The following is a 55718-nucleotide window of genomic DNA, read 5'->3' as shown; positions in this document are numbered from 1 at the left end:
GGTGCGCATCACACGGCTGCATTCGCTGTATTGCTCGAGGTCGGCGGTCAGGGCAAGTACCTGGCTGCTCTGCCCCAATTCCTTCTGGAGTTCGAACACCAGATCGGAGCGGTCGACCAGGATCAGTCGCGCACCTTCGGCGGCCATGCGTTCAGCCACACGCCGGCCGATGCCTTGGGCGGCACCGGTAATCAACGCGACTTTTTCGTGGAATCTGTTCATGTGTACCTCGTGACGACGGATGCCGTTCAGTTAGGGCATACCAGATAAAACATTGACCTGTGGGAGCGGGCTTGCTCGCGAAAGCGGTTTCACAGTCGACATCTCTGTTGGATTCTCCGCCCTCTTCGCGAGCAAGCCCGCTCCCACATTGAATCGTTGCCGAGGACGGTATCGGTGTAGCGCCGCACTCGCGCAACAGCGCGACTCAAGCCGCGCTGGCGGCAAATTTCTCGTAGTAGAAGTTCACCGGCGCAATGCCTTGTTCGCGGATGAACTGGCTGACCGCTTCGACCATCGGCGGCGGGCCGCACAGGTAGACGTCGACGTCGCCATCGTTCAAATGCCGTGGCTCGATGTGTTGGGTCACGTAGCCCTTGAGCGGGTGCCGACTGTCGGGATTGGCCACGCAGGCGCTGAAGCTGAAGTTCGGAATGCGCGCGGCGAAGGCTTCGAGTCGATCAAGTTCCACCAAATCGAAATCGTTGGTCACGCCGTAGATCAAATGCAGCGGATGCTCGCTGCCCTGTTCGGCGATTCTTTCCAGCATCGCGGTGAACGGCGCCAGACCGGTGCCACCGGCCAGCAGCAACAATGGCCGGCGAATGTCGCGCAAATAGAAGCTGCCCAACGGTCCGGCCAGGCTCATGCTGTCGCCGGCCTTGGCCATGCCGGTCAGGAAACTGCTCATCAAGCCGCCGGGCACGTTGCGAATCAGAAAGCTGACTTCGCCGTCACGCTGCAACGAGCTGAACGAGTAAGCGCGAGTCTGCTCGCTGCCGGGAACCCCGAGGTTCACATACTGCCCCGGCAGGAACGCCAGTTTGCTCAGGGCTTCGCCCTTGATCGACAACGCGATGGTGCTGTCGGACAACTGACGCACGGCGCTGATGGTCGCGTCATAACTGGCCTGACGGGTACGGCAGACATCCGATGAAACCGGCACCCGCACCACGCAATCGCTCTGCGCCCGCATCTGGCAGGTCAGGACAAAACCCTGTTGCGCTTCGTCGGCGCTGAGGGCGTCTTCGATGTAGTCCTCACCCAAGTCGTAGCGGCCAGCCTCGGCGAAGCACTTGCAGGTTCCGCAAGCGCCGTCGCGGCAGTCCAGTGGAATATTGATGCCCTGGCGATACGCGGCGTCGGCCACGGTTTCCCCCGCATTGGCGTCGATGAATCGGGTGACGCCGTCTTCAAAATTGAACGCAATGGAATGAGTCATGACGGCCGCCTCAGAGGTGGTAAACATCAATGACCTGGCGAACGTAGTCGTTCTTCAGGATCACTTTTTTGGCCTTGATCAGCGGGTTTTCACCGCGTATATCGAGGGTGTAGAAACTGCTGCCGAAATAACTGTCGACGGTCTTGTAGCGAAAGCTCAGGGTGTGCCAGTTGAAGCGCACCTTGCACAGCCCGTCGGCCTGTTCGATCAGCTCGATATTGCTGAGGTTGTGCGAGGTGCGGGTGTCCGGCACGCTGGCGCTGGAACGCTCAGTCTTGATGCGGAAGATGCGGTCTTCCAGGCCTGTGCGGTTGCCGTACCAGATCAGCGAGATTTCCCGCTGTGGGTCTTCAGTCAGCTCGTCGTTGTCGTCCCAGGACGGCATCCAGAATGTAGCGTCCGGCGCGTACAACTCCAGCCAGTCGTCCCATTGTTTGTCGTCGAGGTAGCGTGCTTCGCGGTAGAGAAAGTCGCGCAGGTTGTCATAAGTGAGGATCATTGCACGGCCTCCACTGCAATCAGTCCGGACTGTTCAGCGGCCAACGCCTTGAGCATCGTTTGCTGCCAATACTTGTGTTGCAGCACGAACAGGCCTTCGTCTTCGGTACGCACGCCGCTGAGCAGCGGATGCAGGTCGATATCTTTGGCCGCGTCATCGGCGCCTTCAACCCAGTGTTCGGCGCCACGGGACATGTCGTTCCAGGTGGTGACGCTGCCCTGGTAACCCGTCTGGCAGGAGCGAAACTCTTCCAGATCGTCCGGGGTCGCCATGCCGCTGACGTTGAAGAAATCCTCGTACTGACGAATCCGGCTCGAACGGGCGTGGTCGCTTTCGCCTTTGGGGGCGATGCAGTAAATGGTGATTTCGGTGCGGTTGACCGAGATCGGCCGGGCGATGCGAATCTGCGAGCTGAACTGGTCCATCAGGTACACGTTCGGGTACAGGCACAGGTTGCGCGAGTTCTCGATCATCCAGTTGGCGCGCGCCTGGCCGAAGTCCCGGGCCAACTCGTCGCGACGCTCGTACAGCGGACGGTCCTCGGGGTTGGACCAACGGGTCCAGAGCAGCATGTGGCCCTTGTCGAAGGAATAGAAACCACCGCCCTGCTTGGCCCAAGTGCCGGCGCTCATGGTCGGATTGCAATCGCCGGCTTCGCGCTGTTTGCGCTGGTTCTGGGTCGCCGCGTAGTTCCAGTGCACCGAGCTGACGTGATAACCGTCGGCACCGTTTTCGGCGGTGAGTTTCCAGTTGCCTTCGTAGATGTAGCTGGAGGAACCGCGCAGCACTTCCAGGCCATCGGCGGACTGATCGACGATCATGTCGATGATCTTCGCCGACTCGCCCAGGTGCTCAACCAGCGGCACCACGTCGGCCTTGAGGCTGCCGAACAGGAAGCCGCGATAGGATTCGAAACGCGCGACTTTGGTCAGGTCGTGGGAGCCTTCGCAATTGAAGCTCGCCGGGTAGCCGGCCGCCGCCGGGTCCTTGACCTTGAGCAGCTTGCCGGAGTTGTTGAAGGTCCAACCGTGGAAGGGGCAAGTGTACGAACTCTTGTTGCCGGTCTTGTGCCGGCAGAGCATCGCTCCACGGTGGCTGCATGCGTTGATAAAGGCGTTCAGTTCACCGTCCTTGTTGCGCGCGATGAAGATCGACTGACGCCCCATGGTGGTGGTGTAGAAATCGTTGTTGTTGGGGATCTGGCTTTCGTGTGCGAGGTACAGCCAGTTGCCTTCAAAGATGTGTTCCATCTCAAGGTCGAACAGCCGCGGATCGGTGAACATCTCGCGCTTGCAGCGATAGATGCCCTGCTCAGGGTCTTCTTCAAGCAGGGAGTGAAGGTATTCAGGTCGCAGGGTCATGGCCGCCGCCTCCATTGTTTTTATTCAGGCAGGGCCATGCTAGGACGAGGGGATGGGGCGCACTATCCGCGGGGTGCAGACCTGTATCCGTTTACTGCAATCCGTTAGTGCTGATGCCTGATCGTTTCCCACGCTCTGTGTGGGAACGATCAAACGGTGGGTGGCGTTTGCGAGGTCAATGGCGGCGTTTGAGGGTGTCCGATGGCAACTCGCCGAACTGTTTGCGGTAGCTGTCGGAGAACCGGCCCAGGTGCAGAAAGCCGTAATCCATGGCCACTTCCGTGACGTTGCGCACGTTGCAGGTCGGGTCGCTCAGGTTGGCGTGGATGCGTTCGAGCTTTTTCTGCCGAATGTAGTTTTTCGGCGTGTCCCCCGCGTTGCGTTCGAATAACCCGTACAGCGAACGCAGGCTCATTCGCGCCTGGCGTGCCAGTTCTTCGCTGTCGATGTCCTGCTTGAGGTTGCACGCGATGTAATCGACCAGCGCCTCGAACGTGGCCGAGGGTGAGCCGGGATCAGTGCGCATGACGTTGGTCTTCATCAGGCCAAGCATCTTGCTGACAACGATTTGCGCATAGTGCTCCTGCACCCGGGGAATCTGTTCGGTGGCCTCGGCTTCCTGGCAAATCATCGCCAGCAGACCGACGAAACCTTCCAGCTCATTGAGCTGATAACGGTTCTCCAGAAACCGTATGCCCTGCCCCGGATACCGCCAGCGCTGCTCTTCGCACACCGACTCCAGCATCCGCGTGGGGACTTTCAGGATGAATTTTTCGCAATCACTCGAATAGGTCAGATCCACCGGATCATCGGGGTTGATCAGCAGTAACTCGCCAGGCGCGAAGTAGTGTTCCTGACCATGCCCACGCCACAGGCAGTTGCCACGCAGCAATACTTGCAAGTGATAGATGCTGTCCAGCGCACCGGACGTGACCCGCACGCTGGCGCCGTAACTGATGCGGCACAGGTCGAGGCTGGCAAATTTGCGATGATCGAGGCTGGCCAGCGGTCGGCCGGCCTTGGGCATCTGGAGGCAATGATTGCCGACATGCTGATTGACGTAGCCCGACACCGCGTAGGGGTCGGCATGGTCGAAGACTCTGCTGCGATGACTCAACAATTGCGCTTGCATCATCGGTTCGCTCTCATTGTTGTTATAGGGTGCGTCGGGCGATTCTAGAGCAGTGCTCGCATCGATGTGTCAGTTGACCGACCTGTGGGAGCGGGCCTGCTCGCGAAAGGGTCATCAGCTTCAACATCAACATTGACTGACACTCCGCTTTCACGAGCAGGCTCGCTCCCACAAAGGTTCGGCGGGTCGAGGGGATCAGTCCTCGAGCGCGCGAACCCGTTCGTGGCGTTGCTGCTCCTCAGGCTGGGCAGACGACTGCAGCGTGAAGTCAAAATCGATTTCGGCAAAACGACCGCTCACGCCATGGGCCGCCGCACGCTGCGGATCATCGCTGAAGGTGATTTTGGCAATCAGCTCATCACGGGTGGCATAGGCGAAATCGTCATGCAGGTACTGATCGCCATCGAGGTTGATCTGGGTGGTCAGGTGACGATGATCCGCTGCCGAAATGAAGAAGTGGATGTGCGCCGGCCGCTGACCATGACGGCCCAGTTGATCGAGCAATTGCTGGGTCGGACCGTCCGGCGGGCAACCGTAGCCCGACGGCACGATGCTGCGAAAACGGTACCGGCCCTCGGCATCGGTGACGATACGACGACGCAGGTTGAATTCCGATTGAGTGGTATCGAAGTACGAATAAGTACCGCCGGTATTGGCGTGCCAGACATCCACCACCGCGCCGGCCAACGGTTCGCCGGCGGTATTCTTGACCTGGCCCTGCATGAACAGCACCACACCCGGATCGACGCCGTCATCCAGCCGCGCTTCGCCTTCCGATAGTGGCGCCCCCGCCACATACAGCGGCCCTTCGATGGTCCGCGGTGTGCCGCCGGCCTTGCCGGCCTGCTCATCTTCGGCATCCATCAGCAGGTCGAGGTAATGCTCCAGACCGAGCCCGGCCACCACCAACCCGGCCTCTTGACGCGCACCCAGCACGTTGAGGTAGTTGACGGCTTTCCAGAACTCTTCCGGGGTCACGGCCAGGTCTTCGATGATGTTCACCGAATCGCGCAGGATCCGGTAAACCAGCGCTTTGACCCGCGGATCGCCGGCTTCGTTATGCAGACCGCTGGCGTCTTCGAGAAACTTCTGGGCACTGGCAGTGTGGGAAATCTTGACGTTCATTTTGGTGGGTTCCTCATCTTGTAATTATTAGCGTAGCGAACTGAACAGGCTGGGTTCAGCGGTCATCCTCGCGAATGGAAGAAGGATGCCGGCACAGCGCGTTGACCTCGATGGCCATGTACGGGTACAGCGGCAATTGCATCAGCAAGTCGTGCAGTTCCTGAACGCTGTCGACATCGAACACGCTGTAATTGGCATAGAGCCCGGCGATGCGCCACAGATGACGCCACTTGCCTTGCTCTTGCAGGCGCTGGGCCAGGGCTTTTTCGTCGGCCTTGAGCTGAGCGGCGCGTTCCGGGTTCATGTCGACCGGTAAATTCACCGTCATTTTTACGTGAAACAGCATGATGCCCTCCTCAGGCTTGATGAACGGCAATGGATGTCTTGTCCCTACGGAAAAACGCCAGGCGTTCCTCATCCAGGCTCAGGCCCAGCCCCGGTGTTTGCGGGACGTGCAGTTGGAAATCGCGGTAGACCAACGGCTCACTGAGGATGTCTTCGGTGAGCAGCAGCGGGCCGAACAGCTCCGTGTCCCAGCCCAGTGTGTTCAGCGTGACAAAGGCATGGGCCGAGGCCAGCGTGCCGATACCGCCTTCGAGCATGGTGCCGCCGTAAAGGCCGATACCGGCCGCCTCGGCAATCGCGGCGGTTCGCAGCACGGCGCGCGGGCCGCCGTTCTTGGCGATTTTCAGGGCGAACACAGAAGCAGCACCCTCGCGGGCCAGGTTGAAGGCATCCTCTACGCATTCGATGGATTCATCGGCCATGATCGGCGCCGGGCTCACGGTATTCAGGCGCACCATGCCGGCGCGGTTATTGCGCGAGATCGGTTGTTCGATCAGGTCGATGCCGTTGCTGCCGAGAATCCGGCAGGCGCGCAACGCGACCGCTTCATCCCAGGCCTGATTGACATCGACCCGCACGCTGGCGCGATCGCCCAGCGCCTTTTTGATCGCAATGACGTGGGCCAGGTCGCGGTTGACCTCCCCTGCGCCGATTTTCAGCTTGAAGATCCGATGCCGGCGAAGGTCGAGCATTTGTTCTGCTTCGGCGATGTCCTTGGCGGTGTCGCCGCTGGCCAGGGTCCAGGCCACCGGCAGCGCATCGCGAACGCGGCCGCCCAGCAGTTCGCTGACCGGCAGGCCCAGGCGCTTGCCCTGGGCGTCGAGCAAGGCGCTTTCGATACCCGATTTGGCGAAGGTGTTGCCACGAATGCTGCGCTCCAGGCGCAACATCGCGGCATTCACATTGCCGCTGTCCTGGCCAAGCAGCAATGGCGTGAAGTGTTTATCGATGTTGGTCTTGATGCTGTCCGGGCTTTCGTTGCCATAGGCCAGACCGCCAATGGTGGTCGACTCACCGACACCTTCAATGCCGTCGGCACAGCGCACACGAATGATCACCAGGGTCTGGTTCTGCATGGTGTGCATCGCCAGCTTGTGCGGGCGAATGGTCGGCAGATCGACGATGATCGTCTCGATCGATTCAATGGCAGTTGCACGCATGTCGATACCCGTCAGGTTCTTAAAGTTCTGGAACGGATTCTCGTACGGCTTTTTCCGGGAGGCCAATATAGAATTGGTCTGGCTCGATACCTTAAAGGTATTCAACAGATCAACGTCCGGAGGCCTCATGGAACTGCGTCACCTGCGGTATTTTCAGGTGTTGGCTCAAACCCTCAACTTCACCCGAGCCGCCGAACTGCTGCACATCGCCCAACCACCGCTGAGCCGGCAGATTCAGCAGCTGGAAGACGAACTCGGGGTGCTTCTGCTGGAGCGCGGCCGACCGCTGAAGCTGACCGACGCCGGACGGTTTTTCCATGAACATTCCACCGCCCTGCTCGAACAGTTGGGCAAGGTTTGCGACAACACACGACGGATTGGTTTGGGTGAAAAGACCTGGCTGGGCATCGGCTTTGCGCCATCGACCCTCTATGGCGTGCTGCCGGAACTGATCCGCCGACTGCGCAGCGGTGAGCCGCTGGCGCTTGAGTTGGGGCTCTCGGAAATGACCACGTTGCAACAGGTGCAGGCGCTCAAGGCCGGGCGCATCGACATTGGTTTCGGGCGAATCCGCATCGACGACCCGGCGATCATCCAGACTGTTTTGACTGAAGACCGGCTGGTCGCCGCCCTCCCCGCCGGCCATCCATTACTGGCCGGGCCGATCAGCCTTCGTGAACTGGCAAAAGAACCCTTCGTGCTCTACCCCGGCAACCCGCGCCCCAGTTACGCCGATCATGTGATCGCGTTATTCGAATCCTATGGCGTACACATCAACGTGGCGCAATGGACCAACGAGCTGCAAACAGCAATCGGTCTGGTGGGGGCGGGAATCGGGGTAACGCTGGTACCAGCCTCAGTGCAGTTGCTGCACCGCGACGACATTGGCTTCACCCCGGTGCTGGAAGACAACGCCACCTCGCCGATCATCCTCAGCAGGCGCGTGGGCGATGTATCGCCGGGGTTGAATCATTGTTTGCAGATGATCGATGAACTGCTGCCGCGCGACAGCCCCTAGGCCATTACACCAGCGAAGGCTCGGCGCCCGGCGCGCATTTCCGTGCGAAGTTCGCCGATCAGGTTGGAAATATCGCGGACACTGGTCAACTCGTCTGGCGACACGCCGGTGATCAACAGCTCAATCCGCCCGGTGGTGCGATCGAAGACCTTGATCCGCAACGTTTCATCGCGATTCACGGTGCATTCGCAGGACAGCGGTTTGAAACCGGACTCCACAATGCTGCAAAGCTGGGGAACTGGAACCATGGCGAGCGCCCTCGGGACGGTTTTCCGATTGGATCCACTCAGCGTAGATCAACTTCAATAAACCCGCGCCAGCGAACGCTAACAATTAGTGTTAGCTACTTCTCACTTTGAACAGTTAATCGTCCCGACATCCCTCAGTGAGCATCCCCGTCCCACAACCAGTTCCAGATCCCTGGTAGCTCAACCGCCTCAGAACTGTCACGGACAGTACGCGCCATGGCCGCCCGCTGCAGTGCTGCCGTGTCGTCGTAAAACGCTTTCTGCGCCGTGACCAGGCCTGTGGCACTGGCACTGTCGAGGAGAATTTGCAGGTATTCCCGGGTATGCCGGGCGGTGTAACGATTGAGATCATGAAAGGTCACTACTACCGGAATCACCCCGTCCACCGTCGGCAACTCGCCGAGGGCGATGCGCTCGCGGACTTCGGACAGTTGCCGCAGCATATTGGCCCGCCGACGGGGGCTGGCGTTGAAGCCCCAGATCTTGCCGTCATTGGCGCTCAGGTCGGTCAGCAATACGTGCATGCCATGCTGTTGATAGGCCGCAAAGGTGCGCTTGTCGTAGTTCCAGAACGGCGGACGGACCAGGGTCGGCGCAGCGCTAGTGATCGCGGCGATGTCTGCGCCGCCATCAGTGAGCGACTGCTCCAGTTCTTCCGGGTCCAGTGAACGATGGTTGGTGTGCCGGCGCGTGGCGGTGTGGAAACCCAGCAGGTGACCTTCGGCATGCTCGCGACGCATGATCTGTCGACCCGCTTCACTGCCGCCGGCGCGTGAGTCACGGGTCTGCACGAAGAATACGGCTTTAATGTCGGGCTGCAGCGGATTGCGCGCGAGGCTGTCGAGCACGGTGACGGTCGGGTTGTAAAAACCGGACGCGCTGGGTCCGTCGTCGAAGGTCAGCAGAAAGCGGATCGGCGCTTGCGTGCGCAGACCCTGTTGCGTCTGCGGCGTCATTTCAATGGGCGCGGCGATGCAGCCAAACAAGCCGACTGCGATGGCGAACGCGGAGAGAACCTTGACTAGCTGCTTCATGTTTTGCCTTGGACCAGACCTTGCGGTCATCACGTTTAATGGCAAAAACCCCTCGCCCATTCATCCCTCGACCGGCCTGCAGATCGCTGCAAGCCGAGGTTGGATAAGGGTACACAGTGTTTGGTTCCAGCGCCCGCTCCCGGACTCGCGTTATGCCTTCGATTTTCGGTTATTGCGTCAGCGCCTGCTGGAACGAGCTGTCGATAATCGGTGCCGTCGCCAAGGCGGCCGGCAATGCCTTGACCTTGAACAGGAAGTCCGCAGTGCTTTGCAGATCCGCCGCGGCTTGTTGATCCACCGGGCCAACGGTCATGTGCGCCTGGCGCAACCAATGACGTGACACGTTCTGATCAAGGTTGGCCTTTTTCGCCCAGAGATCGGCGTACTCGTCGGAGTGGGTGTCGACCCAGGCCCGGGCCTTTTTCAGGCGCCCCAGGAAGTCGGCAATGGCTTCGCGCTTGCTGTCGATCGAAGGCGTCGAAGCGGCGATGGCGCTCAGGCCGGGCATCAGGTTTTTGGCGGTGAGAATCGGCCGGGCGCCGGAGAACAGAATCTGCTGGGAAATGTAGGGTTCCCAGACCGGAAACGCATCGATGCTGCCTTGGGGTAACGCGGCGGCGGCGTCAATCGGCATCAGTTTGATGAAGTCGACGTAGTTATCCGGCAAATCGGCTTGTTCCAAGGCGCGCAGGGTCAACTGCTGGCTCCAGGCGCCGGGCCAGTAAGCGACTTTCTTGCCCTTGAGGTCGGCGATGGTTTTGACCGGCGAGTCCTTGGGCACCAGCAAGGCGATGGTGTCCGGGTTCTGCCGCGACACACCGATCAGCTTCACTGGCGCCTGTTTGGCGGCCAGAAACAGAAAACCTGAATCACCGAGAAAACCCAGGTCCAATGCGCCGGTGTTCAGCGCTTCGGCCAGCGGCGCAGCGGCCTGAAAGTGCTTCCAGTCGACGGTATAGGGCGCCCCTTCCAACACACCGACGCTTCCACCGAGGCGCGAATGTTGTAGTAATTCTGATCGCCGATGTGCAACACCACAGGATCGGCAGCGTAGGTCAAAGGCGCGGCAAACAGGGCGCTGGTCAACAGACCGCGCAGGTATCGGGACAGGTTCATCCGGGGCTCCTGGAGGGTTATTTTTATAGACCATAACGCTCTTACAGGTGCAATTTTAAATTCTATTTATGCATAAGCTCATGACCGGGAACAGTGAGTGCTTACCCAGCAACAGTGGCTCAACAAACTGCATTTCCCGGTACATCCCGATGAGCGCGGCGGGGGGATTGCCTCCTCTTCCCTGTGGGAGCGGGCTTGCTCGCGAAAGCGGTGTGACAGTCAAAATCAATGCTGAATGACACACCGTATTCGCGAGCAAGCCCGCTCCCACAGGTGATTGCATTTCAGGCATCGGAAATTAAAAAGCCCCACTATCTATGGCGGGGCTTTGGCATGTGCAGATCTGTCAGGGTTTCAACGGGCGCTCCTGGTCGCGGTCCGACAGTTCTTTACCGTCGTCAGGATGCTTCCAGTCCGGCCTCGAACGTCTCTGGCGCTCGAGTTCCTCCTCCGTCGGTTCATCGGTGTCCTCATCCGGGTCCGGACGCGTTGGTTCAGTGGCCATGTCCACCTCCCTTCCTCAAAAGATCAGTCATCTTTTTTAAGCGTAGAACAGTTTCGGATAAGACGACTCAGAGCCACCATCGCAGCAAAAAGAAGAACCCCATGCTCAACAACATGCTGAGCAAGGTGTTGCGGGTGTAAAGCACCAGACCCACGGCCACCAGCGAACTGATCAGATAGGGGTTGTCCCACTGCAGGTTCAGCTGCTTGTCGGGCATGAACACGATCGGTCCGCAGATTGCTGTAAGCATGCCCGGGACCGCGAAACCGAGGAATTGCCGGGCATTGCTGCTCAAGCGCACCGGCAGTCGAGGCTCAAGAAATACGTAGCGGTTCAGGAACACCAGCAGGCCCATCCCGATAATTACAGCCCAGACCATCATGTGCGCCCCACATAGAGTTTGTTGCAGATAAAGCCTGCGGTCATGCCCGCCAACCCCGACAGCACCAAGGCCGAGCCCCATTGCCAATAGCTGAACAGCACCGAACAGAACAGTGAGACCGCCACGCAGACCACCGTCGGAACGTTGCGCACCACGGGTGTGATCAAGGCGATAAAGGTCGCCGCGATAGAGAAGTCCAGCCCCAGGTGTTCAAGACCCGGAATGCTGCTGCCCAGCACAATGCCCGCCAGAGTGAAGAGATTCCAGGCGATGTAAAACGTCAGGCCCACGCCCAAGGCATACCAGCGATTGAACTGCTGTTTGTCATGCTGACTGGTCAGGGCGAATAACTCGTCGGTGAGCAAAAAGCCCAGCCCCACACGCCAGCGGCCCGGCAACGGGGAAATCACCGAACGCATGCTCATCCCGTAAAGCAAATGCTGGGAAGTCAGCAACAACGTGGTCAGCAGAATCGAAAAGACCCCGGCGCCGCCCTTGAGCATGCCGATGGCGACCAATTGAGCCGCGCCGGCAAACACGATGCTCGACAGCCCCTGGCCTTGCAGCGGTGTGAGATTGGCCTCGATGGCCATGGAACCGGCCAGCAGCCCCCAAGGCGCGGTCGCCAGGGACAACGGCATGATGGCCGCGGCACCGCGAAGGAATGCACTGCGCGGCATGAGTGAGTTGGACATAACGCTCTACAACCAGGGAAAGACCTCAGACTGTGCCAGCAGTCGTGGCGGATGGCTTGAACAATCTTGCGCACTTGCACGCGACCGGTGCTGATTTTCGAGATTGACAAACATCGCGCCGACTTTTAAAACTGAGCACCTCATTCAGGGTGTAAGCAACCATGTCCGCAACCTTCAACCTCAACACTGTCGTCATTGGCTTGAATGCCAAGGCGCAAGGTTGCGTTGCGCACGCCCTTAAATCCAAGAAACAGTCGCTCATGTGACCGGGGCGCGCTGTCCCGTCAGATGAGCTGACAGGACATTGAGCGCGGCGGAAACTCCCTCCTTCTTGCTGACTTCCTTCTACGCTTCTGACGGTGACGAAATCGGTCAACCTTCAGGAGAAAGTGCATGTCATCGTTTCAAGGTATCTGGGTTCCCATCGTTACGCCGTTTCACCATGGCGCGATCGACTTCGACGGGTTGCGGCGGCTGGTCAGTCACCTGCTGGAAAAAGGCGTCGATGGCATTGTGGTCTGCGGCACCACCGGGGAAGCCGCGGCGCTGGGCAAACATGAGCAGCTGGCGGTGCTCGATGCGGTGCTGGAACTGGTTCCGCCAGAACGTGTGGTCATGGGCCTGGCCGGCAACAACCTTGCCGAATTGCTGACATTTCAAAGCGAAATCCTGAACCGTTCTCTGGCGGGTTTGCTGGTTCCGCCGCCGTACTACATCCGCCCGTCCCAGGCCGGCCTTGAAGCCTTTTTCAAGACCGTCGCCGATGCGTCCAGCATCCCGGTCATTCTCTACGACATTCCCTATCGCACCGGCATAGCCTTCGAGCAGGCAACCTTGCTCCGGATCGTCGCCCATGAGCGGATCGTCGCGATCAAGGACTGCGGCGGCAATCCCGCCACCACTCTTGCGCTGCTCGCCAGCGGCAAAGTCGACGTGCTGTGCGGTGAAGACAACCAAATCTTCGGCGCTTTGTGTCTGGGAGCCAAAGGCGCGATTGCCGCCTCGGCCCATGTTCATCCCGAGCTGTTCGTGACGCTGTATCAACAAATCCGCGACAACCAGTTAGCGGCCGGCCGAACGACCTTCTTCCAGTTGCTGCCAATGATTCATAGCCTGTTCATCGAGCCCAATCCTGCCCCGGTGAAAACCGCCCTGGCCCTTGAGGGGTTGATCCACGACGAGCTGCGCGCGCCGATGCAATGCAGCAGCGAAGCCACGGCGGTGCGCTTGAAAGAAGTATTGGCAGTGCTTGAAAACAGCAATCGATAGAGCACACGCACCCAGCCCGAGTACCATGGAGCGATTCACATAACGCCTCAGGGAATCGACATGCTTTACCGAATCGCCGCCGACGGGCTGGTGCTGTCTCACTTGCTGTTCATTCTGTTCGTGCTGTTCGGCGGGCTGCTGGTGCTCAAATGGCACCACCTGGCCTGGTGGCACCTGCCCGCCGCCGCGTGGGGCGTGATCGTGGAAGTTTTCCACCTGACGTGCCCACTGACCGATTGGGAAAACCTCATGCGCCATGCGGCCGGCCAAACCGGCTACGGCGGCGGTTTTATCGAACATTACGTGTGGCCGATTATTTATCCGGCCGGGCTGACACCCACGATTCAGCTGGGGCTGGGCAGCGTGGTGCTGGCGATCAACGTGCTGATCTACCTGCGGCTGATCCGCTTATGGAGATTGCGGCACCCGACTCGTTCAGGGCAGTAACCGGTCTGGCTGAGTTCAGTTGGCAATGACGCTCATGTTCCGGCCACTAGCCTTGGCCACATACAGCGCCTTGTCTGCTGCGCCGATCAAGTCTTCGGGCTGGCTCTGCGCCGTCTGGTTGTAGGCACAAACCCCAATACTGACCGTGACCAGGCCTTCGGGGCTGCCGCTATGCTTGATGTCCGTTTGCTGAACCGCGCGACGGATCTTTTCCGCCACCAGAAACGCCCCCACATAATCGGTGCCGGGCAGCACCACCGTAAACTCCTCGCCACCGAAGCGGGCAGCAAGATCGCCGGGGCGCTGGATGTTGTCGGTGATGATGGTGCTGATCTTGCGCAAACACTCATCGCCCGCCAGATGCCCATAGTGATCATTGAAACTCTTGAAGTGATCGACATCGATCATCAACAACGCAAGGCTGGTGTGGGTACGTCTGGCGCGGCCCATTTCCGCCAGGATGAACAAATCGAATTGCCGCCGGTTGGAGAGCCCGGTCAGTGCATCCTCCAGAGCCAGCAATTTAAGGCTGTGGTTGACCTCAATGAGTTTTTCCTGAGCCTCCAGCAATTCGTTCTGAATATGATTCTGCTGCTTCATGATGCGGATCAGGCGATAGCCGAGAACGCCCAGAAACCCCAGCAGTAATGACACGATGCCCGCACTGAGTATCGACTCCTGCCGCCAACTGGCCAGGACTTCTTCCTTTTCGAGCGCGACAAATACCACAAGCGGATAACCTTCTACCCGTCGAAATCCCACCACCCGCTCCACCCCATCCACGTAGGATTTGACGATCGCCGTACCCGAGTCGCCCTTGGGCAACAATTGGGTAAACAGCGGCCCCTGCGCCACGCTGGTACCGATTTCGGCTTCGTTGAACGGGCGGCGAACGACGATGCGGGCGTCGTCGGTGATCAGATTGACCACCCCGTTACTGCCCATGTCGATGCTGTTGTACAGGTCCAGAAAATGGTTGAGATAGATCGAAGCCGCCACCACACCGGCAAACCGCCCATCGGCGTGATTGATCCTTCGTGACACGGTCATGACCCACTCACCGGTCGAACGACTTCTTATCGATGGACCGATATGAGGGCCGCGCTCGGGGTGATCACGGTGGTAGATGAAATATTCACGATCGGAGTTATTGGTATTGGCCCGCACAGCGTTATTGGAGTCGGCGAGCCAGCGTCCTTCTTCGTCGAAAACGAACAGCCCATGGATCTGCGCCAGTTCACCGCGCTGGGCCTGGAGCAAACGTTGCAGTCTGGGAATTTTCGCCGGTTCCATGCCGTCGTTTTCGAGACGGTCCACCACGGCAAACAGCAGCGTGTCGGCCTGCTTGATCGAGGCCTGCGCCTGCGAGGCCAGGGTTTGCGCCAGGTTGGACATCGCCACTTCACTGTCGCGCAAATGATACTGACGCGCGTTCCAGCCTTCCCCGATCGCAATGGCCGTCATGGACAGGCACACCGCAACGAGCAGGAAGACTGCGTATCGAACCTTGAGTTTCGACTCAACCTGCCCAGGCACCCAAGGCGTGGCGAGCCGGGTGCCTTCAATACGATCTTTGACGGACGGATGCCCCATGACGCTCCCTTAATCCCTTATGACATGGCGAATTTTCCCGTTCGCCCTTTTAGCGCCAGCCGGCCGTGGCTGGCGCTCGGACCACTATGACTCATCAACGAATACGATAGGTGATTTGCACGAAAATGCTCATCGTCAACGATCGTAAGGCTACATCCGCGTCTGCTTCACCGCCTCAAGCCAGGCCGGATTCAATTGCGTCTGTTCGGTCTCGATGCCCAGCGCTTCCATCCGCGCCTTGTGCTGATCCATCTCACGGGCCAGCTGGCTATGGTCGCTGGAATTGCCGTCCAACTGGTGCATCTGGCTCAGTCCCAGATGATAAAAACGCAGCAGCTTCATGGCGCTCGGATCGCCCTTCTCCACTGCCGCCGTCACTTGGTGCATGACGTTGGTGATGCTCATCAGGCTGCGTTTGAGCTGCCAACCGTAGACCGCTGGCGCCATCCATTCCTGGGTCCAGAACTTGCCGCGCATCAGCGCCGCCATCAGCAACAATGCAGCAAACACGCCGCCCACGTTAAAACGCAGATTGTCGCCGCCGGGCTCACCGAACAGCGCCACCGCCGCCGTGGACAGCACCATCGCCAGCGCCAGGAATATCAGGGCGATGATCACCGTGCTGCGTCGCGTCTGGCGTCGATAGGTTTCGGCATTCATTGGCTGGATTTCGAACATCGCGACGGGGTTCCTTGCATCAATGGGAAAGGCTCTGTGGCAAAAAGACTGCGGGGCATTATCGCCTCCCCGAAGGATTTAGCTATGCTGGGGCTCCTTTTCATCTTTCCATCGTCAAACGGGGAACATGGCGATACAGCGCAGTTCGTGCCATCTTCTCCATGGATACACACTATTCGGATGCCATGCGCCTGCCGGCGGGTGACATCGTTTTAAGGATCATTGAATGACCCAACGACATGTAATCAACGCCTCGGTCAGCCCTAAAGGCAGCCTGGAAACACTGTCCCAACGTGAAGTACAGCAACTGAGCGAAGCCGGAACCGGCCTCACCTACACCCTTTTCCGCCAGTGCGCCCTGGCCATCCTCAATACCGGCGCCCACGTCGATAACGCCAAGACCATCCTGGAAGCCTACAAAGACTTCGAAATCCGCATTCACCAGCAAGACCGTGGCGTACGCCTGGAACTGCTGAACGCCCCGGCCGACGCTTTCGTCGATGGCGAAATGATCGCCAGCACCCGGGAAATGCTCTTCAGCGCCCTGCGCGACATCGTCTACACCGAAAACGAACTCGACGCCTTGAGCATCGACCTGAGCACCTCCCAGGGCATCAGCGACTACGTCTTCCACTTGCTGCGCAACGCCCGCACCCTGCGCCCCGGCGTCGAACCGAAAATCGTGGTGTGCTGGGGCGGCCACTCGATCAACACCGAAGAATACAAATACACCAAGAAAGTCGGCCACGAACTCGGCCTGCGCAGCCTGGACATCTGCACCGGTTGCGGCCCAGGCGTGATGAAAGGCCCGATGAAGGGTGCGACCATCGCCCACGCCAAACAGCGCATCCACGGTGGCCGCTACCTCGGCTTGACCGAACCCGGGATCATCGCCGCCGAAGCACCGAACCCGATCGTCAACGAACTGGTGATCCTGCCGGACATCGAGAAACGCCTGGAAGCGTTCGTCCGCGTCGGCCACGGCATCATCATTTTCCCGGGCGGCGCGGGCACGGCCGAAGAATTCCTGTACCTGCTCGGCATCCTGATGCACCCGGACAACGAAAGCCTGCCCTTCCCCGTGGTCCTCACCGGGCCGAAAAGCGCCGCACCGTACCTGGAGCAGTTGCACGCCTTCGTCGGTGCCACCCTCGGCGAAGCCGCGCAGCAGCACTACGAGATCATCATCGACGACCCGGTTGAAGTGGCGCGACAGATGACTCAGGGCCTCAAAGAGGTCAAACAATTCCGTCGCGAACGCAACGACGCGTTCCATTTCAACTGGCTGCTGAAAATCGACGAAGGCTTCCAGCGCCCGTTCGACCCGACCCACGCCAACATGGCCAACCTGCAACTGAGCCGCAACCTGCCATCCCACGAACTGGCCGCCAACCTGCGCCGCGCGTTCTCCGGCATCGTCGCCGGCAACGTCAAGGACAAGGGCATCCGCCTGATCGAAGAACACGGGCCATACCAGATCCGTGGCGATGCCGCCGTCATGCAGCCGCTGGACAAACTGCTCAAAGCCTTCGTCGCCCAGCACCGGATGAAACTGCCGGGTGGCGCGGAGTATGTGCCGTGTTATCGAGTGGTGGCGTAACAATATTGATGTGAGCTTTAACATCCCCCCTGTGGGAGCGGGCTTGCTCGCGAAGGCGGCGTAACAGTCGACATCTCTGTTGAATGTTAAGCAGCTTTCGCGAGCAAGCCCGCTCCCACACTTTGACAAGAAGCCCCGCGTGAAGCGGGGTTTCTTGTTTTTGGGGACTGTGTCAGTGGAGTCCATTGTGGCGAGGGAGCTTGCTCCCGCTGGGTTGCGAAGCGACCCCAAATTCTGCAACCGCATTTTTTCTGGCACACCGCATATGCCGTTTTGCGACTGCTGCGCAGCCGAGCGGGAGCAAGCTCCCTCGCCACAGATGCCCAGTCACTTCAGATCCAGTGTCAGGCAGGTGGATCGAGGTTATCCAGCACCCGGTTGACGGCCAACTCACCAAGCATGACCACCGATTGAATCCCCAACATCATGTTGCGATGTGGCATGTCCATCAATCCGGCGAACTCACTGAGCATCATGCTCGCTGACGCCAGGGATTCGCAGGCGTTGACCAGTAGGGTCTCGTTATCGACCTCGGCGCCGACATGGTAAATGGTGCTGGGTTTGCGCTTGTTGTCTTTGGGGATGGGCGGCTTGAGGTAATGGTCGAGGGCGCGGTCGGCGGCTTCGTTGAGCTTTTTGGAATCGAGGGATTCGTAGGGGGATGTTGGATCGGTTTCCGGCGGGTTAGGTGTTGGTTTGAACATAGATGAAACTCCAAATCAGAAAAGAGGAGCCATCACTCTCGCTACCAAACGAAGGGGTGGTGGCCATACGAAGGTTGGTAGACCGGTGACTTGGAGAACCGGCGCGCCCGAAGGCGCCCTGCGCATGGCCACCATAAACGCAAGCCGAAAAGGCTCTGCATCAGGTGCGCTATGCACGCAAGTCAAACCGGGCTACCAAACCCGATCGCTGTTTTTCAGCGACAGGCAAACGATAGAGCCCGGCCTCAAGGCGCACAAGCCGGCGGATTCTGGCGTAGTCGTAGGCAACGGCGCAAGGCTGTGTAGCCTGAGTGAGTATCTGGAAGTGTCGTTTAAACAGTGCTTGTTTAGTGGTCTGACTGTGGGTCTTGTGGTGGATGGGCCGGCCTCTTCGCGAGCAAGCCCGCTCCCACAGGGGATCTTCGGTGAACACACTATCTGTGTACGCCTGAGATCAAATGTGGGAGCGGGCTTGCTCGCGAAGAGGCCCGAAAAAACACCCTCCAACTATCTGTCAACCCGCCAATCGCGCCGCAAGAGACTTGGCCTGACTCGCCACATCAGTCACCGCCGTGCTCTCCCACCACATTCCGCGCAACGGTGGGCCCATGGCGAACAAACGGCTGGCGGCCTGCCCATCGGCGCTTAGCACCGCGCCGTCATCCGCCGCCGCAATGCCCAACGCCAATGGCCCCGGCCGCACCAGCCCGCGCGCCAATAGCTGCTGCGGCAATGGCCGCGCCACTCGCCGCCAGTCGTATTCGATGCCACTGGAGTTGATCAGCGCCGCGCCGTGCACCACGCAAGTCTGTGCCTCGCCCCGACGACGAATGCGAATGCTGACCTCCCCGTTCAACGAAGGCTCCAACCCTTTGAACGATGCAGCCTGAATCCGCAACCGTCCCTCCCCGTGCAACCGTTCCACCAACTCGGCACTCAACGGCGGCGAGCGATGGTGATGGCTTTCCCACCACGGCCGCACATGCCGCACAAACTGCCGACGCTGCACATCCGTCGCCTGACTCCACAGCCGCCCGATGTGCGCCCGCACGGTGTCGAGTGGCGCTTGCCAGTCAATGCCCTGGGCGATGGCGTCGCGGCAATGCCGGCGCAGTTCGCGCATCAACTGACGCGGTGTGCGAATGCTGTAATCCTCGGCCAAAAAGTCCGCCCAGGCCGGAGGCTGTCGCCGTACATGTGGCAGCAGACCATGACGGGAAAACACTACGATCGGCCCGCGATGCCCCGCCTGTTCCAGCGACACCACGGCATCGACCATGGTCAGGCCCGAGCCAATGATCAGCACCGTCGACTGTGGGTCGAGCTGACGCATGGCGGTCACATCCCATGGATCGAGCGCCGCTGCGTTCAAGCCGCTGGACTCGGTTTGCGGCGTGCGTGCGGCGGGGAACATACCAGTGGCCAGCACCGCATAGGCGCCCTGCAAACGTTGGCCGTTACTCAAGGTCAGCAATACAGCGTTGTCCCGGGTTTGCAGGTCGACCACCTCGGCCCGTACATGCTCGACACTCGAACCATTCAATGCGCCCACCGCCTGCGCCTCGGCCAAACGCTGCTGCACATAAACGCCAAACAGCCCGCGCGGCGCAAACAGCTCGCTGATCGGCACATGCTGCTGATCCGACTCCGGCCAACCACCCGCCGCGATGTACTCGGTCAGCCATTGGGTCAAATCATCAGCGTTGTCAGGATCGACGCTCATCCGCGCCGCGTTGCCGTTGAGCGTATGGCCCAACTCCACCGCGCTGTACGCTTCACCCCGGCCGAGTTCGGCGCGGGGTTCGATCACCAGCACCTGACGCTTGCCCGGCAAGCGCAGCAACTGCGCCGCCAGCATTGCGCCGCTGAGGCCGCCGCCGATGATCAGGATGTCCGCGTGGCGGATGGCGTCGGTCGCCTGTCCGCTTGGGGTGTCAGTCATGGCATTCTCATTGATCAGTGTTTACCTAAATAGAAGTCGTGCAGATCGCCCCGTGCCAGTAACTCATCGGCGGTGCCGGACAGCACCACGCGACCAGTGTCGAGGACGTAGGCCTTTGAGGCGTACTTGAGTGCCACGTTAATATTTTGCTCGGCAATCAGGAAGCTCACCTGCTCGTCTCGATTGAGTTGCGCCACGATTTCGAAAATCTCCTGGACGATAATAGGCGCCAAACCCATGGAAGGTTCGTCGAGCAATACCAAAGTAGGACGTGTCATCAACGCCCGGCCGATGGCGACCATTTGTTGTTCACCACCGGAGGTCAGCCCGGCCTGGGTCTTGCGCTTGGTTTTGAGGCGTGGAAACCAGGCGTAGATACGCTCCAGATCCGCCGCCAGGTCCTTGCGGCTCAGACCGCGAACGAAGCCGCCGCTGCGCAGGTTGTCCTCCACCGTCAGTTGTGGGAATACGTGCCGGCCTTCCAGTACATGCACCATGCCCTGGCGCACGCGAACGCTCGGATTAACCCCTGCGGTATCGCGCCCGAGAAACTCGATCGTCCCTCGACTGACTTCCGCGCGCTCGGCCCGCACCAACCCGGAAATCGCCTTGAGCGTGGTGCTTTTGCCCGCACCATTGGCCCCGAGCAACGCGACGATGCCGCCCTTGGGCACCGTCAGCGACACCCCGGCCACGGCGAGGATCGCCCCGTCGTAGATCACCTCAATGTCTTTGACTTGCAACAGGTCATTGACGGCAATGTCGCTGGCGGCTTGGCTCATACGTTATTCATCCCCGGTGCAGGTGCGTGGCGTCAGGCCTTTTTCCTTGGCGAACGCGGCGGATTTTTCATCGATCAATGGCCGCAGCAAGGCGCGGTCGGCGGGGATCCAGTCGCTGATCAGCGTCCAGTTGGCGCCGTCCCACTGTTGAACCCGCGCCGATCCGCCACCCTCATGATCCTTGCAAGACAGCTTGAGGTTCTGCATCAGGCCGAAGTAGCCCATGTCCTTGAGCCGCGCGTCGTCGATGTTCAGGTGCTCCAGGCCCCAGCGCCCTTCTTCGCCGTTAAGCGGCCGCTTGCCGAATTTGCCTTGGGCGGTACGGATCGCTTCCACCATCACTGCCGCGTTCACCAGCCCGGAGTTGTAATAGACGCTGCCGAAATTCTTCAGGTCCTTGAGGTCGCTTTTGCCTTTGTCGAGGATGGCTTGCTTGAGGCGTTTATGGATCTCGAATTCGGCGCCGGCCGGGTATGGCGTCAGCGCCAGATACCCTTTGGCGGCGGCGCCCGCGGGCAACACGTCTTCGCTGGAACTGGCCCAGATGTCGCCGACGATGTGGTCCACCGGGAAGCCGAAACGCGCCGCCGTCTTGACCGCCACCGGCGTCGACACGCCCCAGGTGCGCAGGAACACCCAGTCCGGGTTGACCTGGCGCACTTGCCGCCATTGCGACGATTGCTCGTTGCCGGGATCGGCTACCGGGATCTGGATGTTTTCGAAGCCGTATTTTTCAGCCAGCAATTTCAACGGGCCAAGGGTTTCCCGACCGTAAGCCGAGTCGTGATAAACCGTGGCGATTTTCTTGCCCTTGAGTTTGTCGAACCCGCCCTCGCGCTGGGCGATGTAGTTGATCAGGCTCGAGGCCTCGCTGTAGAAGGTCAGCATCACCGGAAAGTTGTAAGGGAACACCGTGCCGTCGGTGGCTTCGGTGCGACCGTAGCCGAGGGTGATCAGCGGGATTTGGTCGACTTCCGCCCGCTCGCTCAGCGCATACGCCGCCGGCGCGCCGTTGGGTGAATAGATCGCCACCGGGGCGCCATCCAGGCCTTTCTTGAAGCGCTCATAGCACTCGATGCCCTTCTCCGCCGTCCACTCGGTTTCGCATTCCTGCCAGACCAGTTTGACGCCGTTGATCCCGCCTTCCACATCGTTGATGTAGTTCAGGTAATCGAGCATGCCGGCCCACACTTGCACACCGCTGGAGGCGTAAGCGCCGACCCGGTAAGTGGCCAACGGGAAGAACTGCTGGTCTGGCGAGGCCTGAACCATCGGCACCGCACTGCCGAATACCGCCAGCGTCAGAGCGGCGCCGGCCAACGAACGTTTCAAGGATGCACGCATGTTGTCTCTCTACCAGGTTGGGGATTCAGAAGCGCAGCGGCCAGTGACTCAGCCGTTCACGAAGGTTGCTCAAGAGGCGAATCAGGCCTTCCGGTTCCTTGATCAGAAACAGGATGATCAGTACGCCGAAGATGATTTTTTGCAGGTTCTGCAACTGGCCGGCGTCCACCGAACCACCGAACAAGGCTTGCCCGGCATGGCTGAGCAGGATCGGCAGCAAGCTGATAAACGCCGCGCCGACGAAGTTGCCGGCGATGCTGCCCATGCCACCGATAATGATGATGAACAGGATCTGGAATGACCGGTTGATATCGAAGCTGCTGGCGCTGGCCGTGCCCAGATAAGCAAAGGCCCACAGCGCCCCGGCGATGCCGAGGTAAAACGAGCTGACGGCGAACGCCAGGTGCTTGTAGCGCACCACCGGAATGCCGATGACTGCCGCGGCGGTGTCCATGTCACGGATCGCCATCCAGTTGCGGCCGATCTGGCTTTTCACCAGGTTCACCGCGACCCAGGTCAATAGCAGCACTGTGGTCAGGGTCAGCAGATAGCGGCCCAATGGAGTGTTGAGGTCATGGCCGAACAGGGCCAGTTTCGGCGCGGAAATGGTTCCGGACGAACCGTAGTTGTAGAACCAGGGGAACTTGACGAACAGCCACTCCAGGAAAAACTGCGCGGCCAAGGTGGTAACCATCAGGTAAAAGCCCTTGATCCGCGAACTCGGCAGGCCAAAGACAAACCCCACCACCGCGCTGATCAGCCCGCCGCCGAGCAGCGCCACCGGCAAGCCCAGCTCTGGCAAACGCAGTAGAAAACCGTAGGTGGCAAAGGCGCCGACCGCCATGAAACCGGCCGCGCCGACCGAGGTCTGGCCGGTGTAGCCGGTGAGCAGATTGAGGCCAAGCCCGGCCAGGGACAGCACCAGGAACGGGATCAGAATCGCGTTCAGCCAATAGTCGTTGCCGGTCAGCGGCACGACCACGAAGGCGATCAACAACAGCGCAATCAAACCAATCGGCACACGACGCTGGATCAACACCGCCGGCGCGGTTTCACGGGTAAGGGAAATCGACATGGGTTCAGACTCGCTCGATGGCGCGCTCGCCGAACAGGCCGGCGGGACGGATGTACAGGAAGGCCAAAGCCAGGACGTAAGCGAACCACGGGGTAATGCCACCGCCGATCAGCGGGCCGATGTACACCTCGGCGAGGTTCTCCGCCGCACCGACGATCAACCCGCCGACAATCGCCCCGCCAATCGAGGTGAAGCCGCCGATGATCAATACTGGCAAGGCCTTGAGCACCACCAGCGACAGCGAGAACTGCACGCCTTGGCGCGCGCCCCACAACAATCCCGCCACCAGCCCGACGATGCCGGCCACCGCCCAGACGATCTGCCAGATGCGGTTGAGGTTGATGCCGATCGACAGCGCGGCGGTGGTGTCATCCGCCACCGCGCGCAGGGACACGCCAATGCGGGTTTTGTTGAACAGCAGCGCCAGCACCGTCACCAGCACGATGGCGGCCGCTGCGGCAATCAGGTCGAACTGGCTGACCATCATCCCGCCGATAAACAGCGGCACGTCGTCGATGCCCAGATCCAGCGCCCGCACTTGCGAACCCATCAAGCCCTGAGCCAGACCTTCGATGATGAACGACAACCCGAGAGTGGCCATGAACAGGGTGATCTGTGAGCGATTGACCAGGGGCCGCAACACCAGCCGTTCGATCAGTAACGCGCCGATGATCATCACCACAACGGTCAGCAACAGCGCCAAGGCGAACGGCACGCCTTGATCGTGCAGGCTGACAAAGGTCAGCGCGGCGAACAGCAGCATCGCGCCCTGGGCAAAATTGAACACGCCGCTGGCTTTGTAGATCAGCACGAAGCCGATTGCGACCAGCGAGTACATGGTCCCGGCGAGTAAGCCGCCGAGCAGGGTTTCGAAGAAGAACGTCATCAGTGCACCACTCCCAGATACGCCGCGATGACGTCGGGATTGGCCTGCACCTCGGCCGGCGTGCCGTCACCGACCTTGCGCCCGTAATCGAGCACCACCACATGGTCGGACAGGCCCATGACCACGCTCATGTCATGCTCGATCAATACCACCGTGGTGCCGAGGTCGCGGTTGATGTCGGCGATGAAGCGGGCCATTTCCTGCTTCTCTTCGGCGTTCATCCCGGCCATCGGCTCATCGAGCAGCAACAGGCTGGGGCCAGCGATCAAGGCACGGCCAAGCTCCACACGTTTTTGCAGGCCGTAGGACAGCTTGCCCACCGGTACATCGCGATGGGCTTGCAGTTCGAGGAATTCGAGAATGCCCTGGGCCTGCCGACGGAAGTCTTCAGCCTCACGCCGGGCTCTTGGCAGGTTCAGCGCCTGCTCAATGAAACGGCTGCGCAGGTGCCGTGACAGGCCGGTAAGGATGTTGTCGATCACGCTCATTTTCTTGAACAGCGCGTTGTTCTGGAACGTGCGACCGATACCCCGGCGTGCGGCGCTCAGCGGGTCGATGCGCTTGAACGGCTGTTGCTCGAACACAATCGAACCGGCATCGAAGCGGTACACGCCATTCAACACGTTGAGCAGCGAACTCTTGCCCGCGCCGTTAGGCCCGATCAGCGCGCAGATCTCGCCCTGGCGCACATCGAACGACAGTTCATTGATCGCCTTCACACCTTTGAAGGACAGGGAAATACCGCTGACTTGCAGAATGGAGTCGGTCGAGCTCATGCGATGTCCCGTTTGAATTCGGCGAGCCAGATCGGCTTGGGTTGAGCATCGGAAATGCGGGTGGCTTGCCAGATGAAATGCAGGTTGTGGAAGCCCAACAGGCGGCGAACGCGGTTCTTGATCAACCGTTGCAGGCCTTTTTCGGGATGGGCGATGGCCCAGTCGCAGAGGCGTCGACGCCAAGTGCCATTGGGGGCGAGGCGGCTTTCGATTTCCGCGGCCAATAGTTGCAGGCGTTCGGCCGACAGCAGCAGCCCGGACGGCGCGACTTCACGACGGTCGCGGCTGGCACTGCCGGGGCTTTCCGGGAAAGCCAGGGTTTGGCCGCTGGTCAGCCATTGTTCCAGCAGCACCGTCAGGCCGTGCTGCCACTGGGTGCCCTCTTCGCTCCACAGTTGCGCGCCTTGATTCCAGCGGTTGAGGCGTTGCGCAGGGTCCACCGGGCCGAGCAGGTCGGCGAAATCCAGCAGCGTCAGGCCTTGGTTGATCCAGAGTTGCAGCGTCTGTCGTCCCTGGACGAACGCGTGGGTCGGACGGCTGCGCCACAGGGTTTTGTGCAGGGTTTCGGAGTCAAGGTTGTCCGGCAGCGTCAGCAGTTCGGCGCCGATGTGCCGGGCGGCCAATGCGAGCAGCAACAGATCTGGCTCGAACACACCGCTCAAGGCCAGGCGCGAGTCTTCGGTAAAACCCTGCTGACGCAAGCCATCGGCCAACCGCTCGACATCGCGCAAAACATCGATCCAGCGCCAGACGAACCACTGACCGTGGCGCTTGTGTCGCAAGGCCGGCTGCAACGGACTGACCTGCGCCCAGTGCTGCAACTGTTCCAGGGCGCGAGGCACCTTGACCTGCCATTCGGCGGTGTCCGCGATGGGCGGACGCTTGAGTTCATGCACGCTCATTGGCTTACCTCTTATCCATGGGCAAAAGCGTGCGGTGGTCCGCTGGGCTGGAATCTGTAAAACACCACCGTCCCAATGTGGGAGCGGGCTTGCTCGCGAAACCGATGTAACGGGCTATATCAATGTTGAATGTGCCGGCCTCTTCGCGGGCAAGCCACGCTCCCACAGGGTTTTGTGTCGTCCACAAATATCGCCGGCGAAACGAAACCTGTGGGAGCGGGCTTGCCCGCGAAGGCGTCTACGCAGACACCACTTTCTTCTCCTGCCGCCGCAACCCCGCCAGGTCTCGATAGCCCGCCCCCGGATGTATCTCCGGCAATCGCGCCCCTTCGCCAAACAACTTCTCGCGCAAGGTCCCCGGTGCGTATTCGGTCTTGTACACCCCACGCTTCTGCAACTCCGGCACCAATAACTCAACGGCATCGATGAACGTTTCATGGGTCAATGCATAAGCCAGGTTGAAACCATCCACATCAGTCTCGTCGACCCACTCCTGCAGCAAATCGGCGACGGTCTCGGGACTGCCGACAAACAGCGGCCCGAAACCGCCGATCCCGACCCAATCGGCCAGTTCGTTCGGCGTCCAGACCTTGTTCGGGTCCGCCGTGGAAAACGCTTCCACCGCCGATTGAATGGCATTGGTGTGGACGTGTTTGAGCGGCTCATCCGGTTTGAACTGGCTGAAATCGATCCCGGTCCAGCCCGAGATCAACGCCATGGCGCCCTCATAACTGACCCAGGTTTTGTATTCTTCGAACTTGGCTTTGGCCTTGGCGTCGGTCTCGCCGAGGATCACCGTTTGCAGATTGAAGATCAGGATCTTCGACGGATCGCGCCCCGCCTCGGCCGCCCGGCGACGGATGTCGCCCACGGTTTTCTTCAGCAGCACTTTCGACGGCGCGGCGACAAACACACACTCGGCATGTTCGGCGGCGAACTGCTTGCCGCGACTCGAGGCGCCGGCCTGATACAGCACCGGCGTACGTTGCGGTGAAGGCTCGCAGAGGTGAATGCCCGGCACCTGAAAGTGTTTACCAACGTGCCGGATCTCGTGGATTTTGCTCGGATCACTGAAAATTCGCCGCTCGCGATCCCGCAGAATCGCGCCCTCCTCCCAGCTGCCTTCCCACAGCTTGTAGCAAACCTCCAAGTACTCTTCGGCGAAGTCATAACGGGCGTCATGTTCGGTCTGGGCTTTCTGGCCGAGGTTCTTCGCGCCGCTCTCAAGATACGAGGTGACAATGTTCCAGCCGGCGCGGCCCTTGGTCAGGTGATCGAGTGTCGACAGGCGTCTGGCGAACGGATACGGGTGTTCGAAGGACAGCGACGCGGTCAGACCGAAACCCAGATGCTCGGTGACCAGCGCCATCGGCGGGATCAGTTGCAATGGATCATTAACCGGCACCTGCGCCGCCTGACGAATCGCCGCGTCACCGTTGCCGTTGTAGACGTCATAAATACCCAGCACGTCGGCGATGAACAAACCGTCGAACTTACCGCGCTCAAGAATTTTCGCCAGATCGGTCCAGTACTCCAGGTCCTTGTACTGCCAGGATCGATCCCGCGGATGTGCCCACAAACCCGGCGACTGGTGGCCGACGCAGTTCATGTCAAAGGCGTTGAGACGAATTTGACGGGCCATCAAACGACACTCCGCACGCTGGGTGGATGGATGCCGTTGAGGCGGAAGTTGCCGATCAAGTGAAGTTTCCAGCGCAGCGGATCGGTCACTGAGCCCGACAAAGGCGTGCGCTGGCCGGTGAGTTCGAATTCGGCGTTGCTTACGGCGTTTAAAGCATCGGCGCTGGCGAGGTGCGACTCGGCGATGGCAATAGTGGTTTCCGTATCCTCTTGACCATTGTTCAGAAACTCTTCGGCGCGTTGGAGCAAGGCGGCTGCCACTTCAATGCGGATCTGCAAGTCGCCGAAACGACTGATGACGTAAGGATCATCAGTGGCTTTGGCGAAGCCGCTGCCGGCCCAGGGCTGAGCCTGCTGACGAACGAAACGCAGGGTCGCGTCGAGCAACGTACGAGCGTTGTGCAGGTCGTGCTGAGGCTTGGCCAGGGGCTGCCCGGCAACAATCGGTTGGGTCAAGGCGTTCATGGGTCGCTCCTCAGTTCCAGGCGTGGCGCGCAGGCTTCACGCCGTTGAGCAGGTAGTTGCCGATCAAGTGATATTTCCAGCGCGCCGGATCATGCAGGGTGTGCGTCCGGGCGTTGCGCCAGTGACGGTCGAGGTTGTACTTGCCAAGCACCGAGCGGGTGCCGGCGAGTTCGAAGAGTTTGCTGCTGGTGAGCAAGGCGATTTCGGCAGAGAGGACTTTCGCCTGTGCGACCACCACCGAAGCTCGGGCAACCGTGTCTTCATTGGGTTTGCGCAATGCGGCGTCGATGGCCTGGCCGGCTTTTTTGAGGATGGCTTCGGTGCCATGAACCCGCCATTCCAGATCGCCTATGGCGGCGATGCTGAACGGGTCCTGCCAGCCATGATCCTGCTGACTGTCGATCCATGGTCGGGCTTCACGAGCGTAGCGCTTGGTTTCTTCCAGGGCGCCGACGGCGATGCCGGTATCCACGGCAGCCTGGATGATTTGCGAGATCGGGCCGTCGGCGGTGGGTTCATCGAACGCCTTGTGGGCCGGGATCACCGCGCTCAACGGCACCTTCACCGCGTCCAGATTCACGCCGCCGCTGGCAGTGGTGCGCTGGCCGAAACCGTCCCAACTGTCGATCACCGTCAACCCGGGATTGTCGCGCTCGACGAAGGCGATAAAAGCCTTGTTCTCTTGATCGACCGCCACCGCCGGCACGATGTGCGCGAACAAGGCGCCGGTGCAGTAGAACTTCTCGCCGTCGATTTGCGCGGTGTCTTCATCGAAGCGGATACGGGTCTCAAAGGCACCGGCGTTCTTGCTTTTGGATTCAGAGAAGGCGTTGCCGAAGCGATAACCCTGGAGGACTTTGCCGAAGTAATAGCGCTTCTGAGCTTCGGTGGCGGTTTGCAGCAGGATGTCGAGCACGCCCAGATGGTTTTGCGGGATCTGGCCGAGGGACGGGTCAGCGGCGGAAATGATCTTGATCACCTCGGCGACTGTCACGTAAGACACGCCGGCACCGCCGTATTCTTTGGGAATGGTGATGCCCCATAAACCACTGGCGGAGAACTCGTCGAGTTCGGCGACCGGCAGACGTCGCTCGCGGTCACGAGCGCTGGCCTCGATAGCGAAGCGTGCGGCGAGCTTGTGAGCGACGGCAATCGCCTCGGCGTCCGAGTGGATCACATGGGCGGTGCGAGGGGGTTGGGCAGAGGCTGTCATGGGCCGACTCCGGGATTCTGGTGAATGCCCCAGCGCTTTTGCAGGAGTCGTGCCTGAAATTAAATTTGTTTTATTTCAATATCTTAATTAACTATCCGAGAAACACTTGCAGCTTTAAAACAGCAAAGTGCTTATCCAGTGTTGGTCGGCAAACAGTCAGATCACCACATTACGCACAAACCGCGCCGCCACTTCCCCGTCGTTGCGATAGGAATGCGGTTGGTTGCTGGCAAACATGAAGAACTCACCGGCAGCGATTTGCTGCGGCCGGTCGCCGAGCATCAGGGTCAGGCAGCCTTCGAACACATAGAGCTGTTCGCTCCAGCCTTCCGCATCCGGTTCCGATGGGTAATGTTCGCCCGGTTCGAGGCGCCATTCCCACAGTTCAACTTCGCGGGTGGCGGTGGCTTTCGACAACAGCACCGCTTTACTGCCAGGGATGGTGCCAGCCCACGCCAGTTCGTTGATGCGGCTCGGGTCGCGGGCGTCGGGAGCCTGGATCAAGTCGCTGAAGGCTACGTCCAGCGCTTCGGCCACGCGGTCGAGGGTGGTCAGGCTGACATTCTTCTCGCCGGCCTCGATGGCCACCAGCATCCGGCGGCTGACCCCGGACTTTTCGGCCAAAGCGGTCTGGCTCATGTCGGCGGCGTGGCGCAGACGTCGGACGTTCTGGCTGACGTGCTGGAGAACCGACGCCCGTTGGGTGGAATCTTTGTGCACTATATTGCTCACTTGATGGTGTTGCGCAGTATACTGCCCAACTTCCGGCGCATTGTGCGTCTCCCTCAGGTAGCGCGCAAGGTCATGACGTCGGTGAACTCCTCCCCTGCTTCCTCCCGTTTCTCTCGGTTCAGCAAAGCTGAATGCGTGCTGGTGCTGATCACCATGGTCTGGGGCGGGACCTTTTTGCTGGTGCAGCATGCAATGACCGTCAGCGGGCCGATGTTTTTCGTCGGTCTGCGTTTTGCTGCGGCGGCGAGCATCGTTGCCCTGTTCTCCTGGCGTCATCTGCGCGAACTGACCCTGTTCGAGCTCAAGGCCGGGGCGTTTATCGGTGTGGCGATCATGCTCGGTTACGGCTTGCAGACCGTCGGTTTGCAGAGCATCCCCAGCAGTCAGTCGGCGTTCATCACTGCGCTGTATGTGCCGTTCGTGCCGTTGCTGCAATGGCTGGTGCTGGGTCGGCGACCGGGGTTGATGCCGAGCATCGGGATCATGCTGGCCTTTACCGGGTTGATGTTGCTGTCGGGACCGGCCGGCGCTTCGTTCAATTTCAGCCCCGGTGAAATCGCCACATTGATCAGCGCCGTGGCGATTGCGGCGGAGATCATTCTGATCAGCACCTATGCCGGCCAGGTCGACGTGCGCCGGGTGACGGTGGTGCAACTGGCGGTGACTTCGGTGCTGGCGTTTCTGATGGTGGTGCCGACTCAGGAAGTGATTCCGGGGTTCTCCTGGTTGCTGTTGTGCAGTGCATTGGGGCTGGGCGCGGCGAGTGCGGCGATTCAGGTGGCGATGAACTGGGCGCAGAAGAGTGTGTCGCCGACGCGGGCGACGCTGATCTATGCCGGGGAGCCGGTATGGGCCGGGATTGTCGGGCGGATTGCCGGAGAGCGGTTGCCGGCGATTGCGTTGGTGGGCGCAGGGTTGATTGTGGCGGCGGTGATTGTCAGTGAGTTGAAGACCAAGGGTAAGGCGGTAGTGACTGAGGAAGATTTGGAACAAGAAACACAGAGGTAGGAAGTCTGCGGTGATTGACAGATAGCCTTCGCGAGCAAGCCCGCTCCCACATTGGATCTGTGGTGTGTCGCAATTACGTGTACACCGGCAATCCAATGTGGGAGCGGGCTTGCTCGCGAAGGCGCCGGGACGGTTGAAACCGGTCTTTCGAAACAATGATAAACAGGAATTTTCCGCTTACCTTGTAGGATTCTGCGACAGCTTGGCGTTTGGTGATCCGGGAGCTGGCACGTATGATGCTTCACAAACTTCCGCAGATTAGAAGCCTATGTCTCTGATAGTTCTACTGCTTCTGCCTTTTATTGGCAGCTGTCTGGCAGCCTTGCTGCCGCACAACGCGCGTAACACCGAATCGCTGTTGGCTGGCCTGGTTGCTCTTATCGGCACCATCCAGGTCGCCCTCTTGTACCCGCAAATCGCCCATGGCGGCGTGATCCGCGAAGAATTCTTCTGGTTACCGAGCCTTGGCCTGAACTTCGTTCTGCGCATGGACGGTTTCGCCTGGCTGTTCTCGATGCTGGTGCTGGGCATCGGCACGCTGGTTTCGCTATACGCCCGCTACTACATGTCGCCGGACGATCCGGTGCCACGCTTCTTCGCGTTTTTCCTGGCGTTCATGGGCGCCATGCTGGGGTTGGTGATCTCCGGCAACCTGATCCAGATTGTGTTCTTCTGGGAGCTGACCAGCCTCTTTTCATTCCTGTTGATCGGCTACTGGCACCACCGCGCCGATGCGCGACGTGGCGCCTACATGGCGTTGATGGTCACCGGTGCCGGCGGCTTATGTTTGCTGGCGGGGGTCATGCTGCTCGGCCATGTGGTCGGCAGCTATGACCTGGACAAGGTCCTGGCCGCCGGCGATCTGATTCGCGCACATGCCCTCTACCCTATTCTGCTTCCCCTGATCCTGATCGGCGCCCTGAGCAAAAGTGCGCAATTCCCCTTCCACTTCTGGCTGCCCCACGCCATGGCGGCGCCGACACCGGTTTCGGCGTATCTGCACTCGGCGACCATGGTCAAGGCCGGGGTCTTCCTGCTCGCACGCCTGTGGCCGTCGCTGTCCGGCAGTGAAGAATGGTTCTACATCGTCAGCGGGGCCGGCGCCTGTACGCTGTTGCTCGGTGCTTACTGCGCGATGTTTCAGAACGACCTCAAGGGCTTGCTGGCCTACTCGACCATCAGCCATCTGGGCCTGATCACTTTGCTGCTGGGGCTGAACAGTCCTCTGGCCGCCGTGGCCGCGGTGTTCCATATTCTCAACCATGCCACGTTCAAGGCCTCGCTGTTCATGGCCGCCGGGATCATCGACCACGAAAGCGGCACCCGGGACATTCGCAAACTCAGCGGTCTGATCAAACTGATCCCGTTCACCGCCACCCTGGCCATGGTCGCCAGCGCGTCGATGGCTGGCGTGCCGTTGCTCAACGGTTTCCTGTCGAAAGAGATGTTCTTCGCCGAAACCGTGTTTATCAACGCGACGGCCTGGATCGAGATGACCCTGCCCATCGTCGCGACCATCGCCGGGACGTTCAGCGTGGCCTACTCCCTGCGCTTCACCGTCGACGTATTCTTTGGCCCGACCGCCACCGACCTGCCGCACACCCCGCACGAACCGCCACGCTGGATGCGCGCGCCGGTGGAGTTGCTGGTGTTCACCTGTCTGGTGGTGGGGATCTTCCCGGCGCAAGTGGTCGGCCCGTTGCTCACGGCGGCGGCATTGCCGGTGGTGGGCGGGACGCTGCCCGAGTACAGCCTGGCGATCTGGCACGGCTGGAACGCGCCGATGATCATGAGCCTGATCGCCCTGTCCGGCGGCATCATCCTCTATCTGCTGCTGCGCAAGCAGCTCAAGCGCGGGCGTTTCACGCACCCGCCGGTGATCAGCCACTTCAACGGCAAGCGCCTGTTCGAGCGCGGCCTGGTGATCATGATGCGCCTGGCCCGTCGCCTGGAGCGGCGGATTAGCACTCGGCGCCTGCAAACCCAACTGTTTTTGGTGGTACTCGCCGCAGTGCTCGCCGGATTGATCCCGATGCTGCACAGCAGCTTGAGCTGGGGCGACCGGCCGAAAATTCCGGGCTCGATCGTGTTCGTGACCCTCTGGCTGCTGGCGATTGCCTGTGCCCTTGGCGCGGCATGGCAAGCCAAGTATCACCGGCTCGCAGCCCTGACCATGGTCAGCGTCTGCGGCCTGATGACCTGCGTGACCTTCGTCTGGTTCTCGGCGCCGGATCTGGCGCTGACGCAATTGGCTGTGGAAGTGGTGACCACGGTGTTGATCCTCCTCGGCCTGCGCTGGCTGCCACGACGGATCGAAGAGGTCTCACCATTGCCGAGCAGTCTGCGCAAGGCCCGCATCCGCCGCATCCGCGACTTGGCGCTGTCGATCGCGGTCGGTGGCGGCATGGCGCTGCTGTCCTACGCCATGCTGACCCGCCAGACGCCCAACGACATTTCCTCGTTCTACCTCAGTCGCGCCCTGCCCGAAGGCGGCGGCAGCAACGTGGTCAACGTGATGCTGGTGGACTTCCGTGGCTTCGACACCCTCGGCGAAATCACCGTGCTGGTGGCGGTGGCCCTGGCCGTGTTCGCCCTGTTGCGACGCTTCCGCCCACCGAAAGAAAGCCTGCAGCTGCCGGCGCAGCAACGTTTGCTCGCGCCGGATGTGGTTACCGATCTGGTCAACCCGCGTCACGCCAGCGACACCGCCCTCGGTTTCATGATGGTGCCGGCAGTGCTGGTCCGTCTGCTGCTGCCGATTGCGTTTGTGGTGTCGGTCTACCTGTTCATGCGCGGGCACAATCAACCCGGTGGCGGGTTCGTCGCCGGTCTGGTGATGTCGGTGGCGTTCATCCTGCAATACATGGTCGCCGGCACCCAGTGGGTCGAGGCGCAAATGAGCCTGCGACCGCTGCGCTGGATGGGCACCGGGCTGCTGGTCGCCACGGTCACCGGGCTCGGGGCGATGGCGGTTGGGTATCCATTCCTCACCACCCACACCTGGCATTTCACACTGCCGCTGCTGGGCGACATTCACATCGCCAGCGCGCTGTTCTTCGACATTGGCGTGTACGCCGTGGTGGTCGGCTCGACGCTGTTGATCCTCACCGCCCTCGCCCACCAATCGGTCCGTGGTCATAAAACCAGCGCGCAACCCAAGCCCATGGCCAAAGCGGCTGCCACGCAAGGAGCCATCTGATGGAAGAAGTCATCGCAATCGCCATCGGGGTGCTGGCCGCGTCCGGCGTGTGGCTGGTGCTGCGGCCACGGACATTCCAGGTGGTCATGGGCCTGTGCCTGCTGTCCTACGGCGTCAACCTGTTCATCTTCAGCATGGGCAGCCTGTTCATCGGCAAGGAGCCGAACATCAAGGACGGCGTGCCTCAGGATTTGCTGCACTACACCGACCCGTTGCCGCAAGCGTTGGTGCTGACCGCGATCGTCATCAGCTTCGCCATGACCGCGCTGTTCCTGGTGGTGCTGCTCGCCTCCCGGGGCCTGACCGGTACCGACCATGTGGATGGCCGGGAGCCTAAAGAATGAATTCGATGGCGCACCTGATCGCGGCACCGATTCTGCTACCGCTGCTGACCGCCGCGGTGATGCTGATGCTGGGCGAGAAACACCGTCCGTTAAAGGCCAAAATCAATCTGTTCTCCAGCCTGCTGGGGCTGGGCATTGCCGTGATGCTGCTGCAATGGACGCAAACCACCGGCGTGCCCGGTTCCATCGGCGTGTACCTGCCGGGCAACTGGCAGGTGCCGTTCGGTATTGTGCTGGTGGTCGATCGTCTGTCGGCGCTGATGCTGGTGCTGACCGGGATCATCGGCGTCAGCGCGTTGCTGTTCGCCATGGCCCGCTGGGACGGCGCCGGTTCGAGTTTCCACGCGCTGTTCCAGATTCAGTTGATGGGCCTGTACGGCGCCTTCCTGACGGCAGACCTGTTCAACCTGTTCGTGTTTTTCGAAGTGTTGCTGGCTGCCTCTTACGGGCTGATGCTGCACGGTTCGGGCCGGGCGCGGGTGTCGTCGGGGCTGCATTACATCTCGATCAACCTGCTGGCCTCGTCGCTGTTTTTGATTGGCGCGGCGCTGATCTACGGCGTTACTGGCACGCTGAACATGGCCGATCTGGCGCTGAAAATCCCGCTGGTGCCGGAAGCCGATCGCGGCTTGCTGCATGCCGGCGCGGCGATTCTGGCGGTGGCGTTCCTGGCCAAGGCCGGGATGTGGCCACTGAACTTCTGGCTGGTGCCGGCTTATTCCGCTGCAAGCGCGCCGGTGGCGGCGATGTTCGCGATCATGACCAAGGTCGGCGTCTATACCTTGCTGCGCTTGTGGACGCTGCTGTTCTCCGGGCAGGCCGGGGCATCCGCGTACTTCGGTGGCGACTGGCTGATCTACGGCGGCATGGCGACCATCGTCTGCGCCGCCGTGGCGATCCTCGCCGCACAACGCCTGGAACGCATGGCCAGCCTGAGCATTCTGGTATCGGCAGGCATTCTGTTGTCGGCCATCGGTTTCGCCCAGCCGAACCTGATCGGCGCGGCGCTGTTCTATCTGGTCAGCTCGACCCTGGCCTTGAGCGCACTGTTCCTGCTGGCCGAGTTGATCGAGCGCTCGCGTTCGGCCAACGAAATGCCACTGTTCGATGACGGCGAACTGCTTCCACGGCCCCTGGAATCTTTGCAGCCGCCCAAAGGCTTCAACCTCGATGACGACCGCAAAGCCGTGGTCGGACAGGTGATTCCCTGGACCATGGCTTTCCTCGGTTTGAGCTTCATCGCCTGCGCCCTGCTGATCATCGGCATGCCGCCGCTTTCAGGGTTTATCGGCAAACTCAGTCTGCTCAGCGCCCTACTCAATCCGTTGGGTCTGGGTAATGGCAGCGATGAACCGATATCGAATGGCGCGTGGGGTTTGCTCGTCCTGTTGATCCTGTCCGGGCTGGCCTCGCTGATCGCTTTCTCGCGTTTGGGCATCCAGCGTTTCTGGACCCCGCAAGAGCGGCCGTCGCCATTGCTGCGGCGCTTGGAATGCGTGCCGATTGTCATTCTGCTGGGGCTGGGCATTGCGCTGACGTTCAAGGCTGAACCGCTGCTGCGCTACACCCAAGCGGCGGCCGATGCATTGAACAACCCGCAGCAATACGTGATGGCGGTGCTCGAAACCCGTGTAATTCCAGGCCCGCAAGCCAAGACAGCGCTGCTGGAGGTGCAACCATGAAGCGTCTGTTTCCTGCACCGTGGCTGTCGCTGGCGTTGTGGCTGCTGTGGCTGGTGTTGAACCTGTCGATGAGCCCCGGCAATCTACTGCTGGGCGCCATGCTGGGGTTCTGCGCACCGTTGATGATGCGCAAGCTGCGGCCGCTGCCAATCCGCATTCGTCGTCCCGGGGTGATCCTGCGTTTGTTCTTGCTGGTCGGGCGCGACGTGATCGTGTCCAACCTCGCCGTGGCCTGGGGCGTACTCAACGCGGGCCGTCGTGCGCCCCGCTCGCGGTTCATCAAGGTGCCGCTGGATTTGCGCGATGCCAACGGCCTCGCGGCGCTGTCGATGATCTGCACGGTGGTGCCCGGCACGGTCTGGTCGGAACTGGCGCTGGATCGCAGCATTCTGTTGCTGCACGTCTTCGATCTGGATGACGAAAACCAATTCATCCAGCACTTCAAGACGACCTACGAGCGCCCCTTGATGGAGATCTTCGAATGAGCGCATTGCTGTCGAACGCGATCCTGCTGAGTCTGTTCATCTTTTCGGTGGCGATGATTCTGACCCTGATCCGCCTGTTCAAGGGCCCGTCGGCCCAGGACCGGGTTCTGGCGCTGGACTACCTGTACATCATCGCCATGCTGATGATGCTTACACTGGGCATTCGTTATGCCAGTGACACTTACTTCGAGGCGGCGCTGCTGATCGCCCTGTTCGGCTTCGTCGGCTCGTTTGCCCTGGCCAAATTCCTGCTGCGTGGCGAGGTGATCGAATGAGGCCTGAATTGTCTCTGTGGGTGGAAATTGCGGTGGCGATTCTGCTGGTGCTGAGCAGCTTGTTTACGCTGATCGGCGCGGTCGGGCTGCTGCGGATGAAGGATTATTTCCAGCGCATGCACCCTCCGGCGCTGGCCTCGACCTTGGGCGCGTGGTGCGTGGCATTGGCTTCGATCATTTACTTTTCGGCGCTCAAGTCGGCGCCGGTGCTGCATGCCTGGCTGATTCCGGTTCTATTGTCGATCACCGTGCCGGTGACCACGCTGCTGCTGGCCCGGGCGGCGCTGTTTCGCAAGCGCATGGCGGGGGATGATGTGCCGGCTGAGGTGAGTAGTCGGCGCACCGAAAGCGGAGGTTGAATCCGCAGTTTTGTATGGGTTGTAAGGGCCTCTTCGCGAGCAAGCCCGCTCCCACATTGGATCTGTGTCGTACACATCACGTGTGTTCACTGAACATCTAATGTGGGAGCGGGCTTGCTCGCGAAGGCGATAGCCCGGTCGCCCTCAAATCCAGGCCACTGCCAACAATCCTGCTCCCAACACCACACACAACGGCGAATACGCCCAGGTATCCAGCCGGGCAAACCTCGAGCCCTTCTCCTGCTTGAAGAACCCCACCAAATTCGAGTCGCCGATCGCCCGGGCGAACATCAGCATCGCAATCGCGCTGATCACCCATTGTAACGACCAGTGATGCACCGTGGGCAGATACAGCCCGACCCGCAGGCACACCAGCATCGCGATCAGCAGTAAACCCACCGCCACCAGCAACGTGGCAAAGCCCGACGGCTTGAATGCGGGCCTTGATGCCTCACCGCCCTCCCCGGGCACTCGCGGCACCGCCGCCTCGCTGCCCCACTTGCCACCTGCCGCCCAGTACAGATGCACCAGGCTGATGAATAGAAAGATTGCCGCAATCCATTGCGCGACCAAAAGGCTCATATTCAGAGATCCAGCGTGAAATGTCGCAGCAGGATGAACTTCCTTGCGCGTTTTTGTAAGGGCATTTGCTATCGAACGGTAGCTCGGCTGCAAACGCGGTTAAAAGGCGCCCGGGATTTATGTCACCCGGGGTGTTCATGAATCAGTTTATTTCAGGGCGGCAGACACCTTGTCTGCCACATCCTTCGGCACCCAGGCCTGCCACACGTCCGGGTGCGCCTTCATGAACGCCTCCGCCGCTTGACGTGGCGGGGTGTGTTTTTCACTCATGTCAGCCAGGGCCTTGTTCAACGCTTCGATCGGCAAATCGACCTTGCTGAAGAACTCGGTAATCTGCGGGTATTGTTTCTGGAATGGCGTGGACACGCCGATGGATAGCTTCGAGGGCAGCGAGCGAGTCGGTTTCGGATTAGGGTTGTCGGCGTCGGTCAGGGTTTTCCAGGCTTCGGCATCGAACGGTGGCTCTTGCAGCTGAATCAGCTTGAAACGGCCGAGCAACGGCGTCGGGGACCAGTAGTAGAACAGGACTGGCTTGCCGCGACGAATCGACGAACTGATCTCTGCGTCAAGTGCTGCCCCCGAACCACTGCGAAAGTTCACGTAACTGTCGTCCAGCCCATACGCCTTGAGCTTTTGCTTGTTGACCACTTCCGATGTCCAACCGATCGGGCTGTTGAGAAAACGCCCCTTGCCCGGAGTTTCCGGGTCTTTGAACACGTCTTTGTAGCGTGGCAGATCACTGATACTGCGCAGATCCGGCGCCATCGGCTTGATGCCCTTGGCCGGGTCGCCCTTGATCACGTACTCCGGCACCCACCAGCCCTCGGTGGCACCTTTGACCGTATCGCCCAGGGCCGCGACTTTGCCCTCGGCCTCAGCCTTGACCCAGACCGGGCTGCGACCGGCCCATTCTTCGCCAATGACCTGGATGTCATTGTTGGCTAGTGCGGTCTCCAGGGTAATGGTCGTCCCCGGCAAGGTGTCGGTCGGCAAGCCATAGCCCTTCTCGACGATGATCCGCAGGATATCGGTGATCAGGCTGCCACTTTCCCAGTTCAGGTCGGCGAAGTGGATCGGCGCCTGGGCAGCGAACACCGGAACGGGTGAAGCCAATAAACCGAACGTGGCCAGGGTAGCGGCCAGTAACCGTCGAAATCCCTTCATGCTTTTGCACCTCGTGCTGTTCACAGCAAATAGCAGGATGGCCTGACAAAGAAGACCGCAAGCCTCTGAATACTCAGTCATCTGACTGTAGTTGAGGTTCCTGCTTTCGAGGGGCGAGGATTAATTTTCGGAAGGTTCCTGCAAGCGTGCAAGCTCTCTTCTGACCATGCTGGCGTACGCCGCCGGACGCAAAAGGTAGATCTGTGACGCCACCCAACTCAGCCAGGTTCCCTGTAGAACGGCCTTTTGAGCCAACAGCCGCTGCGCCTCGGCGTGGGCACTGGCCTGGTTCTGTTCGTGGAAGTCGGCGCGGGTCAGGGTCATTACTCGCTGGCCTTGAAGGTCACCAGTTCGCCCTTGCGCCACTTGGCGGCCTTGGCAGTCACGGCTTTCAGGGTTTTGGTCAGGCCTTCCTGCAATTGTTGGTGGGCGGCGAACACCATCACCACGCTATGACCTTCCTTGAACACAATGCCGTGGCCGTCTGCGGTGGTCACGAACGCGTAATCCCCCAGCCCGTACACCGTCAGTTTGATTTCGCGGAACTTGATGTCCAGCTTGCCGCCTTCGCGGCTGGGCAATACGGAAGCGCTGAAATGATCGCCGACCTTGAGTTTAAGCCCTGGTTTGTCATCCACCACCAGCGCTGACTCGGTGTCGAGCTCGGCAATGTAAATGCCTTCAGCGTTCTGTTCGGTGATGTAGACGAAACGTGACTGAAACTGTTTAACCAGCTTTGCGCGCAAATCACCCAGTACGAACAAAGCATGCATATCGAGATTACTTACTGCCAAGGAAACATCCCCACATCTGAAAATGACGCCATGCACCGGAAATGCGCACAGCAGAAAAAAGCGGCAATGCCGAGGTGTAGCCAAATGACCCGGGTCGAATCCTGGAATGAGCAGAGGGCCCATTCATCGCGAGGTTTGAGAAGATTACTGGAACATCCCTCACGTCGTCTTGCCTGGCGGTCGTCAGATGTTGAAGGAAAACGCCCTTCTGACGGCCAGATAAAACCGGATTACCAACTTTAGGGAAAAATCTCTTTAAAAAAAGCACTTTTCCGACATATCGCCAGTAAAAAATTGCTTTAGATGGGCATCAATCGCCAACCATTGATGGCGATTCTAGAGCAGCCATGCTCACCGAGACTACCCATAACAACGTACACACGTCGGTAAAACCACGAAAAGGACTTCATATGTGCACACTGACTCACTTTGCCCAGCCTCACACACGGCACACAAACGGCTCGTCACCTCTGTATTCGATGGTGCTTTGCCAGCAAGACTTCCTGCCCGAAGAGCGTCTACTCCCACGTTTTCAGGTGGTATTGGCCGGCAACGCCTTTTTCCACATCAGGGAAATATCCACCGGACGTGTAAGAGGTTTCCGCGGCAATCATAACGATGCCTGCGCCCTTGCCCGTTCACTCGAGGCAAGCAGCTAAGACACCTGCCGCATTCACTTCTATAGACGTTTCGTCACACCGGCGACTTAACTCAGCCGCCGGCAGGCAACTACTGCCATACTGCCCGACCAATGAAACCCGTCCCCAGGGCGGACGGCGTTCAACACAACAACTATTTCCAAGGGAAGACTGCTACGTGACGGAATTTGATATCGGTGAATTTTTTATCCGGGGCGAAGCCAGAGAGGTCGAAGGCGAATTCCAGGCCGTCATTATCATGCGCGCCAAACCGCCGTTGACCACTGTGACGTATCACCAGGTCGAAAAGGATCGCTGGTTCAAGACCGCGGATGTCGCGACCGTCGCCGCCCAGGAAGCCGCGAAAGCCCTGAAGCTTGCCGTCGATGAAGGGGCATTGAAAGCCTGATCATCGGATTTGCAGTCTATGCTGATCCCTGCTTTTGAATATCGCTATCGAACTCCTGAAGCGCGGCTCTCTCAGATGCCTCTCAGATGCAACGAAGCCGCACCTCGGATCTCGCACTCGACGCGACGGATTATCTGCAAGGAGATGAAGATGGACTCACCCACACATGATTTGAAAGGCTTGTTCGACCAGCTCGGTCTGGACTCCAGCGAGAAGGCCATCGACGATTTCATCGCCCGTCATTCACCTTTGGCCGATGACAAGAAACTCATCGACGCCGAGTTCTGGACCCCGCAACAAGCCGGCTTCCTCAAAGAACAACTGCGTGAAGACGCCGATTGGGCGCATGTGGTCGACGACCTGAACCTGCGCATGCACCAGATCCACTAGCCTGGGTTCAATGCAGGCTGTCGGGCATTTCGGCACTCAATTGCGCCAACCAGGCAGCCCTGCACGCTTCCTCTCAGCGAGGACTTTCCGGCTTGTAACCCAGGCGCAAACCACCCCAATGCCGGCCCTTGAGCATGATCGGCACCGAGAGGTCGTGCATCAGTTCACCGGTGTCGCGGGTGTAAGTCTGCAACAGCACGGCCTGCTGATGGCTGCCACAGCGGATCCCGGTGCGGTCGGCGAATTTGCGCTTGGTGCGGTTTTGCAGGGTATCGACCTGCACATCACCGGTCAGCGGTTTGCTGAACACGGTGTTGTGGGTCGGCACATAACCCTGCTGCGTGCAGGCGATGGCGAATACCAGACCTTCATGGCGCGGCAACAACGGTTCCTGAATCGCCGGCAATACCTGATCGGTGTAGCGGTCGAAGCGGGTCTGGTATTTGGCCGGGCTGGTGTTGGGGATCGCCTGATAATTGCGATCAAACAGGTCATCGAGGCTGATCCGGCTCTGATCGATATCCGCTTCGAAGCGTGCCGCAATCTGACTCGCCCCTTCGCGGGCCAGGTCGTAAATTCGCTGGTGATAGTCATCCAGTCCGACTTCGGCCAGACGTTCGCTGATGGTTTCGGCCTGCCCTTCCATTTGCACCGCTGCCTGGGCGAGCCGCTGAGTCTGCTGGTCGCTGATCGCCAGATCGCTGCGCATCTGTTCGATGGCATGGAACAGACTGTCGAGTTGCTCGCGGTTGGTGTCTGCGCCCTGAGCGATTTCCCCGACCTGCCTTTCGACGCCGGCGGCCAGGCGCGCGATGTTTTCCAGGTGCTGTCCGGTATGCTCGACTTGCGCGACGCCAGTATTCAGATCACTCGCCAGTTGACGAATCTGTTCCACCACTTGCGCCGTGCGTTGTTGAATGTCGGCAACCATCTCCCCGACTTCACCGGTCGCCGTCGCCGTGCGCGCGGCCAGCCCTCGTACCTCATCGGCCACCACCGCAAAGCCGCGACCGTGCTCGCCGGCCCGCGCCGCTTCAATGGCCGCGTTCAACGCCAACAAATTGGTCTGGCTGGCGATGGACTGGATTACCAGCGTTACCCGTTGGATATCGTCGCTGCGCAGGCTCAGGGCTTCGATCAGCTCACGGCTGCTGCTGGCGCGCTGACTGAGTTGATGCATGCGCGCAATGGACTCGACCAGTTCCGTGCGCCCTGCCGCGCTGCTCTGATGGGCTTCACTGGCTGCGTTCAAGGCTTCTCGACTGAGTTTCGATGTAGCGTGTTCGGTGGTGATCATCACTTCGGCGCTGCTGACAATCTGCGCCGCGGCGTTGAGCTGCGATTGCAGTTTGTCCGCCAGTTGCTTGACCGAATAGGCCACGCCGGCGGCCGACAACGCGTTATGACTGGTGGTGTAGGAAAGATCGCGAGTCAATTCGGCGATGGCGCTGGAACTGTCCGCAGGGGTTGCATCAGGGAGAGTGCGCGAGCGCAGGCGCGGCAGCCAGATAATCAGCACGGCCAATGGCAGGCCAAGGTAAAGCGACCAGCCAGCCAATGCCATGCCGCACAGCAACAGCATCAGGGCGATGCTTTGCAGGGTCGGCGTCAGCCAAAGGTTTTTCGGCAAAAGTACTGGTGCAGGCATTGCCTCAACCAGAGATCCGTCCCTCGTCATCTTCGTCACCCCACGCGTCTTCTAGTTGTTGTGATCGCATTAAACGCCACTACAACGCCATTATCTATGGTCCGTTAGTAGTGGGGGGTTGAAGCAGATCAATAGAAGTGAGTGAGATTTTTCGGGCGACAAAAAGCTTCGCGGGCAAGCCTCGCTCCTACAGACATCCGTAGGAGCGAGGCTTGCCCGCGATGGGGGCGCTACTGAATCAGGCCTGACGCTGGTGCTTGTCGATCTGCTCGTGACGCTCTTGAGCTTCGATGCAGTACTTGGTGGTCGGGCTGATCAGCAGGCGTTTCAGGCCGATGGCCTCGCCGCTGTCGTCGCACCAGCCAAAGCTGTCTTCCTTGATGCGTTCCAGGGCCTGTTCCAACTGAGGCAGCATGCGCTGGTCGCGATCGATCGCGTTCACCAGCCAGGTGCGCTCTTCTTCGACGGAAGCCGCGTCAGCCGGATCGGCCGGGGTGTCCAGGCTCTCGATGGCGATGCGATTCTGCTCGATGCGCTCATGGGTTTCGACTTTCATGTTCTGCAACAGCTCGGAGAAAAAAGCATGTTGCTCGGCATTCATGTAGTCATCCGCCGGCATGGCCAGCAACTTGTCCTTTGTCATTGATATCTCTATAAAAAAACGTGCATTAAGGCGAATTAGGGAGCGATCCGTTGAACCTGAAGCGGTCATTGGAAAGGCGCCGTTTATTCCAAGCGCCACCCGGCACTCAATTTACGAGGGGCGGCAGTCTAAGGCCGACTTGAGGCCTCAGCAACTGAAAAGACAGCAAATCTGTCCGACAAAGCCCTGAAAGTGCGCTACGGCAGGCTTTGAGCCGCTTATCGGAGTGCGTTTATAGCAAGAAATTCAGTCGAGCGGCTGTATATAGAAGACAAACGGCTGCGCCACGCGGGTCAGGCGTGGCGCATTTTCGCGTTTAGTCCGGCTTCAGCGCTTGAGTTTGCGCTTGTTGCGGTATTGGTCGATGACCACCGCTACCACAATAATCAGCCCCTTGATGATGTCTTGAATATAAGCATCAACACCGACAAAGGTAAAGCCGCTGGCCATGACCCCGAGGATCAACGCACCAATCACGGTGCCGGTGATCCGCCCTACGCCACCGGCCAGGCTGGTGCCACCGATGACCGCCGCGGCAATCGCGTCCAGCTCATAAGACATGCCCATCCCCGCCTGCCCGGTCGCGGCCCGCGCCGACGCCACCACCCCGGCCAGGCCTGCAAGCAACCCGGCGATGCTGTAGACGATCACCAGATGCCGCTTGACGTTGATCCCGGAGGTGCGCGCCGCCTGCATGTTGCCGCCGATGGCGTAGGTGTACTTGCCGTACTTGGTGTAGCGCAGGGCGATGTGAAAGATCACCGCCACCACCAGGAAGATGATCACCGGCATCGCGCCGTGTCCGATGGCCGTGTAGGAATCCGAGAGCATGCTCACCGGCTGACCTTCGGTGTAGTAGCGTGCCAGGCCGCGGGCCGAGACCATCATGCCGAGGGTGGCAATGAACGGCGGAATCCCGGTGATCGCAATGATGCTGCCGTTGATCGCCCCCGCCAGCAATCCCACCCCAAGCCCGACGATCACTGGAATCCACACCGGCAAGTCAGTCAGGGACGGAAACACCGCCCGGGTAAAGTCCGAGGTCTGCGCCAGGCTGGCGGCAATCATCGCCGACAACGCCAGCACCGAACCAGAGGACAGATCGATACCGGTGGTGATGATGACCTGGGTCACCCCGATCGCCAGCAGGCCGATGATCGACACTTGCAGGATCATCAGCACCAGACGCTGGGAGTTCATCAGGAAGCTCTGGTCCCGCACGATCCAGCCGAACATTTCGAAGACCAGGCCGATGCCAATCAGCACCAGGAAGATACTCAACTCGGTCGGAAGGCGCCGGCGACTCTTGACCGGTGCCACTGCAGGCTTGTTTTCCAGTATCGCGTTCATAACCACTCACCCTTCTATTACGTCGCGACGGCAGCCATGGCCACCGCCAGCATCCATTAGTGAACCGCGGACATGCCCGAGGCCAGTTGCATTACCCGTTCCTGGGTCGCTTCGCTGCGGTCGAGGGTGCCCATCAGGTCGCCCTCGTGCATGACCATGACCCGGTCGCTCATGCCCAGCACTTCCGGCAGTTCCGAGGAAATCATGATCACCGCCATGCCTTCGCTGGCGAGGTAGGAAATAAGCCGGTAGATCTCGGCCTTGGCGCCCACATCGATGCCCCGGGTCGGCTCGTCGAGAATCAGGATGCGCGGATTGGTCATCAACCAGCGCGCCAGCAAGGCCTTCTGCTGATTACCGCCGGACAGCGTGTCGATGCACTGCTCCAGCGACGGCGTTTTCACCCGCAGCTTCTTGCACATGTCTTCACACAACGCCCGCAGGGCTTTCTGCTGGATGAAGCCGTTGCCGACGTAATGGGGCAAGACTGCCATTTCCATGTTCTCCAGCACCGACAGGCACGGGAACAGGCCGCTGAGCTTGCGATCTTCGGTCAACAGCGCGAAGCCCTTCTCGATCGCCATGTGCGGATCGCTGATGCGCACCACCTCGCCGTCGAGGCGGATTTCGCCACCGTCGCTTGGGGTGATGCCAAAAATAGCTTCGGCGACATTGGTCCGCCCCGAGCCCATCAACCCGGCGATGCCAAGAATCTCACCGGCATGCAGGTCGAAGGAGACGCCTTTGAAAATGCCGTCCAGCTTGAGGTCGCGTACCGACAGCAACAGATCGCCGATCGGCTTCTCGCGCACCGGGAACAACTGGCTCAGCTCGCGGCCGACCATCATTGAAATCAGGCTGTCGCCGTCCATGCTGTCGGCCCGTTGCAGGCCGATGTAGGCGCCATCACGGAACACCGCCACTTCATCGGCGATGCTGAACACTTCGTTCATTTTGTGGGTGATGTAGATGATGCCTTTGCCCTGGCTCTTGAGGTCGGCAATGATCGAGAACAGATGCGCGACTTCCTTATCGGTGATGGCCGAGGTTGGCTCGTCCATGATCAGGACGTCGGAGTCATAGGACACAGCCTTGGCGATCTCGACCATCTGCCGTTCGGCGATGCTCAGGTTGCCCACCTGCTCTTCCGGGTCGAGGTTGATCCGCAGACGTTCCAGCAGTTTGGCGGTGCAACGGTGCATCTCGCGATGGTCGATCATGTGCAGGCCGTTGAGCTGCTCGCGGCCGATCCAGATGTTCTCGGCGATGCTCATGTGCGGCATCAGGTTGAGTTCCTGGTGGATCATCGCGATCCCGGCCTGGAGCGCAGCCAGTGGTGTTTCAAAGACCACCGGCTTGCCCCGCAGGCGCAACTCGCCGGCGTCCGGCTGGTAGATGCCGGCAATGATTTTCATCAGGGTGGATTTGCCGGCGCCGTTCTCGCCCATCAGTGCCAGCACAGAACCGGGACGCACCCGAAGCTGCACGTCGGACAAGGCCACCACACCGGGAAAACCCTTGCTGACGTTGATGATCTCCAGCAGGTACGGCTCATCGACAGGTGTTGCAGTTGGCTGGACACCCATTAACGGGGTGCTCGAAGCAGTCGCTGAAGCGAACATGATCAGGTCCTCCATCAGCAAGGTCGCGTCGCAACCTTGCGTGCTTATTGTTGTTATCGAACGGACGGGCTATTTGAAGGTGTCGACGTTTTGCAGCGTGATCAAGCGATACGGCACCCACACGGCCGACTCGACCGGTTCGTTCTTGGCCATTTTCACCGCCGTGTCGATCGATCCGTCCGCCTGCCCCTTGGCATCCTGGAACACCGAGACCAGCAGAGAGCCCTTCTTCACCGCGTTCAAACCGTCGGGCGTACCGTCGACACCGGCGATCAGCACACTGCCTTTGGCGACGCCAGCCTGTTGCAGGGCCATTGCCGCGCCAATCGCCATCTCGTCGTTGTTAGAGACGACCGCGTCGAATTTGCGGCCCTGGGTCAGCCAGTCGTTGACCAGGGTCATGCCCTTGTCCCGCGACCAGATGCCGGACTGTTCTTGCTCGATCTTGATGTTCGGGTACTTGGTCAGCACCTCTTTTACGCCCTTGGTGCGGTTGGTGGTGGAGTTGTTGGCCAAATCACCAAGCAGAATCACGATGTCGCCCTTGCCGCCCATTTTTTCGGCCAGGTACTGCATCTGCATCTGGCCGGCCTCCAGATCGTTGGAGGCGACAGTGACCACGCCTTTGGGCAGGTTCAGGTCATCGGGACGACGATTGACGTACACCAGCGGAATACCGGCCTTGACTGCTGCTTCAGTGATTTTTTTGGTGGCGGCGGTATCCACCGGGTTGACCACAATGGCGTCGACCTTCTGACTGATGAAGCTTTCTACCTGGCTCAGCTGCCTGACCACGTCGCTGCGGGCGTCTTCGAACTGCAGCTTGACGCCATCGGGATAGGACTTGGCCTTGGTGTCCATGGATTCACGCAGGTAGGTCAGCCAGGTGTCATCGAACTGCGACATGCTGACGCCAATCTTCATGTCAGCGAGTGCGGCGCCGCTGGCGAACATCAGGGACAAGGCCAGTGAGGCGAAACGGATCTTGGTCTTCATGAAAAGTCTTTCTCCACATTCTTGTTGGTTTTATGGATAAGGCGTGACGATTTCAGTGAGTGGGCAAGCGGACAATCGGTGCCCCCGGAATACAGCAGACCAGGGCGCCGTTGCGTTCGACGCAAAGCAAGCGAAAGAAGGAATGGAACGAGACGCGAGGCAGGTCGCGAGAGAGGTGCAGCGAGGAACGTAAAGCATGCAGAGCAGAGTTGAAGGTTTTCATCGACGGTACCTGGCTTTTGTTTCTTGTTTTTGGTGCGTCCTTCACTCGTTCAAGGCCTGCTTGAGCGTGATCGGACGTTGATAGTCGGCAACCTGGAAATGACTTTATTGGAAAATAATTTCTATATCAACTCATTTTAGAATTTTATTCTGATTTTATTCCATGACTCTCGAACGGGCTCAGTGCTACCACTTGATGCCGCTCGAAACTTAGCCGCGCAGCGTCTAGTACGCGGGTGGTCGCCAGTGCATCACGGGCGTCGACCGGCAGTGGGCCACCGCTCTGTAACGCGGTTTGTAGCTGTAGATAGAATTGATTCCAGCAGCCACGCTCGGACGGCACCCGCTCACGCACCTCGCCCTGCTCAAACCAGCCCCAACGCCGATGCTCTTCAACACCCCAGCGTTCGCCTTCGGATTTCGGTGTGAGCCCGGCAAGGGTCGACGCCTCCTGCCCATCCAGACCGTCGACGCTGTAGCAGCCTTGGGTGCCGGTCACGCGAAAGCGCGGGCCGGGGGTGTTTTGCAGGCAACTGCCGCCCAGGTGCGAGATCACGCCGTTGGCATGGGTCAGGGATATAAAGAAGCCGTTGTCGAAGGGCTGCCCTTTTTCGAGGTAATCCAGTTCGGCGTAAACCCGGGTGACGGGGCCGAACAATAAGAGCGCCTGATCCACCAGATGGCTGCCCAGATCGCGCAGGAAACCGCCGCCGCTGCCGTTGTTCACCGACTGCGGCGAATAGCGCTCGATCCGCGATTCGAAACGGGTGACCTGCCCCAGCGCACCGGACTCGATGAGTTTGCGCACGGTGAGAAAGTCCGAATCCCAACGCCGGTTCTGGTAGACGCTCAGTTGCACGCCCTGGCGCTCGGCCATGGTGATCAGGGTTTGCGCCTGTTGCGCATCAGCAGCGAACGGCTTGTCGCTGACCACCGCCACCTCGTGTTCGATGGCATCGAGCACCAGCGCCGGGCGACCTTTGAGCGGTGTGGAAATCACCAACACATCGACCCCGGCTTCGACCAGTTGGCCGATGCTGTCGAAGGCCGGCACACCGGGATGTTCCGCCGCCAGCATTTGTCGGCGCTCGGCAGAACGGGTGACCACGCCCACGAAAGTCGCCGCCGGCAAACTGCTGATCAGCGGAGCATGGAAAAACCGGCCGCCATGGCCGTAACCGACAAGTCCGATACGCATGAAAACATTCTCCTTATAGTTAGTTACCGGATGTACACGGACCTTGTGGGAGCGGGCTTGCTCGCGAAAGCGGTGTGTCAGGCGACATCAATGTTGAATGTGCCACCGTCTTCGCGAGCAAGCCCGCTCCCACAAGGTTTTGTGTATGCCGCGGTTATTGGCAGAGTTCGCGGGTCACGCGTTCGAGCATCATGCGGTTGGACTCGTCCGGCCGGTCTTCCCAGGCGAATACCGAGACGGTCGCGATCCCATCGAACTTGATCTCGCGCAACGTGCTGAAAAACGCTTCCCAGTCGACCTCGCCCTGGCCGATGTCCAGATGCTGGTGCACGGTGGCGGTGACGCCCGGCGGGTTGACGATGTAGCGCAAGCCCGAGGATGCCTTGTGGTTGTAGGTGTCGGCGATGATCAGGTGGCTCAGCTTTGAGCCGGCGTACTTGAGCATCGAGGCGATATCACCGACACCGTCGTCATAGAAAAATGTGTGCGGCGCGGCGTAGAGGTAGTTGATCCAGTCACGGTCCAGTCCGCGAATGATGTCCACGGACTCGTTATTGCGCTCGCAGAAATCATAAGGGTGGGCCTGGATGTCGAGCTTGATGCCTTCGCGTTCGAACTCGGGGATTAGCTCGTCCATGGAGCGCATGAACTGGTTTTCGCACACCAGCGGGTTGTCCGACTGGCCGGTGAACTCGGTGTTGACCAGCTCGCAGTCCATCTCCACGGCAATCTGGATCGCGCGCTTCCAGTTACGCACGGCGGCCACACGCAAACCTTCATCGGCGGCGGCCCAGTGGTACATCGGTAATAAGGAAGAGAGTTTGACCCCGGTGTCGCTCAGGGCTTTGCGAAACTCCTTGATCCGCGCCTTGTCGACCCGCGGGGCTTTATAGAACGGCAGGAAATCTTCCCGGGGCGACAGCTCGATGTGTTCGTAACCGAGCTCGGCAACCTTGTCGACCATCTTGCCCAGGGACAGGTTGCGGTACATGTAGGGGTCTAGTGCGATGCGCATTTTTTTGTTCTCCTTAACCAGGGTCTGAACCCAGACACCAACCCTGTGTGAGCGGGCTTGCTCGCGAAAGCGGTCTTTCAGTCGACAAGGATGTTGTCTGACACTCCGCCTTCGCGAGCAAGCCCGCTCCCACATTGGATTTGTAGTTAGCCGTAGAAGCGGGGGCGGTCTGGCAGGCTGACTTTGACGATCTGGCCGCTGTTCTGCGCCTCGACGCATGCATCCGCAGCCACGGCGGCCGCGAAACCATCCCACGCCGACGGCCCGCCCACCTTCCCGGCCCGTACGCCATCGATGAACGCCTGCAACTCGACGTCATACGCGGCGATGAAGCGGTCCTTCCAGTCCATCAGAATCGCATTGGACAGCTTCGCCCCGCTGCGCAATTGAACCTGCGACGGTTCCGGCAGTTTGGCGATGCCGGTCTCCCCCACCACTTCGCACTGGATGTCGTAGCCGTACTGGCAGTTGACGAACACTTCCACATCGATGCGCGTGCCCTTGGCGGTTTCCAGCAGCACGATCTGCGGGTCTTTCAAATGGGCGTGGGCCTTGCTGGTCTTGCGCGGGAACACCACTTGCACCGACACATAATCGTCGTCGAGCAACCAGCGCAACACGTCCAGTTCATGGATCAGCGTGTCGGTGATCGCCATGTCGGTCTTGTAGTTTTCGCCCACGGTCGGGTTGCGGTGGGCGCAATGCAGCATCAACGGTTCGCCGATCTGGCCGCTGTCGATCACGGCTTTCAACGCCCGATACCCTTCATCGTACGGACGCATGAAACCGACCTGCACCAGCCGTTTGCCGTGGGCCACTTCGGCCTCGACGATCTTGCGGCAGCCTTCGGCGGTGACCGCCAGCGGCTTCTCGCAAAACACCGGTTTGCCGGCGGCAATCGCCGCCAGCACAAATTCTTCGTGGCTCGGGCCCCAGGAGGTCACGAGGATCGCGTCGACTTCCGGTGCCTTGATCAGCGCATGACCGTCAGGATAGACCTCGGCAGTCAGTTTCAGATCGGAAACGACCTTGGCCGCTTGCTGCAAATTGATGTCGGTAACCGCGACGACCTGGCTATTGAGCAAGGTCTGGCTGCAACGACGGATGTGATCCTGGCCGATGGCCCCGGTGCCGATAACGCCGATCCGCAACGAATTGGAAAGCAAAGACATATAAACACTCCTGTGGGTTCGTTCAGGGCAATCAGTATTGACGGGCCTTGGCCAGTCGTTCGTTGAGGGTCTTGGCCACCGCGTCGGTGCGGACGCTGGTGGAGACTTGCGCCACGCCGACCCGCCACCACGACAGGTATTTGTGAATCATCGTCTTGGGCAAAACCTTGATATCGATCAGCGTCGACACCGTCTGCAGCCGCGCGTCCGCCAATGCAGCTTGCAACTCTTCAACGGTGTTCACTTTGTAAGTCTTGCAGCCATAAGCCGCCGCGCTCATGGCGAAGTCCACCGGCACGAAGCCGCCATCGAGCTTGCCGGTTTCCGGGTTACGGAAACGGAACTCGGTGCCGAAACTGTCCATGCCGTGTTCCATTTGCAGGTTGTTGATGCAACCGAAGGTCATGTTGTCCAGCAGCACCACGTTGATCTTGCGTCGCTCCTGGATCGAGGTTGCCAGTTCCGAGTGCAGCATCATGTAGGAGCCGTCGCCCACCAGTGCGTAGACCTCGCGCTCAGGCTCGGCGAGCTTCACGCCCAGTGCGGCGTTCACCTCGTAACCCATGCAGGAATAACCGTACTCGACGTGGTAAGTGTTCACGCCCTTGCTGCGCCAGCTGCGCTGCAAGTCACCGGGCAAACTGCCGGCGGCGGCGACGATCACGGCGTCATCGGCCAGGGTTTCATTGAGCACACCGAGCACCCGGCTCTGGGTCAGGCAGGAACCGGTCAGCTCGATGAATTCGCGGAGCACCGCCGGGTCCATGTGGTCGTTGATTTCCGGGACGAAATCCTTCGCCTGGTATTCAACCTGATAGATGCGATCCACTTCCTCATCCAGCTGCGCCTTGGCTTGGCGGGTTTGATCGCCCCAGCTGGAGCGATAGTCGCCCAACAGATCGGCCAAGGCGTTCAAACCGGTTTTGGCGTCCGCCAGCAGCTGCACGCCATCGAGTTTCAGTGCATCGCAGGGGCTGATATTGAGGTTGAGAAATTGCACCTCCGGGTGCTTGAACAAGGACTTCGACGCGGTGGTGAAATCGCTGTAGCGAGTGCCGACACCGATAATCAAATCAGCATCCTTGGCCAACAGATTCGCCGCCAGGCAACCGGTTTCGCCGATCCCGCCGACGTTCAGCGGATGGCTGGACACCACCGCGCTTTTGCCGGCCTGGGTTTCGGCGAAGGGAATATCGAAGCGCTCGGCAAACGCCTGTAACGCTGCATTGGCGCCCGAGTATTTGACCCCACCGCCGCAGATGATCAGCGGCTTGCGCTTGTCTTTGAACAGGGCCACAGCATCACCGAGCATCGCTTCGGTGGCCGGGCGGCGCTCGATGCGGTGCACGCGTTTTTGCAGGAAGTAATCGGGATAGTCGTAAGCCTCGGCCTGCACGTCTTGCGGCAAGGCCAGGGTCACCGCACCGGTTTCGGCGGGGTCGGTGAGCACGCGCATGGCGTGGATCGCCGCGGTCATCAGTTGCTCGGGACGATTGATCCGGTCCCAGTATTTGCTCACGGCCTTGAACGCATCGTTGGTGCTGATGCTCAGGTCGTGGAACTGCTCGATCTGTTGCAGCACCGGGTCCGGTTGGCGGCACGCATACACGTCGCCGGGCAACAGCAGCAAGGGAATACGGTTGGCGGTGGCCGTCGCGGCAGCGGTCAGCATGTTCGCCGCACCCGGGCCCACCGATGAAGAGCAGGCGTAGATCTTGCGCCGCAAGTGTTGCTTCGCGAAACCGATGGCGGCGTGGGCCATGCCTTGCTCGTTGCGGCCCTGATGGACGATCAGGTCGCCGCTGTCCTGCTCGAGGGCTTGCCCCAGACCCAGCACATTACCGTGGCCGAAAATGGTAAAGATCCCGGCGACGAATTTGCTCTGAACCCCATCGACCTCGATGTACTGGTTATCGAGGAATTTCACCAGGGCCTGGGCCATGGTCAGTCTTGTTGTGGTCATGCTTGCACCTTTTTGTGAATGCAAATCCGATCAATGTGGGAGCGGCGGTGCGGCGATCCGACTTGCTCGCGAAGACGGCGGCACATTCAACATTGAAGCCGCCTGACACACCGCTTTCGCGAGCAAGCCCGCTCCCACAGTTGATCTCCATCAGTTCAAAAGCAGTGTCAGGCCAGGGATTTCTGCAGGTGTTCCATGCTCGCGCCAATCGCCGTCTGGATATCCGCCAGGCCATGGACGCTGTCGGCGAACGGTTCGAACGACAGGTAGCCGCTGTAGCCGGTAGCGAGCAAGGTTTCGATCTGCACCGCGTTGCCGAGGATGTCGCCCTCGCCCACCAGCACCCGATGGCCGTCGCGGATGGTCGCCAGCGGTGCCTCGGCATCTTCGACGCCGGAGATGTGCACCAGCCCGGTCAGCTCGGGGAAGAATTCATGTTCGCTGGCCAGGTGATGGTGAAAGGTGTCATGCACCAGACGGAACACATCCAGCCCACCGATGGCCTTGATCGCGTCGACCGCGGTGCGTTTGCGCCGCAGCGAGCATTCTTCGAAACCCAGCGGCTCGATGAAACCAAGGATGCCGTGATCCCGCAGGATCGGCGCCAGTTCACTCAACGCCGTGCGCAGCCCGGAAGCACGCTGCGCTTCGGTTCGTGGATCGGCGCGGTCGTTCAACGGGCACATCACCAAACCCTGCGCGCCACAATCACGGGCATAAGCGGCGAGCTTCAGGGCGTGTGCACGGCGCTCGTCATTCCAGACATCGAACGGATACAGCGCGTTGATCGACAGCACGGTGATGCCTTTGGCCGCGCACAACTCACGCACGTGTTCGGGCGCGGTACCGTCCTCGATCTCGACGCCCTTGAGGTCGTTGCGGATCTCGATGGCGTCGGCCTTGAGCGTCACCGCCAACTCGATGAACGCGGGCAGGGACAAACGTGGGGCGACCATACGGTTCAGGGCGAAACGCAGGGGTTTGCTCATTTTTTGTTGTTCTCCGCACAAGTGAATTATTTGGCTGTCGGCATGCTGAATTCAGGGCCCTTGGCGATGCTGTCGGGCCAGCGCTGCATCACGCTTTTATAGCGGCTGTAGAAGCGGATGCCTTCTTCGCCGTACGCGTGATGATCACCGAACAACGAGCGCTTCCAGCCGCCAAACGAATGCCAGGCCATCGGTACCGGGATCGGTACGTTGATGCCAACCATGCCGACCTTGATGTTGCGGGCAAACGAGCGGGCGATGCCGCCGTCGCTGGTGAAACACGACACGCCGTTGCCGAACTCATGGGCGTTGATCAGCGCCACGGCGCTGGCGAAATCCGGCACGCGCACGATGCCCAGCACCGGGCCGAAGATCTCTTGCTGGTAGATGCTCATCTCGGTCGTGACGTTATCGAACAGCGTCGCGCCGACGAAGAAACCGTTCTCGGCGCCCGGCACCTTGAAGTTGCGCCCGTCGACAATCAGCTGCGCGCCCTGGGCCACGCCTTCGCCGATAAAGCCCTCGACCTTGGCTTTGTGCTCGGCGGTCACCAGCGGCCCCATGTCGCTGTCGCCCTGCATGCCATTGCCGACTTTCAGTTGATCGATGCGCGGCAGCAGTTTGGCAATCAACTGGTCGCCGACATCACCAACCGCCACGGCAATCGAAATCGCCATGCAGCGCTCACCGGCCGAGCCGTAAGCGGCGCCGATCAATGCATCTGCCGCTTGATCCAGATCGGCATCGGGCATGACGATCATGTGGTTCTTCGCCCCGCCCAGCGCCTGTACGCGTTTGCCGCGCGAAGTCGCTTGCTGGTGGATGTACTCGGCAATCGGCGTCGAACCGACAAAGGAAATCGCCTCGATGTCCGGGTGTTGCAGCAAGGCGTCGACCGCGGTCTTGTCACCCTGAACCACGTTGAACACACCGTCCGGCAACCCGGCTTCGGTCAATAATTTCGCCATCAGCAAACTGGCCGACGGGTCGCGCTCGGACGGTTTGAGGATGAAGCAGTTACCGGTGACCAGCGCGATCGGGATCATCCACAGCGGCACCATCACCGGGAAGTTGAACGGGGTTACGCCGGCACAAACGCCCAACGGCTGGCGCAGGTTCCAGTTGTCAATGCCACCGCCAATGTTGTCGCTGAACTCGGTTTTCAGCAGGTTCGGCGCACCGCAGGCGTACTCGACAATTTCGATGCCGCGCGTCACTTCGCCCTTGGCGTCCGAGAACACCTTGCCGTGTTCGCGGCTGATGATTTCCGCCAGTTCGTTGTGATGGCGGTCGAGCAGTTCCTTGAACTTGAACATCACCCGCGAACGGCGCAGGGACGATTGCTCGGACCACGCCGGGAACGCCTTCAAAGCCGAGGCGACGGCTTCATCTATGGTCTTCTGACTGGCCAGCCCGACTCGCGCCTGAACGCTGCCGGTGGCCGGGTTGAAGACATTGCTG

The 55718-nt window shown here is 60.1% G+C and carries 56 protein-coding genes and 1 pseudogene (2 of these 57 only partly in view); 14 read left to right on the top strand and 43 right to left on the bottom strand.

Annotation, left to right across the window (positions count from 1 at the left end):
• The 8 genes from KVG95_RS26690 to KVG95_RS26655 form a co-directional block, all read right to left on the bottom strand.
• Nucleotides 1-222: the beginning of a 1,6-dihydroxycyclohexa-2,4-diene-1-carboxylate dehydrogenase gene (locus KVG95_RS26690; protein WP_052964467.1), read on the bottom strand. The gene continues 552 nt to the left of window position 1, outside the view; the window shows 222 of its 774 coding nt (coding positions 1-222); the start codon lies at nt 220-222; its stop codon lies off the left edge, out of view.
• 205 nt (nt 223-427) lie between these two features.
• On the bottom strand, nt 428-1441 hold the full coding sequence (gene benC, locus KVG95_RS26685) for a benzoate 1,2-dioxygenase electron transfer component BenC (protein ID WP_084378749.1): 1014 nt from the start codon (nt 1439-1441) through the stop codon (nt 428-430).
• 10 nt (nt 1442-1451) lie between these two features.
• The gene (gene benB / locus KVG95_RS26680) at nt 1452-1940 is read right to left on the bottom strand and encodes a benzoate 1,2-dioxygenase small subunit (RefSeq protein ID WP_217858517.1); all 489 of its coding nucleotides are present in this window, start codon (nt 1938-1940) and stop codon (nt 1452-1454) included.
• The gene (gene benA / locus KVG95_RS26675; protein ID WP_217858516.1) at nt 1937-3301 is read right to left on the bottom strand and encodes a benzoate 1,2-dioxygenase large subunit; all 1365 of its coding nucleotides are present in this window, start codon (nt 3299-3301) and stop codon (nt 1937-1939) included. Before benA ends, benB begins: the two co-directional genes overlap by 4 nt.
• A gap of 175 nt (nt 3302-3476) precedes the next feature.
• On the bottom strand, nt 3477-4436 hold the full coding sequence (locus KVG95_RS26670; RefSeq protein ID WP_302470707.1) for an AraC family transcriptional regulator: 960 nt from the start codon (nt 4434-4436) through the stop codon (nt 3477-3479).
• Between the two features lie 192 nt (nt 4437-4628).
• Nucleotides 4629-5558, bottom strand: a complete 930-nt coding sequence (catA, locus tag KVG95_RS26665; protein ID WP_217858515.1) for a catechol 1,2-dioxygenase — start codon at nt 5556-5558, stop codon at nt 4629-4631.
• A gap of 55 nt (nt 5559-5613) precedes the next feature.
• Entirely contained in the window at nt 5614-5904 is a 291-nt protein-coding gene (catC, locus tag KVG95_RS26660) for a muconolactone Delta-isomerase (protein ID WP_007936026.1), read from the bottom strand.
• A 10-nt stretch (nt 5905-5914) separates the two neighbouring features.
• A complete protein-coding gene (locus KVG95_RS26655; protein WP_217858514.1) occupies nt 5915-7063 on the bottom strand; it encodes a muconate cycloisomerase family protein in 1149 nt (382 codons plus the stop codon).
• A 127-nt stretch (nt 7064-7190) separates the two neighbouring features.
• Here KVG95_RS26655 and KVG95_RS26650 point away from each other — a divergent pair, with 127 nt between their 5' ends.
• On the top strand, nt 7191-8081 hold the full coding sequence (locus tag KVG95_RS26650) for a LysR family transcriptional regulator (protein ID WP_217858513.1): 891 nt from the start codon (nt 7191-7193) through the stop codon (nt 8079-8081).
• Here the strand turns inward: KVG95_RS26650 and KVG95_RS26645 are convergent.
• The 6 genes and pseudogenes from KVG95_RS26645 to KVG95_RS26620 all read right to left on the bottom strand — a co-directional run bounded on the left by KVG95_RS26645 (nt 8078) and on the right by KVG95_RS26620 (nt 12061).
• Complete coding sequence (locus tag KVG95_RS26645) at nt 8078-8329, bottom strand: DUF1652 domain-containing protein (RefSeq protein WP_217858512.1); 252 nt, start codon at nt 8327-8329, stop codon at nt 8078-8080. The two genes, KVG95_RS26650 and KVG95_RS26645, sit on opposite strands and share 4 nt — an antisense overlap.
• Nucleotides 8330-8463: 134 nt before the next feature.
• Nucleotides 8464-9363, bottom strand: coding sequence for a polysaccharide deacetylase family protein (locus tag KVG95_RS26640; protein ID WP_217858511.1), 900 nt, complete (start codon nt 9361-9363; stop codon nt 8464-8466).
• A gap of 169 nt (nt 9364-9532) precedes the next feature.
• A pseudogene (locus KVG95_RS26635) lies at nt 9533-10479 on the bottom strand (ABC transporter substrate-binding protein).
• 346 nt (nt 10480-10825) lie between these two features.
• On the bottom strand, nt 10826-10984 hold the full coding sequence (locus KVG95_RS26630; protein WP_217858510.1) for a hypothetical protein: 159 nt from the start codon (nt 10982-10984) through the stop codon (nt 10826-10828).
• Between the two features lie 67 nt (nt 10985-11051).
• Entirely contained in the window at nt 11052-11363 is a 312-nt protein-coding gene (locus tag KVG95_RS26625; RefSeq protein WP_162830927.1) for an AzlD domain-containing protein, read from the bottom strand.
• Nucleotides 11363-12061, bottom strand: coding sequence for an AzlC family ABC transporter permease (locus KVG95_RS26620; protein ID WP_032830637.1), 699 nt, complete (start codon nt 12059-12061; stop codon nt 11363-11365). Before KVG95_RS26620 ends, KVG95_RS26625 begins: the two co-directional genes overlap by 1 nt.
• A gap of 393 nt (nt 12062-12454) precedes the next feature.
• On the opposite strand from KVG95_RS26620, the gene dapA reads away from it, so the two are divergent.
• Complete coding sequence (gene dapA, locus KVG95_RS26615) at nt 12455-13330, top strand: 4-hydroxy-tetrahydrodipicolinate synthase (RefSeq protein WP_217858509.1); 876 nt, start codon at nt 12455-12457, stop codon at nt 13328-13330.
• A gap of 60 nt (nt 13331-13390) precedes the next feature.
• Nucleotides 13391-13777 (top strand): DUF2784 domain-containing protein, encoded by a 387-nt coding sequence (locus tag KVG95_RS26610; RefSeq protein ID WP_123360792.1) that lies wholly within the window; start codon nt 13391-13393, stop codon nt 13775-13777.
• A gap of 15 nt (nt 13778-13792) precedes the next feature.
• Here the strand turns inward: KVG95_RS26610 and KVG95_RS26605 are convergent, their stop codons facing one another.
• Nucleotides 13793-15370 (bottom strand): sensor domain-containing diguanylate cyclase, encoded by a 1578-nt coding sequence (locus KVG95_RS26605; RefSeq protein ID WP_217858508.1) that lies wholly within the window; start codon nt 15368-15370, stop codon nt 13793-13795.
• Nucleotides 15371-15520: 150 nt separating this feature from the next.
• A complete protein-coding gene (locus tag KVG95_RS26600) occupies nt 15521-16048 on the bottom strand; it encodes a DUF3087 domain-containing protein (protein WP_217858507.1) in 528 nt (175 codons plus the stop codon).
• A 226-nt stretch (nt 16049-16274) separates the two neighbouring features.
• Between KVG95_RS26600 and ppnN the strand changes: the two genes are divergently transcribed.
• The gene (gene ppnN, locus KVG95_RS26595) at nt 16275-17648 is read left to right on the top strand and encodes a nucleotide 5'-monophosphate nucleosidase PpnN (RefSeq protein WP_052966886.1); all 1374 of its coding nucleotides are present in this window, start codon (nt 16275-16277) and stop codon (nt 17646-17648) included.
• A gap of 344 nt (nt 17649-17992) precedes the next feature.
• On the opposite strand, the gene KVG95_RS26590 is transcribed toward ppnN, so the two are convergent.
• The 12 genes from KVG95_RS26590 to KVG95_RS26535 form a co-directional block, all read right to left on the bottom strand.
• Entirely contained in the window at nt 17993-18352 is a 360-nt protein-coding gene (locus tag KVG95_RS26590) for a DUF6124 family protein (protein WP_217858506.1), read from the bottom strand.
• Between the two features lie 514 nt (nt 18353-18866).
• Nucleotides 18867-20294: an FAD/NAD(P)-binding protein gene (locus tag KVG95_RS26585; RefSeq protein WP_217858505.1), complete on the bottom strand. Its 1428-nt coding sequence runs from the start codon at nt 20292-20294 to the stop codon at nt 18867-18869.
• Nucleotides 20295-20308: 14 nt separating this feature from the next.
• A complete protein-coding gene (locus tag KVG95_RS26580) occupies nt 20309-21076 on the bottom strand; it encodes an ABC transporter ATP-binding protein (RefSeq protein ID WP_217858504.1) in 768 nt (255 codons plus the stop codon).
• Nucleotides 21077-21079: 3 nt separating this feature from the next.
• Nucleotides 21080-22420: an ABC transporter substrate-binding protein gene (locus KVG95_RS26575; protein WP_217858503.1), complete on the bottom strand. Its 1341-nt coding sequence runs from the start codon at nt 22418-22420 to the stop codon at nt 21080-21082.
• Nucleotides 22421-22445: 25 nt separating this feature from the next.
• A complete protein-coding gene (locus KVG95_RS26570; protein WP_217858502.1) occupies nt 22446-23495 on the bottom strand; it encodes a branched-chain amino acid ABC transporter permease in 1050 nt (349 codons plus the stop codon).
• Nucleotides 23496-23499: 4 nt separating this feature from the next.
• A complete protein-coding gene (locus KVG95_RS26565; protein ID WP_123722266.1) occupies nt 23500-24381 on the bottom strand; it encodes a branched-chain amino acid ABC transporter permease in 882 nt (293 codons plus the stop codon).
• A complete protein-coding gene (locus tag KVG95_RS26560; protein ID WP_217858501.1) occupies nt 24381-25157 on the bottom strand; it encodes an ABC transporter ATP-binding protein in 777 nt (258 codons plus the stop codon). The genes KVG95_RS26565 and KVG95_RS26560 overlap by 1 nt, the downstream gene beginning before the upstream one ends.
• The gene (locus KVG95_RS26555; protein WP_217858500.1) at nt 25154-26059 is read right to left on the bottom strand and encodes an acyl-CoA synthetase; all 906 of its coding nucleotides are present in this window, start codon (nt 26057-26059) and stop codon (nt 25154-25156) included. Before KVG95_RS26555 ends, KVG95_RS26560 begins: the two co-directional genes overlap by 4 nt.
• Nucleotides 26060-26297: 238 nt before the next feature.
• A complete protein-coding gene (locus KVG95_RS26550; RefSeq protein ID WP_217858499.1) occupies nt 26298-27701 on the bottom strand; it encodes an LLM class flavin-dependent oxidoreductase in 1404 nt (467 codons plus the stop codon).
• Entirely contained in the window at nt 27701-28165 is a 465-nt protein-coding gene (locus KVG95_RS26545) for an acyl-CoA dehydrogenase (protein WP_038982595.1), read from the bottom strand. Before KVG95_RS26545 ends, KVG95_RS26550 begins: the two co-directional genes overlap by 1 nt.
• 10 nt (nt 28166-28175) lie before the next feature.
• Nucleotides 28176-29378: an SfnB family sulfur acquisition oxidoreductase gene (locus KVG95_RS26540; RefSeq protein WP_217858498.1), complete on the bottom strand. Its 1203-nt coding sequence runs from the start codon at nt 29376-29378 to the stop codon at nt 28176-28178.
• Between the two features lie 156 nt (nt 29379-29534).
• Nucleotides 29535-30098: a helix-turn-helix domain-containing protein gene (locus KVG95_RS26535; RefSeq protein WP_217858497.1), complete on the bottom strand. Its 564-nt coding sequence runs from the start codon at nt 30096-30098 to the stop codon at nt 29535-29537.
• Nucleotides 30099-30113: 15 nt separating this feature from the next.
• Between KVG95_RS26535 and KVG95_RS26530 the strand changes: the two genes are divergently transcribed.
• The 7 genes from KVG95_RS26530 to KVG95_RS26500 all read left to right on the top strand — a co-directional run bounded on the left by KVG95_RS26530 (nt 30114) and on the right by KVG95_RS26500 (nt 37462).
• The gene (locus KVG95_RS26530; protein WP_217858546.1) at nt 30114-31118 is read left to right on the top strand and encodes a DMT family transporter; all 1005 of its coding nucleotides are present in this window, start codon (nt 30114-30116) and stop codon (nt 31116-31118) included.
• Between the two features lie 268 nt (nt 31119-31386).
• Nucleotides 31387-34317, top strand: coding sequence for a monovalent cation/H+ antiporter subunit A (locus KVG95_RS26525; RefSeq protein ID WP_217858496.1), 2931 nt, complete (start codon nt 31387-31389; stop codon nt 34315-34317).
• On the top strand, nt 34317-34661 hold the full coding sequence (locus KVG95_RS26520; RefSeq protein ID WP_008029186.1) for a Na+/H+ antiporter subunit C: 345 nt from the start codon (nt 34317-34319) through the stop codon (nt 34659-34661). Before KVG95_RS26525 ends, KVG95_RS26520 begins: the two co-directional genes overlap by 1 nt.
• Entirely contained in the window at nt 34658-36343 is a 1686-nt protein-coding gene (locus tag KVG95_RS26515; RefSeq protein ID WP_217858495.1) for a monovalent cation/H+ antiporter subunit D, read from the top strand. Before KVG95_RS26520 ends, KVG95_RS26515 begins: the two co-directional genes overlap by 4 nt.
• A complete protein-coding gene (locus KVG95_RS26510) occupies nt 36340-36828 on the top strand; it encodes a Na+/H+ antiporter subunit E (RefSeq protein WP_123722258.1) in 489 nt (162 codons plus the stop codon). The genes KVG95_RS26515 and KVG95_RS26510 overlap by 4 nt, the downstream gene beginning before the upstream one ends.
• Nucleotides 36825-37103, top strand: coding sequence for a K+/H+ antiporter subunit F (locus tag KVG95_RS26505; RefSeq protein ID WP_038982602.1), 279 nt, complete (start codon nt 36825-36827; stop codon nt 37101-37103). The genes KVG95_RS26510 and KVG95_RS26505 overlap by 4 nt, the downstream gene beginning before the upstream one ends.
• A complete protein-coding gene (locus tag KVG95_RS26500) occupies nt 37100-37462 on the top strand; it encodes a Na+/H+ antiporter subunit G (RefSeq protein ID WP_217858494.1) in 363 nt (120 codons plus the stop codon). Before KVG95_RS26505 ends, KVG95_RS26500 begins: the two co-directional genes overlap by 4 nt.
• A gap of 144 nt (nt 37463-37606) precedes the next feature.
• On the opposite strand, the gene KVG95_RS26495 is transcribed toward KVG95_RS26500, so the two are convergent.
• From KVG95_RS26495 to KVG95_RS26480, 4 genes are all read right to left on the bottom strand, one after another.
• Nucleotides 37607-38044, bottom strand: a complete 438-nt coding sequence (locus KVG95_RS26495; RefSeq protein ID WP_217858493.1) for a DUF3995 domain-containing protein — start codon at nt 38042-38044, stop codon at nt 37607-37609.
• A 147-nt stretch (nt 38045-38191) separates the two neighbouring features.
• Nucleotides 38192-39208, bottom strand: a complete 1017-nt coding sequence (locus KVG95_RS26490; protein WP_052966878.1) for an ABC transporter substrate-binding protein — start codon at nt 39206-39208, stop codon at nt 38192-38194.
• Nucleotides 39209-39328: 120 nt separating this feature from the next.
• Complete coding sequence (locus tag KVG95_RS26485) at nt 39329-39532, bottom strand: hypothetical protein (protein ID WP_030130591.1); 204 nt, start codon at nt 39530-39532, stop codon at nt 39329-39331.
• Entirely contained in the window at nt 39532-40002 is a 471-nt protein-coding gene (locus tag KVG95_RS26480) for a hypothetical protein (RefSeq protein ID WP_007907879.1), read from the bottom strand. Before KVG95_RS26480 ends, KVG95_RS26485 begins: the two co-directional genes overlap by 1 nt.
• 410 nt (nt 40003-40412) lie before the next feature.
• On the opposite strand from KVG95_RS26480, the gene KVG95_RS29930 reads away from it, so the two are divergent.
• From KVG95_RS29930 to KVG95_RS26470, 3 genes are all read left to right on the top strand, one after another.
• Nucleotides 40413-40661 carry a hypothetical protein gene (locus KVG95_RS29930; RefSeq protein ID WP_225923322.1) on the top strand — a complete coding sequence of 83 codons (249 nt, stop codon included), beginning with the start codon at nt 40413-40415 and terminating at the stop codon, nt 40659-40661.
• 157 nt (nt 40662-40818) lie between these two features.
• Nucleotides 40819-41049 carry a hypothetical protein gene (locus KVG95_RS26475; protein WP_052966877.1) on the top strand — a complete coding sequence of 77 codons (231 nt, stop codon included), beginning with the start codon at nt 40819-40821 and terminating at the stop codon, nt 41047-41049.
• Between the two features lie 150 nt (nt 41050-41199).
• The gene (locus KVG95_RS26470) at nt 41200-41439 is read left to right on the top strand and encodes a DUF2789 domain-containing protein (protein WP_007907886.1); all 240 of its coding nucleotides are present in this window, start codon (nt 41200-41202) and stop codon (nt 41437-41439) included.
• Nucleotides 41440-41512: 73 nt separating this feature from the next.
• On the opposite strand, the gene KVG95_RS26465 is transcribed toward KVG95_RS26470, so the two are convergent.
• The 11 genes from KVG95_RS26465 to KVG95_RS26415 all read right to left on the bottom strand — a co-directional run.
• Entirely contained in the window at nt 41513-42736 is a 1224-nt protein-coding gene (locus tag KVG95_RS26465; protein ID WP_437180807.1) for a methyl-accepting chemotaxis protein, read from the bottom strand.
• 589 nt (nt 42737-43325) lie between these two features.
• The gene (locus KVG95_RS26460) at nt 43326-43730 is read right to left on the bottom strand and encodes a TraR/DksA family transcriptional regulator (RefSeq protein ID WP_007907888.1); all 405 of its coding nucleotides are present in this window, start codon (nt 43728-43730) and stop codon (nt 43326-43328) included.
• A gap of 327 nt (nt 43731-44057) precedes the next feature.
• Nucleotides 44058-45080, bottom strand: a complete 1023-nt coding sequence (locus KVG95_RS26455) for an ABC transporter permease (RefSeq protein ID WP_217858491.1) — start codon at nt 45078-45080, stop codon at nt 44058-44060.
• A gap of 56 nt (nt 45081-45136) precedes the next feature.
• A complete protein-coding gene (locus tag KVG95_RS26450; RefSeq protein ID WP_217858490.1) occupies nt 45137-46702 on the bottom strand; it encodes a sugar ABC transporter ATP-binding protein in 1566 nt (521 codons plus the stop codon).
• Between the two features lie 69 nt (nt 46703-46771).
• The gene (locus KVG95_RS26445) at nt 46772-47698 is read right to left on the bottom strand and encodes a sugar ABC transporter substrate-binding protein (RefSeq protein ID WP_048397052.1); all 927 of its coding nucleotides are present in this window, start codon (nt 47696-47698) and stop codon (nt 46772-46774) included.
• Between the two features lie 367 nt (nt 47699-48065).
• Complete coding sequence (locus KVG95_RS26440) at nt 48066-49118, bottom strand: Gfo/Idh/MocA family protein (protein WP_217858489.1); 1053 nt, start codon at nt 49116-49118, stop codon at nt 48066-48068.
• Nucleotides 49119-49272: 154 nt separating this feature from the next.
• Nucleotides 49273-50133: a sugar phosphate isomerase/epimerase family protein gene (locus KVG95_RS26435; RefSeq protein ID WP_063343275.1), complete on the bottom strand. Its 861-nt coding sequence runs from the start codon at nt 50131-50133 to the stop codon at nt 49273-49275.
• A gap of 146 nt (nt 50134-50279) precedes the next feature.
• Nucleotides 50280-51305, bottom strand: coding sequence for a bifunctional inositol 2-dehydrogenase/D-chiro-inositol 1-dehydrogenase (iolG, locus tag KVG95_RS26430; protein ID WP_217858488.1), 1026 nt, complete (start codon nt 51303-51305; stop codon nt 50280-50282).
• A 31-nt stretch (nt 51306-51336) separates the two neighbouring features.
• A complete protein-coding gene (iolD, locus tag KVG95_RS26425; RefSeq protein ID WP_217858487.1) occupies nt 51337-53268 on the bottom strand; it encodes a 3D-(3,5/4)-trihydroxycyclohexane-1,2-dione acylhydrolase (decyclizing) in 1932 nt (643 codons plus the stop codon).
• A 167-nt stretch (nt 53269-53435) separates the two neighbouring features.
• Nucleotides 53436-54257, bottom strand: a complete 822-nt coding sequence (locus KVG95_RS26420; RefSeq protein WP_217858486.1) for a TIM barrel protein — start codon at nt 54255-54257, stop codon at nt 53436-53438.
• 26 nt (nt 54258-54283) lie between these two features.
• On the bottom strand, nt 54284-55718 hold the 3' portion of the coding sequence (locus KVG95_RS26415) for a CoA-acylating methylmalonate-semialdehyde dehydrogenase (RefSeq protein WP_217858485.1). Its footprint extends 68 nt past the window's final position; the window shows 1435 of its 1503 coding nt (coding positions 69-1503); its start codon lies beyond the right edge, outside the window; its stop codon occupies nt 54284-54286.

The sequence above is a fragment of the Pseudomonas farris genome, assembly GCF_019145235.1.
Lineage (GTDB): Bacteria > Pseudomonadota > Gammaproteobacteria > Pseudomonadales > Pseudomonadaceae > Aquipseudomonas > Aquipseudomonas farris.
This window is presented reverse-complemented; position numbering and strand designations above follow the sequence as displayed.

Coding starts and splice junctions, on each gene's coding strand:
- benC (WP_084378749.1), bottom strand. CDS start 1,441: ATGACTCATTCCATTGCGTTCAATTTTGAAGACGGCGTCACCCGATTC.
- KVG95_RS26510 (WP_123722258.1), top strand. CDS start 36,340: ATGAAGCGTCTGTTTCCTGCACCGTGGCTGTCGCTGGCGTTGTGGCTG.
- KVG95_RS26600 (WP_217858507.1), bottom strand. CDS start 16,048: ATGTTCGAAATCCAGCCAATGAATGCCGAAACCTATCGACGCCAGACG.
- KVG95_RS26460 (WP_007907888.1), bottom strand. CDS start 43,730: ATGACAAAGGACAAGTTGCTGGCCATGCCGGCGGATGACTACATGAAT.
- KVG95_RS26630 (WP_217858510.1), bottom strand. CDS start 10,984: ATGGCCACTGAACCAACGCGTCCGGACCCGGATGAGGACACCGATGAA.
- KVG95_RS26500 (WP_217858494.1), top strand. CDS start 37,100: ATGAGGCCTGAATTGTCTCTGTGGGTGGAAATTGCGGTGGCGATTCTG.
- KVG95_RS26650 (WP_217858513.1), top strand. CDS start 7,191: ATGGAACTGCGTCACCTGCGGTATTTTCAGGTGTTGGCTCAAACCCTC.
- KVG95_RS26590 (WP_217858506.1), bottom strand. CDS start 18,352: ATGTTCAAACCAACACCTAACCCGCCGGAAACCGATCCAACATCCCCC.
- KVG95_RS26655 (WP_217858514.1), bottom strand. CDS start 7,063: ATGCGTGCAACTGCCATTGAATCGATCGAGACGATCATCGTCGATCTG.
- KVG95_RS26515 (WP_217858495.1), top strand. CDS start 34,658: ATGAATTCGATGGCGCACCTGATCGCGGCACCGATTCTGCTACCGCTG.
- KVG95_RS26555 (WP_217858500.1), bottom strand. CDS start 26,059: ATGAGCGTGCATGAACTCAAGCGTCCGCCCATCGCGGACACCGCCGAA.
- KVG95_RS26530 (WP_217858546.1), top strand. CDS start 30,114: ATGGTGTTGCGCAGTATACTGCCCAACTTCCGGCGCATTGTGCGTCTC.
- benA (WP_217858516.1), bottom strand. CDS start 3,301: ATGACCCTGCGACCTGAATACCTTCACTCCCTGCTTGAAGAAGACCCT.
- KVG95_RS26575 (WP_217858503.1), bottom strand. CDS start 22,420: ATGCGTGCATCCTTGAAACGTTCGTTGGCCGGCGCCGCTCTGACGCTG.
- KVG95_RS26610 (WP_123360792.1), top strand. CDS start 13,391: ATGCTTTACCGAATCGCCGCCGACGGGCTGGTGCTGTCTCACTTGCTG.
- KVG95_RS26585 (WP_217858505.1), bottom strand. CDS start 20,294: ATGACTGACACCCCAAGCGGACAGGCGACCGACGCCATCCGCCACGCG.
- KVG95_RS26420 (WP_217858486.1), bottom strand. CDS start 54,257: ATGAGCAAACCCCTGCGTTTCGCCCTGAACCGTATGGTCGCCCCACGT.
- KVG95_RS26455 (WP_217858491.1), bottom strand. CDS start 45,080: ATGAACGCGATACTGGAAAACAAGCCTGCAGTGGCACCGGTCAAGAGT.
- KVG95_RS26440 (WP_217858489.1), bottom strand. CDS start 49,118: ATGCGTATCGGACTTGTCGGTTACGGCCATGGCGGCCGGTTTTTCCAT.
- KVG95_RS26470 (WP_007907886.1), top strand. CDS start 41,200: ATGGACTCACCCACACATGATTTGAAAGGCTTGTTCGACCAGCTCGGT.
- KVG95_RS26605 (WP_217858508.1), bottom strand. CDS start 15,370: ATGGGGCATCCGTCCGTCAAAGATCGTATTGAAGGCACCCGGCTCGCC.
- KVG95_RS26640 (WP_217858511.1), bottom strand. CDS start 9,363: ATGAAGCAGCTAGTCAAGGTTCTCTCCGCGTTCGCCATCGCAGTCGGC.
- KVG95_RS26540 (WP_217858498.1), bottom strand. CDS start 29,378: ATGACAGCCTCTGCCCAACCCCCTCGCACCGCCCATGTGATCCACTCG.
- KVG95_RS26435 (WP_063343275.1), bottom strand. CDS start 50,133: ATGCGCATCGCACTAGACCCCTACATGTACCGCAACCTGTCCCTGGGC.
- dapA (WP_217858509.1), top strand. CDS start 12,455: ATGTCATCGTTTCAAGGTATCTGGGTTCCCATCGTTACGCCGTTTCAC.
- KVG95_RS26495 (WP_217858493.1), bottom strand. CDS start 38,044: ATGAGCCTTTTGGTCGCGCAATGGATTGCGGCAATCTTTCTATTCATC.
- KVG95_RS26525 (WP_217858496.1), top strand. CDS start 31,387: ATGTCTCTGATAGTTCTACTGCTTCTGCCTTTTATTGGCAGCTGTCTG.
- KVG95_RS26485 (WP_030130591.1), bottom strand. CDS start 39,532: ATGACCCTGACCCGCGCCGACTTCCACGAACAGAACCAGGCCAGTGCC.
- KVG95_RS26645 (WP_217858512.1), bottom strand. CDS start 8,329: ATGGTTCCAGTTCCCCAGCTTTGCAGCATTGTGGAGTCCGGTTTCAAA.
- KVG95_RS26445 (WP_048397052.1), bottom strand. CDS start 47,698: ATGAAGACCAAGATCCGTTTCGCCTCACTGGCCTTGTCCCTGATGTTC.
- KVG95_RS26520 (WP_008029186.1), top strand. CDS start 34,317: ATGGAAGAAGTCATCGCAATCGCCATCGGGGTGCTGGCCGCGTCCGGC.
- KVG95_RS26545 (WP_038982595.1), bottom strand. CDS start 28,165: ATGAACGCCTTGACCCAACCGATTGTTGCCGGGCAGCCCCTGGCCAAG.
- KVG95_RS26490 (WP_052966878.1), bottom strand. CDS start 39,208: ATGAAGGGATTTCGACGGTTACTGGCCGCTACCCTGGCCACGTTCGGT.
- iolD (WP_217858487.1), bottom strand. CDS start 53,268: ATGACCACAACAAGACTGACCATGGCCCAGGCCCTGGTGAAATTCCTC.
- KVG95_RS29930 (WP_225923322.1), top strand. CDS start 40,413: ATGTGCACACTGACTCACTTTGCCCAGCCTCACACACGGCACACAAAC.
- catA (WP_217858515.1), bottom strand. CDS start 5,558: ATGAACGTCAAGATTTCCCACACTGCCAGTGCCCAGAAGTTTCTCGAA.
- ppnN (WP_052966886.1), top strand. CDS start 16,275: ATGACCCAACGACATGTAATCAACGCCTCGGTCAGCCCTAAAGGCAGC.
- iolG (WP_217858488.1), bottom strand. CDS start 51,305: ATGTCTTTGCTTTCCAATTCGTTGCGGATCGGCGTTATCGGCACCGGG.
- KVG95_RS26565 (WP_123722266.1), bottom strand. CDS start 24,381: ATGACGTTCTTCTTCGAAACCCTGCTCGGCGGCTTACTCGCCGGGACC.
- KVG95_RS26625 (WP_162830927.1), bottom strand. CDS start 11,363: ATGGTCTGGGCTGTAATTATCGGGATGGGCCTGCTGGTGTTCCTGAAC.
- KVG95_RS26570 (WP_217858502.1), bottom strand. CDS start 23,495: ATGTCGATTTCCCTTACCCGTGAAACCGCGCCGGCGGTGTTGATCCAG.
- KVG95_RS26550 (WP_217858499.1), bottom strand. CDS start 27,701: ATGGCCCGTCAAATTCGTCTCAACGCCTTTGACATGAACTGCGTCGGC.
- KVG95_RS26620 (WP_032830637.1), bottom strand. CDS start 12,061: ATGTCCAACTCACTCATGCCGCGCAGTGCATTCCTTCGCGGTGCCGCG.
- catC (WP_007936026.1), bottom strand. CDS start 5,904: ATGCTGTTTCACGTAAAAATGACGGTGAATTTACCGGTCGACATGAAC.
- KVG95_RS26450 (WP_217858490.1), bottom strand. CDS start 46,702: ATGTTCGCTTCAGCGACTGCTTCGAGCACCCCGTTAATGGGTGTCCAG.
- KVG95_RS26580 (WP_217858504.1), bottom strand. CDS start 21,076: ATGAGCCAAGCCGCCAGCGACATTGCCGTCAATGACCTGTTGCAAGTC.
- benB (WP_217858517.1), bottom strand. CDS start 1,940: ATGATCCTCACTTATGACAACCTGCGCGACTTTCTCTACCGCGAAGCA.
- KVG95_RS26465 (WP_437180807.1), bottom strand. CDS start 42,736: ATGATCACCACCGAACACGCTACATCGAAACTCAGTCGAGAAGCCTTG.
- KVG95_RS26670 (WP_302470707.1), bottom strand. CDS start 4,436: ATGATGCAAGCGCAATTGTTGAGTCATCGCAGCAGAGTCTTCGACCAT.
- KVG95_RS26505 (WP_038982602.1), top strand. CDS start 36,825: ATGAGCGCATTGCTGTCGAACGCGATCCTGCTGAGTCTGTTCATCTTT.
- KVG95_RS26560 (WP_217858501.1), bottom strand. CDS start 25,157: ATGAGCTCGACCGACTCCATTCTGCAAGTCAGCGGTATTTCCCTGTCC.